Here is a 56,209-nt window from a genome sequence, read left to right as displayed (position 1 = left end):
GGATTCCAAGGTGCATTTACACTAGGGTTAATCTTTATCGTTATTGCTTTTATCGTATCGTTGTTCTTAAAAGAAGAGAAAAAGGAAGTAAAGGCAGCGAGGGTTTTACAGAACGAAAATTAAGGTTCATATTAAAAAGACATCTTTACAAGATAAAGATGTCTTTTTACATTTCTTTCGTAATATCATACTGCAACAACTGCCGTTGATCATAAAACCTCTCAAAAATAAGCCCCATTACATAAAAGAATACTAGCCCGAAACCAATATGAATGAGCGTAAAGGTAGCTCCAAATGAAGAAAATTCATACACGATAATTGGTAATTTCGCAGTTGTCCAAACGCCTAAGAAAAATACGATGTACCTAATGCTGGCGCCTTTTTTTAATAGTAGTGCTGCAATCGGAAAGGCAACATAGAGGGGACCAGCTGCAATTCCGCCTAATAATAGAGAGAATAATATTCCATATATGCCGGACTTTTCTCCCATATATTTCATTAGCGTTTCTTTCTTCACCCACTGATCGAGTAACCCTACAAATATTAGGACAGGGGGGAGTAGAAACAGCATATCTAAAATGCTATTCCCCGTTAATTGTAATGCGCTCCATCCTAAAGATTGGTTTATAAAGGTTAGAATGATAAGTCCAATCAGCAAAATGAAAAAGAAGCGATATCTTTTTAGTTCATTCATACCACCACCACCCAAATGATATAGGAGAATAGGAGTGACATGAGTAATGCAGATGCATTACGAGCGTAAGCAAAGCTTCGTCCGAATATCTTTTGTTCCATAGGCAAGGTTGTAATTCCTACTGACATTAGTGTAGACATGAGTGCCGCAACTTGAGGAAGACCTGCGCCGTGCTGTACTAACGTATTACCAAGTGGGAACACGACAAAGCTTGGGATAAGTGCCACAGATCCGAGTAGTGCTGAATAAATAATACCTAAAAATCCAGACTGTTCTCCAATGATGGAAGAGATGAAGGACGGCGTTAAGATAGAAAGTGATAGTCCAACGAAAAGCATAATGGAGAGCATGGCAGGGAGGAGGTTTCGAAATATTTTCCATGATTTTAATAGGGCAGCTTTCGTTTTATTCCGATCCTTCATAAAAGAAATCCCTGTAAGAATAATGGCCAAAGTGTAAAGGATAGCGCCATTAATCATGATTAGATTCTTTTAAGTCTTTATATTTGTCTAAGAAAAATGATAAGTTTTTCATTTTTTCCTCAATATCCATTTGAAAATCCGCTAATTGTTCTTTTCCGGCTATAGTAATTTTGTACATCTTTCTCGGCTTATCTGGAACGGATGTACTTACATAAGATTCAATAGCGCCTTCGTTTTCTAATTTCTTCAGCGTGCGGTAAAGGATGGCACTATCGATTGGATTGACCGGAAGTTCTTCCACGCATTTCTGAAGTAGCTGTCCGCCATAGTTATCACCTTCTGCTAAAAATAACAAAAGAAATGCACCTGTATGTCTTCCTGTATGTTTCATGAATATACCTCCTAAAATATATACTGTTAATGACAGTATACTGTTGTTAACAGTATATGGTGCATGAAGTGCTATGTCAATTTTAAAATGGTACTGAGGGGAAATGGCAATTCCTGTTTTAATCTTGTTAAATAACAAAATAAAAGCCTACTGTTTTCTTGTGACAGTGGCTTTCATAGTTGGTAAACTACTATATTACGCTTAGGGAATCTCGCACTTTGATAGTAACACATATATGTTAGCCCTATATTGAGAAATAAAAAAAAGACACTCTCAAGAGTGCCTCTTATTAGCAGCCGAATCCGCCGCCCCAACAGCTAGCTCCAACGATGATTAATAAGATAAAGAGCACAACAAGTAAGGCGAATCCACCGCCAAAACCACAGCCTCCACCACAACTACCACCATAGCCTCCACAACTACCACCATAGCCCATATTAACTCCTCCTTCCATAAAGTCCATATATTAATGGATTTATATCACTTTATGTTTTTACGGATAAACTTGAGCAGGTCCCTTTGAAAAATAAAAGTACTCGGTATTTTAAAAGAGTTGACGAGCGTATTTTTGTCACGAGTATTCCGCTTATTACATATGGTATTTTATTCTGTGCATTGGGGGAAAGGAGATCGTTATGGCTAATTCTGAGATGATATTACGTTTACTTACGGATTTAAAGATTGAGCAGCAAGCTTTAAAAGAACAGCTGGAGAAAATGCAAACAGCTTTGAGTATTCTTGAAGAAAAACCAACTATTCTTGAAGAGAAATCAACTACTCTTCAAGAGAAACCAGTTGTTACAAAGCAACGTGGACATTCTGGGTTTCCAACATCTTTTCGTGATTGGAGAGCATCTTCTCAAAAGAAATAAGGAAGCCTGTTATAGTGAGTTATACAAAATCACAAATGAAAAAGTACAGTCTACTGTAGTTAATACAGAGGCTGTACTTTTTGTTATGTTAGTATAAGTTGTGATAGGTGGTTTGTATTTTCTTTGACTATTCCGCCTTTAACTCGATCCCTTTATCCAGCATATCTCCATTAATTTTCAAAGTTAATCCCTGCGTATTTTTCGGTACATCGAATACAATGTTCCCTTCCGAATTTTCATTAGGATTAAGAACACCAAATTTAAATGTAGCAGTATTTGCAGCTTTAAGTACTAATTGAGATTCATTAGAAATGTGATATTCTCTTCCGGTTCCGTCAATTAATTTAAAGTTATTGCTATTTAGTGTAATGGGTTCCTCTTGACGATTATAAACTGCGACGTCTAATACTTTAAATACACCTTGTGCTTTAACTTCTCCATTACCTATAACATCTAATGAATCGGCAGAGTGTATTGATATGTATACATCAGAAGAATCTCCCTGGGTGGGAAGTTCTTTTTGAGGATCCTTGTTGCTAAGTTCATCATTTTTTGTTTCTTTAGAAGTCTCCTGTTCGTTTTTCGTGTTACTGCTAGATGTATCATGTGAACTGCAAGCTGATAATCCAAATAAGAATGTGCTACATAATAATGATGTTACTAACTTTTTGTTCATAGTTTCTTCCTCCAAAATAAAAGTACTTTCATGGGTGCCATAATGATTTAATAAATCTATATTTTTCTTTATATGTATTAAATGTTACATTTTATTATATTGGTTTTGGGATGAAGGGGAAACTTGATGCAAATAAACAAGACACTTTGCAGTGTCTTGTTTATTTAAGTTATGCGCATTACTTAATAAGACGCTAGTTTCTCATCCTGAACATGAGTAACTATGTAGGGTGTTTTAATTATAACATTTTAACCAGTAATGGGTCTATATGGAATTTGTATAATGGGTACGTTTTATTATTTGGAATGACAGATGTAGTATATTATGTTGGGATTTGATCTATTAAAAGCAGTAGACAAGGTAAAGGATCATACCATATTTCATAATTTACACAAATTGTGTAGAAAAGTATGGAGCTATATTTCCCTTTACACGAACATAAAGGTATAATATAGTTTAGTTAAGTTAACTAAACTATATAACGAAACGAAATAAAATAACAGCATGACTGGAGGAAGAATGCTATGACTAGATCGTATAAAGAAGTAATTAATGAAATGAATCGAGCCTACAATGACTTCTACATTTTACTATTTCAGGAGTTAAAGGATGAGTTCGGTCTTACAGGGCAGCAAGAGAGCATGCTATTTTATATCAATTTAAATGAAAACACGACAGCAAATAATATTGCGAGTACTTTTAATATATCGAAAAGTGCTGTGAGCCAAGTTTTATCGAAATTGGAAAAACAGAAGATGATTTCGAAACAAGTAAACCCTAATAATAAACGGGAGTACTTCCTTACACTTGGTCCAAACGGTAGTAAGTATATAGAGCGGTTGTCTGAGTTAGATGACGTATTAATTGAGAAATACTTTTCTAAAATCGATATAAATGCTTTAGAGCAAATGACTGATACGTTAACGAAAATAAATAAAGTTATATTGGAAGAAAAACAGAAGGCTATTGATTCTAATGAGTAAGAAAGTCTACATGAAGGGATTATTAGAAAGGAGGAAAATCCTGTTATGAGTTACATACCAAATATGATCACGATAGCAAATTTTGTATGTGGGCTTTTGGCTATTTATGCTGTTTTCGTTCACGATATGTATTTGGGAGCAGTTTTTATTATTACAGGAATGTTATTTGATTTTTTTGATGGCATGGTCGCTCGGAAACTTGATGCTGTTTCGGAAATAGGTGGAGAGTTAGACTCATTTGCGGATTTAGTTACTTTTGGTGTAGCACCGTCTATTCTTGCATATAGTGTCGCTTTAAAAGATTTGCAGTCCATCGGGATGTTATGTGCGCTTGCTTACAGTGTTTGTGGCATGCTTCGACTTGCGAGATTTAACACGCAACAAAGCAAACTTCCGACATTTATCGGAATGCCCATTCCATTTGCGGCAATGTGTCTTCTCATTTTATGCTTTTTGAATAATCCAGTTTCCGTGGCGTTTGGCACATGCATACTCGCTTATTTAATGGTGAGTAAAATAAAATTCCCTCATTTTAAAAAAGATATATCGGAAAGCTTGAAGTCCGAAAGATGGGATTAATGAGAAAGATAAGGAGCATAACATGATTCGTATGGCACTAAGATCATTTAACATACAAATATATTGTTTGCTAGGCGTGATGTTACTGGGATGGTTGATGACACCTTTTCGAGCCCAGTTTGTAGGGATAAGCATCGGCCTTTTAGTTAGTATGTACTGCGTATGGATTTTAGGGAGGCGTTTTGAAAAGTTCGGAGATAGCATTGTAAAAAAAGAAAAAGCACCGATGCTTGGAATGATGAATCGGTTTGCAGCCGCGATACTCGGTGCGATTATTATGTATGAAATTGAACACCATGATTTCATGTGGACATTTGCTGCTGGAATTATGGATGGGTATTTCTTAATTATTATTAATTTAGGGTATTACAGTATGAGAGATGTGGAGGAATAAAGAGCTGTGTAAATAACTAATTTGAATGATTTGAATGTAAAAACCTAAAAGCCTAAAAACCTAAAAACCTAAAAACCTAAAAACCTAAAAACCTAAAAACCTTCCTTTATAGAGAGCTTTTTCTTACAAAGAAAAGACACCCATATAAGAGTGTCTTTTCCGATAGTTTTTTAGCAGAAGCAAGAAGCTCCAACAATGATTAATAAAATAAACAATACAACTAATAAAGCAAAGCCGCCGCCACAACTACTACAACTGCCACCAAATCCCATAATAGTTCCTCCTTTAATAAGAGGGGAAACAAGGGGTCACTCATGTATTTTAACGGATTCAATTTACTTTATGTTTTTTACGCAATAATTGAGCAGGTCCTTTTGAAAATAAAGAAAAGACACCCTAAGGTGCCTTTCTCCGACTTGAACCATCTTAATTTTAATAATATTGGACTCCCGTCCAAATATTATTTTACCATGTTAATTTGTTTTTGGAAATATTCCATATCGATAATTACAATACACGTTTTAGTTTTCGAATTATTTATTTGTTTAAAAGTTGAAATTAATAAGAACCCCATAAATGATAAACCATTCCACTAACGAAAAACACTAATCCTAAAAACAAAACAATTAAAGCAAGTACTCCATTTTGATTATGTTCCATAAAACTAGCTCCTTTTAGATTTATAGTTGTTTATTCTTTCATACAAAAAAGCCTTTAGTCGTAATTATGGCTAAAGGCTTTGATCATTATACTTTTCACATTATAAAATCTTATGAGAAGAATTTATAATGTTTTTTTATCAAATTTGAAACTGAAAATGTACTAGCTTGATAATGAAGCTTGGCTATTAGAATTGAAAAATTTTAGTTTTATTATAATTAATAGAAATGAGAGTAGTGTGAATATAAATCCGCTCCAAATAAGCTGGTGAATACCTAAGTTTGAAATGAACCAGCCTCCAATAGTTGTTCCTAAAGTAATTCCGAGATTTGAGAATGAAACGAATAGGCTATTACCGAATTCAGGTGCTTCTTTTGCTTCGCTTATTAACCATGTTTGACCAACAATTAATCCACCAGCATGTACGATTCCCCAAATGAATACGATAAAAATCATTGGAACAAGGTAGGAACCTAAATAATAAACCAATATGTAAACAATAGAGTATAGGATAGGGAATAATATTACTGTATTTACTATACTTTTTTGCAGGAGACTACCAAATAAATGATTACCTAAAATCATAACTATACCAAATATGAATAGCATGATACTGATGAGAGATCCATTCATGGAAGTTACTTTTGCAAGGTACTCAGCGAAGTAGCTGTATACGGAAAACATCGCTGCAAAAAGGAATGTGACGGTTAAAATATTTAACCATAATCCTGGTTTGCCGAGTATACGAATTTGTTTACCGAAAGACATTTTTTCTTTAACAGGCATAGAAGGAAGTAGGATTAGTATTCCAATGAATGCAAGAGTGTTAACAAGCGCTCCGAATAAGAAAGCAATTTCGAGTGAAAATTGGTCTGCAAGGTAAGAGGTTAGTGGTACACCTAAAGCAAAGCCAACAGTAATTCCCATGAAAACTTTTGTAACCGCTTGACCGCTCTTTTCTGGAGGGACAAGTTTAGCAGCTGTTACAAGAGCGATTGAAAAGAAGAGTGGATGAAGCGCTGCCGGTAAAATACGAAAAATAAGCATGATTTCAAATTGTGTTGTATAAGCGTAGATTATATTTGAAACAACAAATGCAAAAATTGCTGTTAATAAAATTATTTTGCGATTAATACTAGAGACGAGCAGAATTAAAAACGGACCAGAAATAGCAACAACTAGTGCAAATATACTTACTAAAAATCCAGCTTGTGTAGTCGAAATTCCGAATTTTTGAGTGATTTGTGGTAATACGCCGACAATCCCCATCTCGGTAGTAATAATTCCGAACACACCTATTGCGAGTGTCAGAATAAGTAAAGGATTTACTTTTTTCATTTATAAAACTCTCCATTCGTATCAGTATTTTGAAAGTAAATTCATTAACAAAGAAGCATTATTACAAGTATGATTGGATGCCAATTTTATCAGGACTATGTAATTTAAAATACAATAACAGATATCTAAATAACTAGATATGATATATTAAAAAATTTTCTCCTTTCTATGTTTCTTGCTTTTATAGGTAGTGGAATCTTATAAAAAGTAATTGGATACCCGTAAAAAGCAGAATGTGTGAAAGCTAATAATCAATTGATATGTAGATTGATTAGTAGCTTTCATTTTATAATTCGTTTTGAACGTATTCAGAAAACTCTCGTATTGTTTTTTCATTTCGGCGATAGTATGTCCATTTTCTAATTCGGTCAGATTCTAGTAAGCCTGCTTTTTTCATAGTTAATAAATAACTAGAAATAACCGATTGGGCTAAGCCAGTTTTAAGCTGGATATCTCCTACGCACACTCCAACTTGAAAGCTAAGGCCTTGCTCTAGATAAGGTTTTTCATCGAAATGGTTTTCTGGATTTTTCAACCATGATAAAATTTGACATCTTGTTTCATTTGACAATGCTTTATAAATTAATAAAGGTTCCATAAGGATATTATATCTACTTTTATAGATTTGTAAATGGGTTTTGGTGATTTTAAGGGGAGAAGGTATATGTGATCCCCTTAAATAGGAATGAGGTGCTCTTAATCTGTACCCTTTGTAAAGGACATTCTAAAAAAAGTTAGGCAACCTCAAGAAGATGATTTCTGTATGCCAACAGGAGTCATCTTCTTTAAATTCTATTGATAGCAAGAGTGATTATAGTACGTCATATATTTCTTAATTTCATGTTTTAACTGAACAAACGATTCACATGATTTTATATATGCTTCATCGGTTAAAGTACTACGAGGATTACGTGCAAAAATGATAATATTGTTAGGTTTAAGCATGTTGTTGCCTAGCTATCAATGGCGGATTCCTAAGAAGATTAATAATAAAACCTAACTGAAGATTTAAGAAAAATTTTATGTTTACCCCACTTTTTATTTTAAAAGTTTTTCCTATCCTATAAATGAGTTACATCAAGAAGGATACTAAAAACGACAAAGTCATAGATGAAAATGTAAAGTTAGGGGATTCTACATGCATACAGGAGTTTTGATGAGTTATTTGTATACTTATTTTTTTACTATTATTTTTTGTGTAGTGTTTCAAATTGGATTGTATTCTAAAGCGAAAGGAAATGTATCTATTCGGCATTTTCTATGGGTATATATTTTTCTGTTCTATCTTTCGCTAGTGTATAAGGTGACTCAGATCGCGACTGTATGGGATATAAGTCGATATGAAACGTGGATTCGTGTAAATCAAATTAATTTGACTCTATTTGATACGGCAGGTAGTACGACGTATCTTTTGAATATTGTACTGTTTATGCCGTTCGGTTTTTTATTACCTACTATTTGGCCGCAGTTTAGAAAAATGAAAAACACCGTATGTGCGGGATTCTTTTTTTCATTGGCAATTGAGTTAAATCAATTACTAAATAATAGAATTACAGATATTGATGATTTATTTACGAATACCCTCGGGGCGATTGTTGGGTATGTATTATATAAAGTATTATATACAGCATTATTTAAAATGATATTGAAAAGAGAGGGGAAAAAGCTTGATACGAACTCTTCTTTCGTCATAAAATACGAAGCTGTTTTTTGTTTAGTGTGTTCATTTGTAGGTGCGATGTTCATTTATTATCCTGGAGATCTGTAAGCTACGATCTCGATTATAAAAACAATGTGCTGAATAGATCATTAAAGAAGGCTTTTCAAATTTTCCCTAGAATGAACAGTAATGAATAATCTAATTCCTTAATGTAATAAGGAGGCAGTAAAATTTGAACAGGAAAATTTGGGTTGTAGTTACTTGTTTTGCTTTTTTAGTAGCTAGTTATATTTTTGTCCAATATTTTATTATGGATGGTTTTCAAACAGGGCTTGTAAAAGTGAAGCTTATGTTTGGATCTAAATTAAGTGCGTTCTGGTATATGATGCTATTTATACATATTACAACTAGTATAGTAGCATTAGTAATTGGCCCGTTTACATTATCCACTAAATTTAGAGAAAGGAATATCAACCGTCATCGAATAGTTGGGAGAATCTATCTGGTTGGTATATTATTAGGAGGCATTTCTGGATTATATCTATCCTTTTATGCTACGGGAGGATTGGTAGCGAAGCTAGGTTTCGGTTTGTTATCTGTATTTTGGCTAACATCAGCATATCAAGCGTTACATAGAGTTAAGAATAAAAAAATTAAAGAGCATCGGAATTGGATGATTAGAAATTATTCTTTAACCTTTGGAGCAGTTACATTAAGAATTTGGCTACCGCTGTTTATAGTTCTATTTGGAATAGAGCGGTTTGAACTTAGTTACGCTATTATTGCTTGGTTAGCGTGGGTACCTAATTTAATTGTTGCAGAATTATTCATAAGAAAAAGACTTAATAAAGGAAAATACCAGGGAAATGAGGATTTACATTTTTAATGTAAATTTGCTGTAATATTGAGGGCAGAATTCTTCAGTAATTGAATTTTTTAATAGCTGGATTTCGTTTGTAGATTCAAAAATCCACTAATTTTATTGAATAAATAGAAAATACTTTCTTTTTTCGTCTGTTTAATTTAATATCAATAAGGGCACCAAAAAAATAGATAGAGGTGCTAAAATGTACGGTATTATTAATTATGAAGTGTTTTTACTAACAGGAATTTTATTGAATTTAATTCCTGGTGCAGACACCATGTACATTGTGGGGAGAAGTATTTCACAAGGTAGAAAAGCAGGTGTGTATTCTGTTTTTGGTATTATTACTGGTTCTTTAGTTCATACGTTGTTGGTTGCTTTTGGTTTATCTATTATACTTACAAAATCCATTGTGCTATTTAACACTATTAAGGTTATAGGTGTTATCTATCTTGTATATTTAGGGATTAAAATGATACTTGATAAGACAAATGTAGCTTTCCAGGCCACATCCAATAAATTGAACATTAGAAAGATATATGTACAAGGACTTTTAACAAGTCTGACGAATCCAAAAGTCTCTTTATTCTTTATTGCGTTTCTTCCGCAATTTATAGATACAAAGGCTTCAGGTCCTATGCCTTTTATCATTTTAGGACTTACTTTTACAGTAACTGGACTATTATGGTGTTTATTTGTTGCTTATTTCTCTTCATATGTTACAAAAAAATTAAGAGGAAACCAAAAGGTAGGAATGATTCTAAATAAGATAACAGGACTGATTTTTATTGGTATGGGGTTAAAGTTGCTTCAAACAAAAGCTCCTCAATAAACCTGAATAACATAAAAATGCCCCCTTTCAAGAGATGTAATCTTAGGTTTAGGCTAATTTCTACATACTAAAAAGTCCCTTTAACTTTGAAGGGACTTTTTGCTTGTTATTTTGAGTTATCTAAAAATTTATTTCAAGAAACAACCTATACTTTAATAGACGTTGTACGAGTTTAGCTTAATAGTAATGGGGTAAGCACAGCGGATATTTCAAGGTGAGGAATGTTAAAGAGTTTTTAATGTTTAAACGTGATGGCATATGGAAAGTAAGAGAAGTTGCCTTTCAATAAATATACGTACAAAATAGGATGGCCAATTGAAGCCATCCTATTTGTATTACCAACTAGCAGTTTCCGTACTTTCTTTCAACCACTTCACCCAATCAGAATCCTCCACCTTAAGCAAACTAAGCGAAACACCTTTCATATCTAAAGAAGTGAGAAGGGTACCAACTTTTACGAATGTAATCTGTAATCCTTCCAGCTCACATAAACGGCGAATGTCATTTGCGAAAATGTATTGTTCCATTAGTGGAGTAGCGCCTAGTCCGTTAATGAGGATGGCGAAGTTGTCTCCTTTTCTCCAGCGATAAATGCTTTTTAGTTTGTTTATTAGTTCGATTGCTAATATTTCAGAAGAGGATAGTGCTTCTTTACGGTAGCCTTTTTCGCCGTGAATGCCGACGCCATAAAAGACTTCATCGTCGTTTAATGTGAAGGAAGCTTTTCCTTGTACTGGGTCATTCGCAGGTGAAAGGGCGACTCCTAATGTGTGTAAGTTTTGGATGACAGCCTGCCCAAGCGTTGTTAGTTCTTCTAAAGGATGACCTTCAAAAGCGGCCGCACCAAGTATTTTTTGAACGAAAACAGTACCAGCGACGCCGCGTCTTCTTTTATTAAACGAAGCATCATCTTCAATTGAAACGTCGTCATTTACGATGATGTGGTCAATTTGTCTTCCTTCTTCTTTTGCGGTTTGTTCTGCCGCTAAAAAGTTTTCTACGTCATCTTTAAAGTTTTTTATGATGAATAAAATACTTTTATCTTTTGGCATTAAGCGAGTTGCAGTCACAATTTGTTCGACTGTAGGCGGAGTGAAGATACTGCCGTTTACGGCCGCCGTAAGCATGCCTTTTCCTACATAACCAATATCAGCTGGTTCATGTCCGCTACCACCGCCGCTTATAATGACAACGTTTTGCTTCAGTTTTTCGATATCTTTTACATAAATGATGTTATTTGTTTCATCGTAATTCACTTTGTCGTTATGTTCAAAATAAAAGCCATGCAGCATATCTTGAACGATATTTTCTACATCATTCATAATCTTTTTCATTGCTTTTGCCACCCTTTAATTACTTTGCTGATTGCTCGAGTAAAAGTAGTAATTGATTGTTTATCATATTTTTCATGAGAGAAGACATAATGGACGGATCTACTTCACATTTACTTTCAATCCAATCTTTTATCGTTCCAACGAAGCCGTGACTATAAAAGGAGGCAATCGTATTTTTTGTCTCATCAGAAAGGCTGAATCCATAGCTCACAGATAGTTCATCAATAATCTTCATATATAAGTTTTTCGTATGCTCAAATAAATAGTGATTAAACGAGTTTTGCTCAATGACTTTAAATGCATTTCGGTAAAATTTTTGATTTTCATAAAAGTAATCAAATAATAAATCGAAAATGTTTTCCCACGTTTCATAGTCGAGAAAGTCGATAATGTTTTCCTTCGTTTCTTCTCTATAAATCCAGCTTAATAGTTCGAATTTATCTTTAAAATGATAATAAAAAGTTTGCCTACGCATTTGACAGTGTAACATAATATCGCTCACTGATATTTTATGAAACGATTCTGTTTCCATTAAATACTTCAATGAATTCGCGATTATCTTTTTAGAAATTATAGAAGAGGTCATCTTAATCATCCCTAGAATGTTAGTAATATGAAAATCCTACCCATAATTGAGAGCGGTGTCTTTAGACAGATTGTCCATTTTGTCCGTTTACTATAAAACGCTTTCATTTTAACATGAGTAGTAAGAAGAAGATTTCAAATATATCACAATATATTAAAGGAATTGAGGGAGAAGCACAATGAAAAAGATTATAAACAAACCAGAAACATTAGTAATGGAAATGTGTAACGGAATGGTGATGGCTCATCCAGAGCTTGAGCTTTTGAAAAAATATAAAGTGATTAAGAAGAAAGAAATGAACGAAAATAAAGTAACGTTAATTAGTGGCGGCGGTAGTGGTCATGAGCCAGCGCATGCAGGTCTAGTCGGAAAAGGAATGTTAGATGCGGCAGTGTGCGGAGATGTGTTTGCTTCTCCTTCGCAAATTCAGGTCTATCAAGCAATTAAAGAAACAGCTAGTAAAAAAGGTACGTTATTAATTATTAAAAATTACAGCGGCGATATTATGAATTTCAAAAACGGTGCGCATTTAGCGACTGAAGATGGAATTGAAGTCGACTACGTAAAAGTGGACGATGATATTGCGGTAGAAGATAGCCTGTATACAGTAGGACGCCGCGGCGTTGCGGGCGTTATTCTCGTTCATAAAATTGCCGGCGCAGCAGCGGAAGAAGGAATGGATTTAGGAGCGGTGAAAGCTATCGCAGAAAAAGCAGCGGCTAACGTGCGTACAATCGGTTTAGCGTTAACTTCTTGTACAGTTCCAGCGAGCGGATCACCTACTTTTACACTTGCGGAAGATGAAATGGAATACGGCGTAGGTATTCACGGTGAACCAGGTATTAAACGTGAAAAAACGATGTCAGCAGATGAATTAGCTAACCGTATGACAAATGATTTAATAAAAGATTTAGGAGTAAAAGATGGCGAGGAAATTGCGCTTCTTGTAAATGGTTTTGGCGGCACACCACTGCAAGAACTTTACCTATTTAACAATGCAGTTACGAGAGAATTAGCTGCTAGAAACATTAAAATTAATAGAGTATTCGTCGGTAATTATATGACGAGTATTGATATGGCTGGTATGTCTTTAACAGTGATGAAGTTAGATGACGAGCTAAAAACATTGTTATCGAAAGAGTGTAATACACCTGCATTTAAAGTAGATGGACCAGTTGAGAGTGTAGAGTACGTGAATGTGCTTGAAGATGTAGAAGAGACGGAAGTTTCATTTGAACTAGAAACAGCGGAAGAACACGCTGTTATGAAAGATAATGTCATTACATTAAATAACATGATCTATCTAGTTGATAAAATGAGCGACATTATTATTAAAAATGAAGTACCGTTCTGCGAGTTGGATACACATGCAGGTGACGGCGACTTCGGAATGAGTGTGGCAAAAGGATTTAAGCAATTAAAACGTGAGTGGCATTCTATTGTAGATCAAGAGAACGTAACGATCGGATCATTCCTTGACGGTTGTTCAATGATTATTATGGAACATTGCGGCGGTGCTTCTGGTCCAATTTGGGGCGGAGCATTCCGTGCAGCTAGTAAAGAAGCAGGCGAAAAACGTGAGCTAACAGTAAAAGAGTTTGCTGAAATGCTGCAAGCGGCACTTCACGGCATACAATCTATCGGTGAAAGATCGTTCGGAAGAGGAGCGGTAGTTGGTGATAAAACACTTGTTGATGCACTTGCTCCATGTGTAGACTCTTGGTTAGCTAGCGCTTCAAACGAAGAAGATATGAAAATTGCCTTTGAAAAAGGAGCAGAAGCAGCGGTTAAAGGCGCAGAGTATACGAAAGAAATCGTAGCTCGCATGGGCCGCGCTGGTACAGTTGGTGAAAGAAGCTTAGGCTATCCAGATGCAGGTGCACATGCACTTGGAGTTATCTTTACGGAGATTGCGGGTAGTTTGAAATAGGAATTAGAAAGTCCCTCTGCCTTAAGGCGGAGGGACTTTTATATAGTTAGTTGATTATATGTAGAAGACTTCTTTCGGTGCTCTCTCTGTAAAATATGAGTTTGTTAATATTTTTGATAAAACCTTATTTCAAAGCTACACCTAATATTTCTCAACATGAATATATTGAAAATAGTTAGAGTATTTAAGATAATCGTTTGTGAAGAAATAGATTATAAAAAAAGGGGGAATTTATTTTGTTACGTCGCTTATCTATTTGTACTTTATTAACAGCTTTTATGTTTACTTTGTTTACATTTAACGGCTCTGCTTTCGCGGCTACGAATACCACTGAAAATGAAACTGTAGTAGCAGCTTGCGCAAAGGGAGGTACGGTAGGTGTATATGGTGCAAAGATGCGCAGTGGTTACACTGTTGGATCACCTGTCTTACATACATTTAATAATGGTGAGAAAATTACTGGAACATGGGTAACAGGTGAGTATGTTCAAGGTCATTACAGTAATTCTAAACAGTGGTTAAAAGTTACCTATAAAGGGATGACAGGTTATGTATCCCATACAACATTATATAACGTTTGCTCATAAAACTATGTATAATAGCTTTTGATGTATTGAGCTAATCTCTTCTAGGGATTAGTTCTTTTTTATCTCCTAGTTTTTAATGGAGCATTTTTTTTGAAAAAAACCAACGATTCATTAAATCGATGGTTTTATATTTATATATTATTCATTTGTATCTATATCAAATTTTTCAGTGCTTTTTGCTTATTTGAGAGATTTCTTCAATCAAATTGTACTTGAGACTTAGTTTTTTTGTGATTGCAGCTTATCAATTTTCCAGTTTGTTTCTAGAGGGTCTAAAGAGCTTTCAATATAAAACATATATTCATCTGTGGTACCTGGTACTTCAAAAGCAATTTTCAATTCTACTGTTTCATTTGGTTTAACTTGTATATCAGAAGGGTTTTGGTCAATCACCTTGCCTTCATAGGCCTTTCCGTCTTTTTCATCTTTTAAGTTATATTTTAATTCTGATAGTCCAATCATTTGACCTCGTACATTTTTTACAGAGACATTAACAACGACGGAATCGTTGTTAGCATTTAAATATGCACTTTGAACGGTGGCCAAGTAATAGCCTCCTTTAGCACTCTCACCAACTAATAAAATACCTTGTTCCAAGCGACTAATATCTTCTTTCTCTTCTTCTTCAAAATTTATTAATTCTTCATTTACATTTTTTGCGGCTGGTTCTTCTATTGGACCATTTTCAACGGCACTCTCTTGTTTATCTTGTGTGCAAGCAGCCGTAACACTGACTAATACTAGAATTAAAGTAAGTAATATGGATGGTTTTCTCATAAAATTGATCTGTCTCCTTAAGTTTCTCAATTCTGTGCAACTATACATATTATAAAGCGATTCTATTAAGATTAAGATTAACATAATGTCCCATTATTGGCTCAAAATAGGGGGTCTTTTAGACACCTTATTCTTGTTTTTTATTAATATGATTGGTGTATTTACTCTAGTTGTAGCGAAATCGTCCGTTGTTATCATTCCTACTGTAAATATGTAATTAGTATTATTTTATTCTTTAAATATCTCCGGCTTCTCCACTCTAAATGATTGCACCTCACCGCACTCTAAACAAAATGTGGTTAATAGTTTGGAACGTTTCCCTCCTGAAAAGAATCTACTAGATTCATCCTCACAAACATATGCATGATAAGCAGATCCAACTCTTCCTTCTTTAAATGTAGTAGAACCACAATTCTCGCATCGTTTATTTTTCATGTTACTAACACCTCATTTGATTGATATTTATTTTTCTGTTTTTTTAAGATAGAAGTAAAGCAACTTGGTTATAAATGATGTTTTCGACATGATACAACATACCCCTTTATATATCCGCAAGTAAAACAACACCCTATAAATCTCTATAACAATATGATGTTTCATATATCATTTAATGTTTATCGGAAAAATAAGTATTAAAGTATTGAGTTTTATTATTCTGATGATTATAATAAATGAAAAACAAACAATTCTTATGTTGAGAAGTGGAGGGACGGGCCCTATGAAACTTCGGCAACCTCGTTTTAGACGAAAGGTGCCAAATCCTGCAGGTGAAAAAACACCTGAAAGATAAGAGCGGTTCACTTAGTCAAGAAGGCTACTCTTATTTCGATAAGAGTAGCTTTTTTTATCCCGCATTAACGGGTAGTAAGACCCCCACGTCAAAATTCAGCGGAAGCAAAGAAGTTAGGTGGGGGATCAACTGCCCGTAAAAGCCCGATTGGTTCAACTAATAATCAGTGGGGGATGAACAAAACCCCCACTGATTAAAGTTTCACTTTATGGCTAAGAGATGAAGGGGGAGTATGTAGTGGAGTATGGTTTTTGATTGCCGATTTTTGGGGGATGGCTTCGAAATGTAGATGATGAATCTATGCCGCCTACGTTTGAGTATGCAAAACAAACAGCGCAAGTAGCAGAACAATTAGGCTGTTCAACAACACTTATTGCGGAATTAAATTTAAATGATATAAAAGGTGTTTCAGCACCAAGTTTAGAAGCATGGACAACTGCGGCAGCACTTGCAGCAGTAACTGATCGATTAGAGATTATGACAGCTGTAAGACCTGGCTTCCATAATCCAGCAGTTACAGCGAAAATGGCAGCAGATATTGATCAATTAAGTAATGGTCGTTTTACATTGAATGTAGTTTCACCATGGTGGGAAGAAGAAGCGAGACAGTACGGCGGAGTATTTACTGCACATGATGAAAGATATGATCGCACAGAGGAATTTGTAATAGTTTTGAAGGAGCTTTGGAAAGAAGAAGAGTTTTCTTATAAAGGGAACTTTTATGAGCTTCATCATACACATTTAAGTCCAAAACCTGTGCAGAAACAAGGCATTAAGATTTATGTAGGTGGTGAGAGTGAGCGAGGAAAAGAGGTAATCATAAACCACACGGGTGCATATGTAATGAACGGGGAACAGTGGAAGAAGTATTTGTGAAAATAGAAGATATGAAGAATCGTAGAAAGAAAGTCACCGAGGAGCCATTGCAGTCATTCGGGCTCGCGGCTTACGTCATTTGTCGTGATACAGAAGAAGAGGCATTAGAAGAATGGAGACGCATAACGGATGTGAAAGACGATGCTTTAGGTTATGCGGGTAACATATAAAACTATTATATTTTATTATAACAAAATACAGCAAAGACATTTGGAATGAAAAAAATAAAGTAATTGCACTCCTACTTGCTACAGGCTTTACAATTAGTGCAGGTGGGTTTAGGAGTGGTTACTAGCCACAAATAGCGATTTTGATAAAAAAGCATTTTGATATATTTATCAAAATGCCTTTTTGTTGCTATGCTAGCATTGCTCTTACATATGTTACGACTTTTTTATAGAAATCAGAGTTTGGGTCAATATGACCAACAACAGTTGCGTTTCTTGCAGCTAAATCTAATGACTTCACATGATCTGTTAATGCTACACCTGAGAGATTCGTATATGGCGTTCCTACTAAAGCGCCGTTCATTGGTATACCTGAAGGAACGGGAACTTCGAAAGCGTAGCCTTTTACTTTTGAAGTTGTGGGAACGATAATACCTAAACTAGAGATTGTATCATCGATAAGCCCGTCTGATATAACGATTGCAGGGCGATATCCCGCTTGTTCATTTCCGGCTTTCGGATACAGATTAAGCCAAACGATACTCCCGCGAATTACATTTCCTGAAATAGCCATTAAATTTCTTCATCTCCTATTGGCTCATAAAGTTCTTCTTCATGACTACGTACACCTGGCTTAGAAGATCCACGCAAGGATAGGAACAATTTTCTTAGACCTTCTTGATCATCGGCTTCAGGATATGATGCAGGGCGTAAAACGATTTCTCCGTTATCTGAAACGTGGAAATCAATTTTAACTCCATCCTTAAACTTAGCCATTTTAACGACTTCCGATGGGATTCGAACAGCGAGGCTATTCCCCCAAGTTCGGATAGTTCCTTTTGCAATAGCTTCAGCAACTACTGTCACATGAATCATCCCTTTGCTATTATTTGTATTACTATGGTTCAATTGTATCACCTCCTGCTAAAAAATGTATATACTTATGTATATACAAAAAACGAAAGAATGATACATGATTTTTGAAAATCATGAAGAGAAAATCAATGTGGTCTTATAATTGTGTGATAAATGTTGAGAAAGTTTTAATAACGGATTATGAGGAAAAACAAATTAGAATTTTCTGTTATTATTAAGGTAGTGAGTATTTTGATTGTGAATAAGAGGGGGCATATGGTTGTCGCTAATACGAAAGAGAAAGTATTAGAATTGCTAAATGAATGGTACATAGAAATCAGATCAAGACGTATTCCAGAAGCGGAACGCTTGAAAAAGGAAATTGACTTTAAAATATCTCAACTAAAGAAGGAGGCAGAAGTAGAGGCGCAGGATTAAAGTCTATTTCTATATCATTCCTTACTAGAGTTTAGATACAATTATTTAATTAATAATTTAGGGGTTTCTGAAGATAGTTTTAATGAAATAGATGCATTTGGGAAGCCTACGGATAATCCTTTAACGTATTATTATTACTTCTTTAAGGGGATTCACGCAAATGAACTTGGTAATTTGCATTTAGCAAAAGAGTATTATGATCAAGCTGAAGAGTATTTGAGATATATTTCCGATCCGTTAGAACAGGCTGAATTTTATTTTAAAATGGCTACATTCCACTATGATATACAGCAAGGATTAAAGGCTTTTGAATATGGGAAAAAAGCGAAAGAAATGTATTCTGAAGAAAGTGGCTACGAAATTAACGTGGCGTTCTGTGAGAATATTTTGGGATTAGCTTGTATTCATTTGAGGGAATGGGGATTAGCTGAAGAATATTTCACAGCAGCATTGGACCAATTCAAAAGGGTTGGAGAAGAAAAGTTTATATTGATGGTGCGCCATAACTTAGGTTGGATGTATTCAAATCAAAACCTATCGCCTTTAGCGATTCGCTATCTTTCTGAAGTAGTAGAAAAGAATCCAAATCATTATAAGGCAATTTTTGCAAAAGCATTAGAACATTATAAATTAGAAGAGGTAGAACTAGCGAATGAACTTATTGAAAATGGTTTAAAAGTTGTAGAGGAAATCAAGCAAGAGGAATTTTATCACCGCTTTATAATTCTAAAAGGATTAAATAATAATTACCCCGCAACGGAATTTGAAAAAATAGTGTTAGAAGGAATTCGCTATTTTGAGAGGGAAGAATTATATGAAAATGTCCAAGAATACTATGAGGCACTTGGGGTGAGATTTTTAGAGGAAGAAAAGCACATGGAATCTAGTAAGTATTTTTACTTGGGTACAAAATTTAGAAAGAAAGCACAAGACAAGGGGGCATTAAAATGAAAAAAGTATTGATCAGTGTGATGGGGATCGTTACAATCTTTTCGTTTTCATTAGGATTAGTAGGACAGAAAGATGTGAAACAGCATAAAAATGTGATTCAAAGTATGTCAGTAGGAGATTATGGTGGTTGATGCCAAATATAAAGAGCGCTATCCGAATTAGGGTGGCGCTCTTTTAATATAAAGGAATTAGGAAAGGAACTCTGTAAATTGGCTTGAAATGTAATCGTTCATTATGGAAAGTATTCATTCAAATAACAAACAGCCCGAGTTCCAATGAGGAACTTGGGCTGTTTGTTATTTCTTTGCCTTTCCTAGCACTATTCTATCGCCATCAAAACAAAAGAACGAGTGACCCCACTTTATGGTTATGTGCAAAACATAAACTAGTAGAAGTTTTGTATTTTCTTATCCTACGCATTCCACCCTGCACAAAAAATATTTCTCAATATTTAATTGTTGAAAAACATTGAATATTCTCTATAAAGAGAATATTATGTTGCTATCGGCAAAAAAAACGATAATTCGCAGACACTGGGGAGGAAATGCATTGAAAAAGAATAAGAAGTTAAAACCATTATCAGTTTTAGCAACAGCGGCAGTACTAAGTAGTAGTTTTGCTTTTGGAAGTCATGCGGCGTATGCTGATTCGCCATCATCTCTACCAATAGATGAGCATTTAATACCGGAGGAGCGTTTGGCAGAAGCGCTAAAACAACGGGGTGTAATTGATCAATCTGCATCACAAGCTGAGACGTCAAAGGCTGTCGAAAAATATGTTGAGAAAAAGAAAGGGGAAAACCCTGGTAAAGAAATCTTGACAGGAGATAGTCTTACGCAAGAAGCTTCTGATTTTATGAAAAAAGTAAAAGATGCAAAAATGAAGGAAAATGAACAGGCGCAGCAGCCAACAGTAGGGCCAGTAGCTGGACCAGGTGCGGGATTGAATTCTAGTAAATTAAATGGAAAAGTCCCTACTGCACCAGCGAAGCAAGAAGAGTACAACGGTGCTGTTCGAAAAGATAAAGTGCTTGTTTTACTTGTAGAATTTAGCGATTTTAAGCATAACAATATTGATCAAGAGCCAGGATACATGTATTCTAAGGACTTTAATCGTGAACATTATCAAAAAATGTTATTTGGTGATGAACCATTTACGTTATTTGATGGATCGAAGATTAATACATTTAAACAATATTATGAAGAACAATCTGGCGGCAGCTACACAGTTGATGGAACTGTAACGGAATGGCTTACTGTTCCAGGGAAAGCTTCAGATTATGGTGCGGATGCGGGCACTGGTCATGATAACAAAGGTCCTTTAGGGCCGCGCGATCTTGTGAAAGAAGCATTAAAAGCAGCGGTAGCAAAAGGAATTAACTTAGCTGATTATGACCAATATGATCAATACGATCAAAATGGTGATGGAAATAAAAACGAGCCAGATGGCATTATTGATCATTTAATGGTTGTACATGCTGGCGTGGGTCAAGAAGCTGGCGGCGGTAAATTGAAAGATGATGCAATTTGGTCTCATCGTTCAAAACTTGGATCAAAACCATATGCGATTGATGGCACAAAATCTTCTGTTTCGAATTGGGGCGGAAAGATGGCTGCATACGATTATACAATCGAGCCTGAAGATGGAGCGGTTGGTGTGTTTGCGCATGAGTATGGTCATGATTTAGGCTTACCAGATGAGTACGATACGAAGTACTCAGGACAAGGTGAACCTATTGAGTCATGGTCTATTATGAGTGGTGGTAGCTGGGCTGGAAAAATTGCAGGAACAGAGCCAACAAGTTTCTCACCACAAAATAAAGAGTTTTTCCAAAAGAATATGAATGGCAACTGGGCGAATATCGTTGAGGTAGATTATGATAAACTTCGCACGGGAGTCGGTGTTGCAACATATTTAGATCAAAGTGTTACAAAATCAAAACGACCAGGAATCGTTCGTGTTAACTTGCCAGACAAAGATATTAAAAATATCGAAGCGGCATTTGGTAAGAAGTTTTATTACAGCACAAAAGGAAATGACATTCATACAACACTTGAGACACCAGTATTTGACTTAACAAATGCAAAGGATGCTAAGTTCGATTATAAGGCATTCTACGAACTTGAAGCGAAGTATGATTTCCTTGACGTATATGCGATTGCAGAAGATGGAACGAAGGTACGTATTGATAGAATGGGCGAAAAAGATGTAAAAGACGGCGTGGATACAACTAATGGTAAGTGGGTTGATAAATCATACGATTTAAGCCAATTTAAAGGGAAAAAAGTAAAACTGCAATTTGAGTATTTAACAGATATTGCAGTAGCTTATAAAGGATTTGCGTTAGATAATGCTGCATTAACTGTAGATGGAAAAGTTGTTTTCTCAGATGATGCAGAAGGTCAACCAGCAATGACATTAAAAGGATTTACTGTATCTAACGGATTGGAACAGAAAAAAAATAACTACTATGTAGAGTGGAGAAATTACGCTGGTTCTGACACGGCGTTACAACATGCGCGTGGTCCAGTCTTTAATACAGGAATGGTTGTATGGTATGCGGATCAAAGCTTTACAGATAACTGGGTAGGTGTTCATCCAGGTGAAGGATTCTTAGGAGTAGTAGATTCTCATCCAGAGGCAATCGTAGGTACATTAAACGGACAACCGACTGTGAAGAGCAGTACGCGTTATCAAATTGCCGATGCGGCATTCTCATTTGATCAAACGCCAGCATGGAGAGTAGATTCGCCAACTCGCGGTATCTTTGACTATAAAGGATTACCAGGCGTTGCAAAATTTGATGACTCTAAGCAGTACATCAACAGTGCAATTCCAGATGCAGGACGTAAGTTGCCGAAACTAGGATTGAAGTTTGAAGTAGTAGGTCAAGCTGAAGACAAATCTGCAGGTGCAGTTTGGATTCATCGATAGAATAAGGTGAAACTAAGAGGAGCTGTCCATAAGTTGGTGAAACTGACTTATGGACAGCTCTTTTCTTATTCTAGAAACGTGGCAGTTTAGTTTAGGAACCAGTTTATTGGAAAGGAAGATATAAAATTCATTTTCAATAAAAACGAGAAATGATATCGTCAGATAATTTCCTTTTCCTTCCACATGAGAGATGTAAAACAAAGGGAGAAAGTCAGTAGTGGTCCTGTTATATTCTGCATAGCAGCGATTTATATGTCGAGAAATCAAAATAGATTTATGTAGCATGATTCAAATTAATTGAAATGCATGAGCAAAAATACATTCTCATACGAGATTTTTATTAAATTACAAAATACTTATCAGACTTGATTGTAAGAAATGATAAGTATAATTGTATTGTTATTATCCTTAAGACCATTTAAAGAAGAATTTGATAATTGATTTTTTATGATGTACAGAAAAAATTAATTATCACATCCTTTTATTTTCACACTAGAACCTAAAAAGAGGTTCTGTTACAAAGTTTTTTAACAAGAAAAAGTTATGTTGCAAAAAGGGTTGTGACTATTAATTATATGAAGAGAGGCATGTAGTGTGTTACTAGACAAAAATACTTGATACACCAAGGTTACCTTCACTTACCCTCCTCATTATTATAAGCTAATAATGGTTCGTACATCATTATAGCGTGATTCTCCGTTACATATTGGTCTTCTATAAACTGTTTCTGTTGATTATATACTTTACGTTGAATAACATTATGTCGTATATAACCACCCCAGTATGCAGATTGGATTGAGTGTTCTTTTTCATATACTTCATATTGATAAAGCTGCGGATGGGCAATTCTCCACTCACCGACTAAATGCTTATCTGTAATATAAAGGTGAAGTTGATACGATTGGTCCGTTTCATTTTTGATTTGTAAATCCAAATAATTATAAGAACAAGTCGCTCCACTTCCAAATGGTTGGGTCCGCTTGGAATCAGGAAAGACATCAAAACTATGACGATATCGCTCTGTTACTGTCAATGGTGTATGTAAGGTCATCCAATATATTAAATTTGAAAGCTGACAAAGCCCTCCTCCAATGCCTGCTTGAAAAGATCCATAGTGTAGTATCATGCCCTCTACATACCCTTTTCTCCTCGTAGGCTTACCTATTAAACGCCAGTAAGAGAATGTTTCTCCCGGTCTAATGACGATACCATTTAGTTGTTTAATAGCAATCTTCAAATTAACAACTTTATTCTGTTGATACCACATATCTACATCTTTGAGCTTACGAAGTAGTATCGTTCGGTGCTGAATCGCTGTATAGGGTAACTTTTCTTGTTGAAATGTTTTTGCATATGTTTTTCCATCTGCTAACCACTGAATGTACCTCTTTGTAGAGTAATACCATGTCCCTAGTAGAATGCGATACTTAGACCGCTGTTTAGGACGTAAGTTCACTAAATTCATTTTATTTCCTCTCTCCATCGTTTTCATATGTTACCATTTCCGTAATTACGATCCCAATCAATTGCCGTATTAATGCCTTTGAATTTACCCAAGTTTTCCCGCACGGAACTGTAATATTAATTGTCGCATTCTCTCGTTTTTTAACTACATTCTTATATGTATATCCATCAATGAATTGTACTTTTCTTAGCTGCATAGTAATTAATATAAATAGATAAAAGACGCAAAAAAACAGTATAATTAATCTAATGGGGACCTTGTTTTTTCCATTTTTCGAATTGCTTATAGTCATGTGAAACTCTGCCTCAATATGATAAATTCAAATAAACACATTATAAATATAAAGGATAACCTTAAATAAATAATAATGAAAATTAAATAAATTCTAAAGAATTAATATATTTTTACTAAATATTGATTGATAATAAGTTGTTTTTTGAGACTTTACTAGGTTCTGTTGCAAAGTTTCTTAGCAAATAAAAAGTTAAGTTAATTACAATGAATCATGTTAAAAGGTATGTTCTCAGGATTATATTGTGATTTTAATGGAGATAGCATTGTTTTTTAGGCTACATTTTAGCGAAGTAAAAGCTCAAAAAAAGATATGTATATTAACAATGTTACATTAGTGTTTTTCTTTTTATTTATCCCGCTATTTGTGGGCAGTAAAACTCACACCTCAAAATTCAGGTGGAGCAAAGAAGTTAGGTGGGAGTCGGGCTGCCCGTAAACCCCTACTGATTAAAGTTTCACTTTATATATTTGCAACATAATATTAGTACGAATTACTATAGTAATATGAGTTTTTGCATATTTTTAAATTTAATATATCCTCCGAAAAGTTTTAATTGTATAATGTGTTTTGTCATATTCTTTTAGATTTTTCGACAAAAAATAACACAAATAGAGAAAGTATTGGGAGAATGCATTATGTACACAAAACTATTAAAATCAATTACGTCATTAACGCTTATTGGCAGCGCTTTATTATATACAAATATTGGTGAGATGAAAGCTGCTGAAGCGGGTGCTTTTTCCGATGTACCTACATCGCACTGGTCCTATCCTGCGATTAAAGACTTAGCGAGCAAAAATATTATTTCAGGTTATGGAAATGGGATGTTTGGTTTTGGTGATGTTGCGACGAGGGAGCAAGTTGCAGCTTTAATTTATCGTGTGTTAGTACCAAATAAGCAAGGTGGTACGTTTAGTAATGATGGTGCTCGTTATGTATTACAAGATGGGTCTACTTTAAATAATCCGTATGGAGATATTCGCTCAGGTTCTACAATGTTTCCGGAAGAGGTTTTAACGTTAACGAAATTGGGGATTTTTAAAGGTGATGGAAATGGCGGTTTTAGACCGAAAGATTCTGTTAGCCGCGCAGAAATGGCGCAAATTATTAAAAATGCGTTCCAAGTTTCAGCTAAACAAAAACATACATTTAATGATGTTCCAAATGGATTTTGGGCAGAAAATGCGATTAGTGCCGTGCAGTCAAACGGGATTGCATCTGGTACAGGAGACGGGAAATTTGAACCAGCTAAAACGGTAACGCGTGAACAGTATGCACAGTTTTTATATAATGCATTGAAATATAAAAAGCCTGAGGTTGCGGTGCAAGATACAGGAGATGCGGCATTATTAGCAGCATTCAAAAATGAAGTGCAAACACGTATTAATACGTATGAAACGAATATTACACTTCCATATAAAACGAAAAATAGTAATACAGAAGAAGTGATGAATACACTTTTTAACGCGTATAAAGAAGTCGCAAGTAAAAATGAGTATACAAATTATAATAGGTCGAATGTTTCATATGGACTTTCTGGATCCCCTGGAAATTATACATTTACGTTAAAGATTACATATCGTGAAACGAAAGAACAAACGGAATATGTGATGAAACAAGCGAAAGCGATCGTTTCTTCTATTATTCAAACGGGAATGGATGATCATGAAAAAGTGAAGGCAATTCATGATTATGTTGTAAAACATGTTTCTTACGATACGTCTTATAAAGCGTATACAGCATATGAGGCACTCGCGAATCGTTCTGCCGTTTGCCAAGGTTACACACTATTAACCTATCAATTATTAAAAGAAGCTGGAATTGAGAATCATTTTGTAGTAGGAACTGGAGACGGTCAGCCTCATGCTTGGAATTTAGTTAAAATCGAAAACAAATGGTATCACCTTGATACAACATTCGATGATCCGGTGCCAGATGAACAAGGCCGCGTAACGTATTCATATTTCAATTTATCTGACGAGCAAATTGCAAGAAATCATGAGTGGAACCGCGTGGACTATCCGCAAGCTACAACAAACTATTATAGTACATTAACAAATAAAATTGCGACAGGTGGTACGAAAACACCTGCATATCAGCAAATATTAAAAGATACAAAGTTAAATTATTTAGGAAATGAATATATCGCAAATAACTATAATGAATTCAAAAATAAAATGCAGCAACGTTATAGCACAAAGTCAGCAAAGATTGAAATTCTTTATAAACAATCAATGGATGGCGCATTGCAAGATGTGAAAAAAGTAATTGGAGAAATCGGTTATCCGCAAGGAGCGAACCGTGTTTCTTATAAAGCTGAGCCGTATAATGCAAAAGAAGGATATTCTTTGGTGACGATTACGTTTACTTATTAAAAACAACCTAGATCCATGAAGGATCTAGGTTGTTTTTTTATACCTTAATTTGACATATACAGTCTGACTGTATAAAATGAAACTATACAGTCGAACTATATAGTTTGGCTATATATCTATCGTTACACTGGAGGTCTTTATGAATAGAGATAAAAATTTACCATTAACGGAAACAACGTATTACGTTCTTTTAGCTTTATTAGAGCCAGCACACGGGTATTTAATTATGCAAAAGGTGGAGGAACTTAGTAATCATCAAGTGAAAATCGCGGCGGGTACATTATATGGTGCGGTTGAAAATTTATTAAAGCAACAATTAATAGAATCGGTAAAAAGTGAAGATAAACGAAGAAAAGTGTATGTCATTACTGAGCGGGGGAAAGAAGTATTACATTTAGACTTTATGAGGATGCAGCACATTGTTGGAGTTACAAAAAGCTTATTAAATGTATAGTTAGGGGGAAGCGAAGATGTGGAGATTGAAATTCTTTTTAGACTTTGAGAAAGAGGAAAAATGGTTAGAAGAGATGGCTTGGAAAGGCTATCAACTAAAAAGTAATGCATTCGGTTATAGATTTAAAATCGCAGAACCGGAAGATAAGAAAATTAAAATAGATCATAGAGTATTTAATAGACGAAGTGATTTTATTAATTATTGTACGTTATTTGAAGATAGTGGCTGGAAGCATATAGCCGGTAAATGGTGGTCTGGTACGCAATATTTTAAAAAGGTAGATGAAGAAAGTGAAGATGACATTTTTTCAGATCAAATGTCACGAGCAGGGAAGTACAAGCGTCTATCTAAGACATTTTTAGAATTGGCGATATGTTATTTGCCGCTGTTAATCCTATTTATGTTTAATAATACGGTTAATATAGGAGCAGTTATAAATCCAAGAGAACTGTACTTTACACCGGGGTTATGGGATAAGCAAGGCGCAGCATTTTTAGGGTCATTCTTATTTGAAACACCATTTGCATTAATGAGAGGAATTGCAGGGCTATTTATCCCAGTTACGATTGGTATGTTTTTCGTTTGCTCGTATAAAGCAAATAGGTTGTATGAAGAGAAAAAAATGATATGAGAGGTCCCCTTAAAGCTTATGCTTTGAGGCGGATTCTTTTGAATTTGTAAATGGTGTACTTGGTTAGCTTGATGGCGGATATGGTACTACCCCAAATAACAATAAAATCCTACGAAAATTAATATAGTTTTTTAAAAATAGAGATGATATGATGGATAATCATACCATTTTTTCGCTTTATGTATGATTTTACAGTAGGATAACTCTATATTAAGATTAATTAAACAAGGGGATGTATTAGTAACAGGGGGAGAATAATGAAAAAGTTATTACAAGAAATTATAAATTGGATTAGTATGACCGATGGACAGATTGTTATTGGCATTTCAGGACACGGTGCTGCCGGAAAAACAACGTTCGCCAATAAGCTCATAAACCAATTAAATCAAAATAAAGTGAGTTATATTAATACAGATCCATACATTGTTAGTTCAAATGTACGAAAGTATACAAATATCCATTATACATATCAGAATGAAAATCATTATGATAAAATGACAGCTTGTCATCCATCAGCCCATCATTTGTCTGCGTTAGAAAGAGATGTTCAAATGGTAAGAGCTGGTTTAGATTTTTATACAATGGATACACATTATATAAAAAGTGAGTTAGTTTCTTCGAAAAATAAGGTGACGATTGTAGAAGGAATGAGTGTCGCATTTATTAATCCAAATTTATTTGATTTGAAAATTTACTTCTATACAGATGGAGAAACAGAATTAATGAGAAGGTCTAGCCGTGATATTATTGAAAGAGGAGCCGATATTAATTACTTAAGGAAGTCTCATGAAGAACGTCGGATTCAGTATGAAGTGTTTATGCATCAGTATAGTCAACGTTTTGATATTATTATCAAAAATTCCAATGAAACAATATGTTTAGAAAAAAATACATTTGAGTTTTATAAAGTTTAAATACAAATAATTTATTTACTAAAATAGCAAGTTAGTGAATAAATTGTTCATATTTTTTCGGAAGGAGGTTAAGCAATGAGAGCACCGTATCAAGTATTGATATTTCCTTATATAAAAACTGACGATTCCATTCAATATGCCATTTTTAATCGAAGTGATTATGGTTATTGGCAAGGAATAGCTGGTGGTGGAGAAGAAGGTGAGACTCCTATTGAATCAGCAAAACGAGAAGCGTTTGAAGAGGCTGGTATTACAAGAGAAAGTCCATATATAAAACTAGATTCTGTGTCTTCAATACCAGTAGAGGATGTAGTTGGTGAATTTCTTTGGGGCGAAGATGTTTATGTAATAAAAGAATTTTCTTTTGGAGTTAAAGTTCCTACAAAAAATATTAAATTATCTAAAGAACACTTCAATTATAAATGGCTGTGCTTTGAGGAAGCCGTAACGCTTTTAAAATGGGATAGTAACAAAACGGCTTTGTGGGAATTAAACAAAAGGCTGTTAAAATAATTAAAGTGTTAGTTAACAAAGCCGATAGTTGAGCGAGAATTAAACAACTTAAAAAAGCTTTGCTACATTACCTATGTAGCAAGGCTTTTTTCTTAGCGTACGAAATCGCGTTTTGTTGGCGGTACCCCGCTAAGAGCATGCAAGATTTTATACAGTTTTTCTGCTAATCCAATAACAAACGAGAACCCTAAAACCGCGCTAGGATAGGAATGTATAAAAAAATGCATAGATCCATAGAACAAAAAAGGGATTTACTTGTGAAATTAGGGTTCCTCCTTATTCTTGCTACCGATAATGAGACGTTATGTTAACCTTATATGAATTGCGTATACATCGTTGTTTCTTCGTTTCTAGCTTTATCCTATATATTTGCATGCCAAGTGTGTTTATATCATATATTGATACAAGTAACCATATATACCCTATCTGTATGATATATAAATCAATACTTCAAGTAGTACAGCACTCTATTATAGTAAGAAAGGAACATCAGATTTATGAACAACCTTAATGTTCTTTGTGAACAATTTGCTAAAATTTTTAATGGGAAAAGCAACATAAATCAGGGTGTTTGTTCTGTATCTTTGCGTCGTAATATCAAAGTGTTTGTTCAAGGACGACCAAGCATCTCTGTGGTACCGGTCGGGATATCTTTTGAATCGTTAGATCAAAATGGTAATGCGTTAAACTTTGGAGAAATTGCTATTTTACAAGAAGAAATTCCTTTATTTATGCACTCAATTGTTCAACAGGGGATTATTGTTAGTGCCTTACATAATCATTGGTTATATATGAAACCATTGATTATGTATATTCATATCCAATCTGTTGAACCACCATTAAATTTTGCAAAAAAATTGGCAAATTCTTTTTCAGTTTTAAGTAGTTATCCAATTGCTGATAATGAGAGTTAATATTAAATAAATCATATTTATTCATTTCCTATATCGATAATTATGTAAATAAGCTGTCCATATGGGCAGCTTATTTTATTTTTTGTTTAGCACGGGGATTTTTTCATGAAGAAAAGACACTCACATGAGTGTCTTTTCCGATAGTTTTTTAGCAGAAGCAGCTAGCTCCAACTATGATTAATAAAATAAATAATACAACTAATAAAGCAAATCCTCCAGCGAAGCCGCCGCCGCCGCAACTACCACAACTACCACCAAAGCCCATAATAGTTCCTCCTTTAGATAAGAGGATAAAACAAGGGGTCACTCATGTATTTTAACGGGTTCACTTTACTTTATGTTTTTAAGCATGAATTGAGCAGGTCCTTTTGAAAATAAAGAAAAGACACCTTATAAGGTGTCTTCCTTCGATTTGAAACATTTTAAGTTTAATAATATACGGTCTCGCCACAGACCTATTAGGCTGGAATTTTATAGTGTTTCTGAACAAAATTTTGTGCTGATTTTGAATCCTTAAGTTGATGGGGATCCTTTTACGTTTTATCATTTTTAAAAAAATCCTTCATTATCTTAGCGTCTTTAATATTCACCGTCACACCTTCAACTTTATCTTTCTTCTCATCTTTAGCAATCGTAATTTGTTCCTTATTATCAACCCACACAAGAAACTCTTCTTTTGAGTCATCTTTATATGTAACGGTTATAGTAGAATGCGCAGATGCCCTCTTTTTTTGATCTAGTGTGATTGTTTTCGGTGTTCCTTTTTGGACTGCTGAAGCGATTGATTGTATCATTTCCTCGTTATCTGTTTGAGATTTGGAAATAGTATTACTTGTTGTTCTAAACATCTCAATGTTGGTAATGTCTGCAGAGTTTAATTGAATGGCATTTTTCGTATTTTCTTGCTTAGTTGCTGGAGTATTATTTGTAGTAGAAGTGCTTGTACAACCTATTAAAGTGAAAGATAGAACACTTAGAGCACATATGTAAGTGATTTTTTTCATTTTATCTCCTCCTCTAATTTAATTATAACAATATTCTGTTAATTTAGGTAGTTATTGTAAGGAGATAATTTTGTAAATCATAGGGAGACATGTTTACTAGTTTTAATGATGTTCGTATGAATAATATGAAGCGTATATATGAAAAATATGCGGTTCATTCTCTATCAAAATCAAAATTCACATAATTTTTTTCATATTTTATGTTTAACATTTCGAAAATGGGTGTATTACATATAATATAACAAATAATTCATTTTAGAGGAGGAAGTTAAAGATGGAAACGAAGTATAGTAAACCTTTTGTATATGAATTTATTACGGAGAAAGAGGTCATGAATGCAGCGAATGATCTAGTGAAGAAAGGAATAGACCAAAAAGATATTTACGTATTAACACATGAGAAAGAAAGGACAGATAGAATCGCAGACAATGTAGACGTGAATACAATTGGAATAAAAGAAGAGGGACTTGGGACAAGTATTATTAATGTTTTTCAAAAAACAGGAGATCAGTTAAGAAATAAGATGCAAGAATTAGGACTTAATGAGGAAGAAGCTAACTTTTATGAAGAAAAACTGGATGAAGGGAAAATCTTGTTATTCGTTAAGGATTTAGAAAGAGTCGGTGAATGGTTACAAGAAAGAAGATGCACGTATTCTATTTAAATTCATACTCTTTAAATCTACAAATCTATTACGAAAAGGAGATTGGAAATATGAGTGAGAGCGGGCTAAAAGAACAAATTACTGGTAAAGTTGAAAAGAAAAAGGGACAAGTAAAAGAAGGAATTGGTGAAGTTACAGAAGATAGAGGGTTGAAAAATGAAGGGAAGTGGGAGAAGACGAAGGGAACTGTAAAAGAAAAAGTCGGAAAAGTGAAACAAAAGATAAGTGATGGATTGGATAACAAAGAATAATACATGTTTATCAAGCTTTGGTTAAACGCCAAAGCTTGATAAATCCATTATAAAAATATATAGGAGGTCTAATTGTGGGACTTATTATTACGTGTATTGTAGGTGGACTTATTGGTGCGTTAGCTGGAATGATTACGGGAAAAGACTTTCCTTTAGGTATAGTTGGTAATGTTATTGCCGGATTAATCGGATCTTGGGTAGGTAGTGCGTTATTTGGTCACTGGGGCCCTGAATGGGGAGGCATCTTTATTCTTCCAGCTTTATTAGGTGCAATCGTCTTTATTTTAATCGTTACATTCTTTTCTAGAATGCTACGGAAAGCGTAAGTATGATAATGAATAGTAATCTTAAGTTTATTATATGTAGCTATAAAGTTAATAAACTGATAAAAATACATAAAAAAGCATCCAATTAAAATAATTTGGATGCTTTTTTAATGTAATCTGCATAGGAATGAGTGGAGGATGAAGAACCCCCACTCATTAAAATTATACTTTCTATTATGTATTAAACCATCGTTACTTTTTCACAATTATTTATTCTTACGACTTGCCTTGGTTCTATATGAGATAAGTCCTCATCATTACCTATATCAACTACAATTGTATTCGTTAGTATGTTAATAATGGAACCAATTAATTTTGTAGCATGATCGTGTCGATAAGAAAATTGAACGAAATCTCCCTTTTTAAAGTTGTGCTCTTCCATAGATAGATCCCCCTAAAAATAATGTTTATACATTATACATACACAAATTTACAAGGTTTAAACATTTGGTAGTATTTTTTTAGCATTAAGCTGGGAAAGGTGTAGAAAATTTATTTATCCCGCTTTAATGGGCAGTAAGCCCCCCACCTCAAAATTCAGCGAAAGCAAAGAATTTAGGTGGGGAATCAACTGCCCATAAAAGTCCGATTGGTGAGGGCTAATAATCAGTGGGGGATGAAGAAAACCCCCACTGATTAAAGTTTCACTTTATAATTAAAATTAAAAAATATGTTTAAAACTAATTTTTATGGGTAATTACATAGTAGAAGTTTTAGATAAGGGGGCGGAAATGATGAATTTGGCAGTAAATATTTTGCAAAATGATTTAGGTTATACGGTACAACTTAATGGTGAGATTGATGCATATACGGCATCAGATTTAAAAAATAAGATTATGCCTATTGCAAGCGAAAAAGAGGTTCATATTGTAGTAGATTTTACTGAGGTAGAGTATATGGATAGTACAGGCTTAGGCGTATTTATAGCTCTTTTAAAAGCAATTAAAAAAAATGATGGCAAGCTAGAATTTATTGGTGTCTCTAAAAGACTAAAAAGATTATTTGATATTACAGGACTAACAGAAATATTAAATTTGAATTCCGATTTTGAAAAAGTAGAAAGAAGGTGACTAGGGATGATGGAGAAATTTGAAAAGATAGAAATGAAAATTCCTGCAAAAGCAGAATATGTGGCGATTATTCGTTTAACAATGGCTGGTGTTGCGAATCGAATGGGCTTTGCTTATGACGATATAGAAGATATGAAAATTGCTATTAGTGAAGCATGTACAAACATTGTACAGCATGCATATAAAGAAGACGTTGGAGAAATTACAATTGTCTTTGGTTTATATGAAGATCGATTAGAAATTATGGTTGCGGATAATGGAGTTAGCTTTGATTTTAGCACTTTAAAAAGGAAAGTTGGTCCGTATGATATTAATAAACCAGTAGAACATTTGCCGGAAAATGGTTTAGGTTTATATTTAATAAATACGTTAATGGATGATATACAAATTATGCATGATGAGGGCATGACAGTTTTAATGACAAAATATATACAAAGAGAGCAGGTGGAGAATGATGGAAATCCAATCTCAACCTACAAATCTTGCTAAAGAAGATGTTATTAAACTAATTGCAGACTTCCAACAAAACCAATGTGATGAAGCACAGGAAAGATTAGTTAATCACTATAAAAACCTCGTACATTCCATTGCATATCGTTATTCAAAAGGTGGGCCGATGCATGAGGATATTATACAAGTAGGGATGTTAGGGCTCTTAGGCGCAATAAGAAGGTATGATTATTCGATAGGGAATGCTTTTGAGCCGTTTGCAATACCTACGATAGTAGGAGAAATAAAGAAGTATTTACGTGATAAAACTTGGGGTATTCATGTTCCAAGGCGAATTAAAGATTTAGGTGGGAAGATTAAACTTGCGATAGAGGAGTTAACAGATCGTTTGCAACGTTCACCGAAGATTATAGAGATTGCAGATCATTTAGGATTATCCGAAGAGGAAGTGCTAGAAATTATGGATGCAAAAAATAATTATCGAGTATCGTCCTTAGATGATGTAGTTGAAAATTCATCTGATGGAAGTTCCGTAGCGAGAATTGAATCTGTAGGTGAAGTAGAGCAAGGATATGAAGAGACAGAAAGACGTCTCGTTTTAAAGGATATTTTTAACGTATTAAATGATACGGAAAAGAGTGTCATTCATTATATATTTGGAGAAAATTTAAATCAAAAGGATACAGGGGAACGGTTAGGTATTTCACAAATGCACGTTTCTCGTATTAAAAGACAAGCGATAAGTAAATTGAAGCAAGCGGCGTTTTTAGATACATAAAAATTTTAAAAAATTATGTTTAAAACATGAGAAAAGGGGTAGTTATTAAGTATAGGAGGAGATATTAAAATGTCACACGATGTGAAAGAACTAATCGAAGGATTGAATGAAGATTTAGCAGGAGAATACTCGGCAATTATTATGTATAACCATAATGCAGCTACGGTTTCTGGTATATATAGACAAGTGTTAAAACCTTTCTTTGAATCTGAAATTAGTGATGAACAAGGACATGCCCTATATTTAGCGGAGAAAATTAAGACGCTAGGTGGTACACCTACTACAATCCCTTTACCAGTGAAACAAGTAGAAGATGTTAGAGAAATGTTAGAAGCAGCTAGACAATCAGAATATGAAACAATTAAGCGCTATGAAACGAGAAAAGAACAGGCAGCGAAATTAAATATGACAGAGTTAGTTGTAAAGTTAGAAGATATGATTGCAGATGAAACAAATCATATGGAAGAATTAGATCGCCTTTTAAATGACAAAGCAATGGTGTTAAATTAAAAGTGGAAATTTAACCCACTTTAATGGGCAGTAAGACCCCCACCTCAAAATGCAGCGAAAGCAAAGAAGTTAGGTGGGGGGCGGGCTGCCCATTAAAGTCCGATTGGTTCAACTAATAATCAGTGGGGGATGAAGAAAACCCCCACTGATTAAAGTTTCACTTTATAGAGTGAAAGAACAAACTCTCATTTCTAGGGGGTTTGTTCTTTTGCTGTATAAATATGTTTGAGTAGGAAATTTTCATTTTGTAATTGAGTATGCAATACTAGAAAAATAGAAAATGATAATAGATTTACATTTTAAATAAGAAAAGGGGAAATAACTTGTGTCCATTTTAATTGTCGATGATAATCCGGTTAACATCTTTGTAATTGAAAAAATTTTAAAACAAGCCGGATATCAGGATCTTGTATCGCTTAATTCTGCACAAGAGCTTTTCGAATACATCCATTTTGGAAAAGATTCTTCCAGGCATAATGAAATTGATTTAATACTATTAGATATCATGATGCCTGAAATTGATGGACTTGAAGTTTGTAGGCGATTACAAAACGAGGAGAAGTTTAAAGATATTCCTATTATTTTTGTAACAGCTTTAGAAGATGCGAATAAATTAGCTGAAGCGCTTGATATAGGCGCAATGGATTATATTACGAAACCTATAAATAAAGTTGAATTGTTAGCTCGTATGCGTGTGGCATTACGCTTGAAATCGGAATTAAATTGGCATAAAGAACAAGAGGAAAATCTTCGTAATGAATTGGATTTAGCTACACAAGTACAAAGAAACTTATTAAGTAGCCCATTAAGAGAAGATCATATAAAGATTGAAGCAAGTTACTTACCTTCATTCAAACTAGCTGGAGATATGTATTATTGGTATAAAATCGATGAAAACCGCTACGGTATTATATTATTAGATGTGATGGGACATGGTGTATCTGCTTCATTAGTTTGTATGTTTATTTCGTCTGCATTACGTGAATCGATTAAATGTTTAATCGATCCAGAACTTGTCATTAAAGACTTAAATAAATATATGACTCTTTTACATAATGAGAATGACAATATTCCATATTATTTTACAGCGATATACTTAGTAGTTGATACAGAAAAGAGAACAATTGAATATGTAAATGCAGGACATCCTTCTGGATACGTTTTAGTTGATGAAGAGAATGTAGTGGAACTAAATCGCGGGAGTTGTGCGGTAGGATTTTTTGATGAAATAAAAGTTGAAAAGACAGTTATACCTTTTGAGAAGAACGCTCAAATCGTATTGTTTACAGATGGTGTTCTTGAAGCAATTGCAAATGATGAATTTGAGTCTGAAGAGAAGTTGCGTACTTTTACAGAAAGAAAATGGGGAGATTTAGAAGGAGAGATAGAAGGATTTTATAAGGAAGAACAGAAGAAAACACAATCAGATGATATGTGTCTAATTATGATACAAACGAATGCGAAATAAAAAGCGTATGAAATCCAAACAGAGGATTTCATACGCTTTTTCCCCCGCATTAACGGGCAGTAAGACTCCCACCAAAAAAATTAGTCTGAAGCAAAGAAGATAGGTGGGAGATCAACTGCCCGTAAACGCCCGATTGGTTCAACTAATAATCAGAGGGGAATCCCCCCTCTGATTAAAGTTTCACTTTATTGTATTTTTTGATAGATTTGTTCGTTAGGATTAAATTGGATATAATGCGGCATTATATCTGAAAAACGAAGAGTTTCTTTATTTCCTAAACATAGGAATCCATTGTGGCCTAAACTTTCATAAAATAGTTGCTGTACTTGGTTTTGAAGTTTACTTGTAAAGTAAATTAAAACGTTACGGCAAAGTATAATATGAAATTCGTTAAAAGATTGATCGGTTACTAAATTATGCTGTGCAAAAATAATGTTTTGTAAAAGGGATGGATTAAAATAAGCAAAACGATTATCTGTTGAATAATAGTTAGAAAATGCTTGTGTACCGCCAGCTTGTAAATAGTTTTTCGTATAAGTTTGCATTTTATTTAACGGAAGGATGCCTTGTTTTGCTTTTTCTAACACATTCGTATTCATATCTGTTGCGTAAATAACAGCTTTTTCACTTAATCCTTCTTCGTGAAGTAAGATGGACATTGATAACACTTCTTCACCAGTTGCGCATCCAGCATGCCAAATTCTAATTTCAGGATACTTTTTTAATTCAGGAATAACATGCTCTCTTAACGCTTTAAAAAAAGTAGGGTTACGGAACATTTCAGTTACATTAATGGAGAAATCATTTAATAATTGTTCTAAAAACCCTTCCTCATGAATTACTTTTTCAATTAATTTTGAAATGGTAGGGATATTAGAGAGCTGCATTCTATTACAAATTCTTCTATAAATAGATGTGCGAGCATATTGGCGAAAATCAAATCCTGACAGTTTAAATACCGCTTCCAATAGTAATTCAATTTCTAAGTTCGTACGCTTATCCATATCTACGGATGGATCAAAATTATAATACTTATTTTCCACTTAAACTAAACCTCACTTATTTTATTAACCATACACTCATTACCGAATAGAGTTGATGTAAATTTAATGGTTTACTTATATAATCTGAAGCGCCAGCAGATAAACATTTTTCTTTATCATTTGGCATTGCTTTAGCAGTTAATGCGATAATAGGTATTTCATGTAACCCTAAATTCATTCGGATATGTTCCATCGTTTCATAACCGTCCATATTCGGCATCATAATATCCATTAAGATAAGGTCAATATTTGTATTGCTTTTTAGTATTTCTAAACACTCTATGCCGTTTTGTGCAGTAATAATGTTGGCATGTTGTTTTTCTAATGCATTTTGTAATGCAAATATATTTCGATGATCATCATCGACAATTAAAATAGTTTTCTCTTGGAAGACGTTATTTGTTTCTGGAGTAACTATAGTTTCCTCAATAACTTCAGCAGGAATAACATCTTCTATCGTTGCTGCGACTTCTAAATTGGATACTTGTATATCAGTTAACCCATTTGGAAGGTTAGGAATATATACTGTGAAAGTACTGCCTTCTCCTACGTTACTTTCTAACGTAATCCAACCGCCTAATAATCTAGCAAACTCTTTACAGATAGATAATCCTAAGCCTGTACCACCATATTTCCGAATCGTTGCGCCATCTGCCTGTTGAAAAGCTTCGAAAATAAGTTGATGCTGTTCTGTAGCGATACCAATACCAGTATCTTTTACTGAAATTGTAATCCAATCATTACTTATAGACTGCATTTCATTACTCAAATTGGTTGTTTCTATCGGATCGAAATGTAAAGAGACGGATCCTTTTTCCGTGAATTTAAATGCATTGGATAATAAGTTTTTAATAATTTGCTCAATCCGCTTTGCATCTGTATAAAATAAATTAGGAATAATATCACTGTCTTCAATAGTAAATTCGACATTTTTTTGTGCAGCTATATGTAAAAAGTTTTGATGCATATTTGCTGCCATGTCACTTATGTTCGTTGCTTCAAAAATGACGTCTAGTTTTCCGGCTTCTACTTTAGATAAATCTAGTATGTCATTAATTAGAGTAAGTAAATCTTTTCCTGATGAATGAATGACGGTTGCTAATTCAATTTCATCATCGGATAAATGGTTATCATGATTTTCTCTTAGCATTTCAGATAATAGTAAAATACTATTTAACGGTGTTCGTAATTCATGGGACATATTTGCTAGGAATTCTGATTTGTATTTTGAACTACGTAATATTTCGCTTGCTTTTTCTTCTAATTCTGATTTAGTAATTTGTAAGTCAGCTGTCTTTTGCTCGGCCTCTTCAGTTCTAGACTCTAGTTGTTCATTCGTTGTTCTTAATTCTTCGGCTTGCATTTGCAGTTCTTCAGCTTGCGTTTGCAATTCTTCTGATTGAACTTGCAACTCTTCTGTCATTGCTTGTGATTCATGTAAAAGAGTTTGAATTCGCATACGTCCCATAATACTATGGATGGTTAGACCTAGGTTATCAACGGTTTGTTGAATTAAATCTTGATGTAAGTCTGAAATCTCAGTTACACTTACTAACTCCATTACTGCGATCACTTCATCTTCAAATAAGATAGGGACGACTAGTAGGTTTTGAGGGCGTATTTCTAATAAGCCGCTAGTGACATAACGAAATTCTTCGGGTATTTCTCGAAGAATAAAGCTTTGTTTTTCTAAAGCACATTGCCCAATTAAACCTTCACCCATTTTAATGGATTGTTTTCCAATATCAGCACCTTGATCAGCGAAAGAAGCTTTCTTCACATAGTAGACAGTTTCTTCAATTTCTTCACGTACATAGAATGCACCGCAAGAGGTTTGCGTTTTTTGTATAACTCCACTAAGAATTTTTTTACCTAACATCTCAATAGAAGGTATACCTTGATACATTAAAATTAATTCTGCAAGCTCGGTTTGTAACCACTCTCTTTTAGATATTTCGTCTAGTAGGTGGTTCGTTGTATGAGCAAGCTCTTTTATTTCATCCCGCGTGTTTACATGAATTCTTTCAGTAATTTTTTCTTTAGAAGAAATGGATTTAATAGCTTGAATTACGTTTTTAATCGTTTTTGTAATGGAATTCGAAATATAGAGTGAAATGATAATAGAAATACAAGAAAGTAAGAACAATAAACTGTATAACCAAATCTCTAATTTATTATTTTCAGTATCTAATTGTGCAGCTCTTTTTTTCGTTAGTTGCTCCTCTACACCACGGAAGTTAGTTAGCTGCGATTGTAATGACTGAATTTGAGTCGTGTCGATTGCTTGTATGTTATTACTATTATGATTTGTAATTAATGGATGAATCTCTTTATTAATCCAACTATTAATATTTTCGTTAATCTGTTTTAATTTTTCTTGCTGAGAGGGGTTATCCTCTAATAGAGCCAAAAGATCTTGATAATGTTTTTCGTAATCCTTTTCCGCAGTGTTCAGGGATTGCACGTAATTTGCGTTATTAGAAGTAATAAATCCTTTCGCTTTATTTTCAATTGTTAGCAATTCTTTCTCCACTTGATTCGTTAAATTAAGAACTTTAAAATCGTGATCAATAATAAAATTACGAGATTTTTGTAAATTGGAAATCTCATTGTTTAACATAATGAAAGAAATAAGTAAGAACAAAATCATAACTAAATAACCAGCCATAATTTTGTAGCGGATACTAAATTTTGCTTTCGATTTCATTAAAAATTCCTACCTTCAAGATTATTAAAAGTTTTCTATTGTAAAGAATGAAAAACGTAATATATATTATATCAGTTTTCATAAGGCCAAACTAGAAATCCCCCTATTGTATTAGGGGGTCTCGTTTTGAATAGAGGAAATCATTTTGAAATATAAAAACATATATGAAAAGTAACGATCGAGGGAATAGGGGGATAATAAAACTTTTAAGAAGGAAAGAGTGTACTTAAAGCTTTTTTTGCATCTATTCCTTCAAAGATAAATAATACAAGCTCTCTCTTTTTTACAGTAAGGAAAAAGGATATTAATGTGCTTAAGCTTTTAATAGAAGTAAGTGTTCCATGTTTACTTATAAATAAATTAGTTTGAAATGTTGTCATTAAAGCATAAAAATGATGAATCTGCGTTATTGTAGGTGTTTCATTATAAAAAATAGTAGTAGATTGGATTGCATTCATCGAAATATTCCTTTCCATATAGTAAGCATAACAATATAAACATACCCGTTTTAAAAAATGTTAAACATATAAATAAGAAAAAATATAATTATAGTATTTTTACGTTTAGAAAGGGTTACGAAGGGTATACATATACTACAAAGAGATTGACTGAAGATGAATTATAAGATTTCTAGCCTATAAAAATATACTTTTACTTTAAATAAAAAGGAGTCTGGTATACATGAATGAAATGATGATTGATATTACATTTGATTTAATTTACTTGTTAAGTAGTTCGCTTGTAATGCTTTTACTATTCGCTTTTTTCGTAAATGGTTATGTTAATAAGAAGGTTAGTGTATACAGAAATGAAGAAAGATAAAGATACATTATATAAAACTTTAGGAGGTTAATAGTTATGAATACAGATAGAAAAATAGTAGGTATTTTTAGAACAATTGATGATGCGGCATTCGTTATTAATGAATTAAAAGATAAAGGATACTCGGCGGGTAACATTTCAGCTATTGCGAAGGATCAAAAGGAAATTGAACATCTGGAAGAAAAATCGGGTGAAAAAGTGAATAGTGAAACGGCACATAAAGCGGATATCTTTTCAGCGACAGGGCTTGTGGCAGGAGGAGTAGCAGGCGGACTCGGTGGTTTATTAACAGGTCTTGGTGTACTTGCCGTTTCTGGAATGGGTCCAATCGTAGCAGCAGGACCTATCGCAGCAGCTATTGGAGGAGCCGGTATTGGCGGAGGAGCTGGAAGTTTAATAGGAGCATTTATCGGATTAGGAATTCCCGAAGAACATGCTAAAAAATATGAAGAATACATTTACGATGGAAATATATTAATTTTAGTAGATGCAAAATTAGATGATAAGTTAGAAATCTATAAAATATTTGATAAGTATAACGCCTATAACTCTGATTTCTTTAAATAATATTTACTTCACATATCAATTATGCAAAATGTAAACATAGTGAATATCGTTTTTGATCTTACAACTTTGGCGCGGCCGAGGAGTCGTATGACTATAAGAGAGGAAGGGCTTATAGTAAAAGATCAAGTTCTATTATGATATTAAAAAGGGAAGAGGTGTCTTTTCGTGATTGTAAAAATATTAAAGGATAGTAGTAATAGTTTCCTTTGTACAGTTCAAAATAAAAATGGAGATCAGTATGTGAAGAAATGGTTTCGTAAACAGAAAAACAAGGAAGAAGTAGGGCGACCAACTTTTAAAGAAGTAGAAAAGGATTGGAAAGAAAATAGAGAATCGTTTATGTATCCGAATGTTAAAGCACTTTATTAAGCATAATAGGCGCTTTATTCTTACAAAATTGTCACACTCCTGTAAGGTAATTCAATAGATTAGATACTTTTTCCATGTCATAATAAAGACATAAGAAAGCACATTAAAAACTACAACTTATTAGGAGAGTGTCAGTCATGATTGTAACAACAACGTCTGGAATCCAAGGTAAAGAAATTATTGAGTATATTGATATTGTAAATGGTGAAGCTATTATGGGTGCAAATATTGTTCGCGACTTATTCGCTTCCGTTCGTGATGTTGTCGGTGGCCGCGCTGGTTCTTATGAAAGCAAGCTAAAAGAAGCTCGTGATATCGCGATGGATGAAATGAAAGAACTTGCAAAACAAAAAGGTGCGAACGCTATTGTTGGTATTGACGTAGATTATGAAGTTGTTCGTGATGGAATGTTAATGGTTGCTGTAAGTGGTACAGCTGTACGTATATAATTAAATAAAAAACAGGCTCACCCCTTGAAGCGTATGCTTTGAGGGGCTTTTTTTGTTTTCAAGTAGTAGAAGTAAAAAGAATGAGCTTGATCCTTTAGGAAAAAGCTCATTCTTTTTATTTAAGCTATAAGATCTTTTGCTTCTACTTTCTTTTTGTTCATGACTAAAGTTAATAGGAACAAAATTAAGCTTAAAAGTGCCATTATAATAAAAACTTGCGTATAACCATCAAAATAGTCACGAGCGATTCCTGCTAGGACAGGAATGAATCCGCCCATAATGTATCCTCCGGACTGCATCATAGCAGTCCATGCACTCGCATCTTCTGAAGTTTTTGTTTCATATAGCGGTAGCATGAGAGCGAGTGGGAATACGCCGCCGAGCCCGATGCCTAGTAAAATAGAAGGGATCCATGGTGTAGTTAGTGGGTAAATCATAAGCGATAAACCTACGAGTACGAAGCATATACTCCCTAATAACCAAAGTGCTCGGTTTTTATAAATATCGGCTAATGTTGGAATTAAAAAGCTACATATCATTTGAATAACTGTAAATACAGTTATGAGAGTACCAGCTTGTTCGCTACTGACACCCATACTTTGATTTGCGGGCGCAAGCCAAGTCGTAATGGAGTAAAAGATTCCTGATTGTAGTCCGAAAAAGATTGTGAACAACCATGCTTTTTTATTTCTTAAAGGTAAACTATTATTCTTTTTATCTTGTGTACTCGTATTCTTTTTTCGTTTCATAACCGGATACCAAAATATAATAGCGATAATAGTAAGTACACCCCAAAAAGCGAGTGCCATATTCCAATCTTCTTTTAATACATGTTGTAAAGGGATCGTTAACCCTGCACTTAAAGAAGCACCAGTTCCCATACCTACTGAATATATGCCAATCATTAAGCCGATTTTCGTAGGGAATTTTTCTTTAATAAAACCTGATAGTAACGGACCTGCAAGTGCAATTCCGATGCCGATAAATAAAGAGCTCGCGAATAATGTGGAAATGGAAGAGGTAAAAGCCCTCATACATGTAGCAAAGCCAATTAAAATAAGACAAGCCATAATTGCCTTTTCTGCTTCGAATTTTTTAATTACCTTCCCAGTCAGTAAGGCGAATGTCCCCATACAAAAAACAGGAATAGCTGTTAAAAAACTAACGGAAAAATTGCTTATATTTAAGTCTTGTCGGATTGTTTCTAATAAAGGTGAAATAGATGTAATTCCGATACGTAAATTAATGGAAACAAAAAATAGTGCTAGTATATACAAATAAGTTCGTTCTTGATGTTTCAATTTCATTTTCTCCTCTCATAAACATCAGATGTTATTGAGTATATCATCTGATGTTTTAGTGTAATATATAAGGAGCTTATTTCAGCTCCAAATTTTGAACAGCGTATGTTCGAGCCTCTTCGGCATTTTGTTTTAAAATAGCTTGGAATAATTTTTCATGAATGTCAGAGTTATCTTCATAGTTCGCTGTATTTAATATTAATTGGCTTAAAATGTGGCGAAGGGCAGGTACGAAAGATTGATACAAATCAAGTAGAACTTCGTTTTTGCTCGCCTTTGCAACTGCTAGATGAAACTGAATGTCTGCATCTATGTATGCTACATAATTTCCTTCTTGAAGGGCATTTTTTCTTTTATTCAAATGTCCTTTTAAATATAAAAGATCCTCTTCGCTTCGGCGCTGTGCCGCTAACATCGCTACTTCTTTATCTAACATATTTCTTGCTTCATACACATGATTAATATTAGCTGCTTGCAATCGTTTTTCAAATGAATCTTGTGTTGTATTTAGTGAGACAATACGAGTACCTTGTCCTTGTCGAACTTCTAAGATGCCGGCATGTACTAATATCTTTATGCTTTCTCGCAGCGTCGAACGCCCTACACCTAACTCTTCCATTAATTGCGGCTCTGTAGGGAGGCGATCACCAACTTCATACTCGCCAGAAAAGATTTTTTCTTGTAGACGTTCCAACACTTCATCGACTAATTTCCGTCGAGAAACTTTTGAAAAAGATTTCTTTTCGTTTATATTCATCTGCTCATCTCCTGTTATATTAGTTTTTATGATAACCAATTTAAGTTCTGTTGACAATGTTATTTTTTAGGTAGTTGAAATGGGATACTAAAATAGGATTTATAAGACATAAAAAAATTTTTTTTGAAAAAATCAATCAAAATAGATCCTTCAATTGTATTTAATAACTCGTCAAAAACACTTTCCCTTTCGTTTTCTCAGCAGACTGCACGACATCAACCGCCGTTTTCACATCCGCTAAGTCATACGTAGAATGTACTTTCATAAAACGTAATTGCTTATTTTCCACTAAGCGAATTAAGTGACGAAACGTTTCTTGCCATTTATATGGTGACACTTCTGTATTCCAATGTCGTAAATGAAATATGTTCGCGTGCACTTTTGCTTTCGTGACAATCTCTGACCAGTTTACTTGTATACCTGATAGAAGGCCGATAGTTAAAAAGCGTCCATTTGGACGTAAGGAGAAAGCTAATTCATTTCCATCCGGTCCCCCGATAGAATCAATCGCTGCATCTGCACCAAGCCCATTTGTTAACTCCATAACTGTTTCATAAAGCGGGGCAGTGGAAGTATCTATTACATATTCGGCACCGAGGCGCAGTAATTCTTCTGTATGCTTATTATTTCTCGTAACTGCAATTAATCGGAAGTTTAAAATTTGTGATAACTGAGCAAAAAGATGACCAATAGCGGATCCACAAGCATTTACTAATAAAATATCATTCTGTTTTAAGTTTAGTGTTTCTGTGCATGTGACCCACGCCGTAAGGGGATTAATATACATTTGTGCCGCTGTAAAATCATCGATTGAATCAGGAATAGGGACTACAAAATCAGCTGATGTTGTAACGAACTCTTGCCAAGTACCATCTCCGCGTAAAGGTAAAACACGTTTACCGATAAGATCTCTAGTAACGCCCGCGCCTACATCTTCTACAATACCAACACCTTCATAACCAGGTATGTTAGGTAAAGGGATTCTATGTGCATACGCTCCGGTTATGGGAATTAAGTCAGATGGATTAATCGGTCTAACTAACATACGAACTAAAACTTCATTATCTTTTAATGGTTTTATATTTTTATATTCAACTTGTAATACATCTTTTGGGTTACCAAACTTGTGAAATTGAATGTGTTTTCCGTGCAAGATAAATGTTCCCCCTTAGTTTGATTGGGTTTATTATAGCATTTTTGGTTTGAGGGGTTATTTCATTAGTACTAAATAAAAGGGAACAGAAAGTCGTCGTTTATACTTTGAGGAGATTTTGATTGTGCAAACTTTTAAAATATACATTAATTATGTAGCATTGTATGGATTGCTGAATAATAATCTTACATAAACATCAATGCATTTCGATATACAATATTTCGTATTTGTATTTGGTAATGAGGATGAAGAGGAATCAGTGACTTATCCCGCTATTTGTGGGAGTGGGGCTGTATGTAAAAGCCTTCACTTTATCAAAATGTAAGTTGCATCTTGTATAATGTAATGGTGGAGGTCAGATATGAAAAAAATAAGTTTAAATATAGATTTGGATACAAATGTATTGGAAGTGGTATTTATTCCAAGAAGGTTTATTATTTTATGGATTACACTCGTATATATAGCTTCAATGCTTTTAGAATTTCGTAATAATATTTTCTCTATGGATAGTTTTTTCTTTACAATAGTCATTGTTATTCATACTATTTTTCATTGGTATGCGAGTTCATTAAAAAATAGGCAATTGTTGTACTTCTTTTTTGTACAACTTTTCATTGTGTTTTTGGCTGCATTTATTGCAACAAATGCTTCGATAGCGATTTTTGTTGGATTAACTCCTATTTTAATCGCCCAAAGTTTATATGTTTATAACAATATATTTAAAGTAATGGCAGTTTTTACTTTTATGTATGCAATATTTTGTGCTGCAATTAGTATTAATTATGGTGTGAATAAATTAGCTATTCTTATCTCTATGTTTCTTTTAGTATTAGCAATTATTATTCCTTTTTCTTACATTAATAAGCAGCAATTTGATGCACGTAATCGTATACAGAGCTATATTCAAGAGTTAGAGTCTGCATATATGAGAGTGGAAGAATTGACATTAGCTAATGAAAGGCAGCGTATGGCAAGAGATTTACATGATACGTTAGCGCAAGGTTTAGCAAGCTTAATTATGCAATTGGAAGCAATAGATGCCCATATGCAAAAGGGGAATACAGGACGCTCTCAAGAGATTATGAAACAAACTATGATAAGAGCGAGACAAACTTTACATGATGCAAGGTTGGTTATTGATGATTTGCGTCATACTACTAATTCATTTAATGGAGCAGTAAAAGAAGAGGTTCAACGTTTTTCTGAAGCTACGTCTATACATGTGAGATTTACTATCCAAAGTCCGCCGTATATTTCAAGCGTAGTAAAAGAGCACTGCTTATATGTAATTAGTGAATGTTTAACGAATATCGCAAAACATTCACAGGCAACAGATGTAAATTTAAAAGTTGAATATATCGATGACCTTGAAAAGCTTACTATTGAAGTTGAAGATAATGGAATTGGTTTTGACACTGGATATATCGGTAAGAATCCTGGACATTATGGTTTAATTGGCTTAAATGAGCGTGTTCGATTGATTAAGGGAGAAATACATATATTGAGTGAAAAGATGAAAGGTACGAAAGTGTATATTCAAGTGCCTATAAATAAAGAAGGAGATAGCCATGAAGCATAACGTATTAATTGTAGACGATCATTTCGTTGTGAGAGAGGGTCTGAAATTAATAATAGAAACGAGTGATTCATTTCAAATTATAGGTGAGGCTGCAAACGGAGAAGAAGCTCTTTCTTTCATAGAAAAAAAGAAACCTGATGTCATTTTAATGGATTTAAATATGCCTAAAATGAGTGGCTTAGAAACAATTGAGGCTTTAAATAAAAAACAAAATCATACGCCGATTATTATATTAACTACTTATAACGAAGATGAATTAATGTTAAAGGGAATTGAGTTAGGGGCAAAAGGATATTTGCTAAAAGATACGGATCGTGAGAATTTGTTTCGAACATTGGAAGCGGCTATTCGAGGTGAGATTTTACTACAACCAAATATTATGGAAAAGATAGTGAAGTATAAAAGGAAAGAAGTACATGCTGATAAGGTTGCAAAAAATAACTTAACGGTTAAAGAATTGTTTGTGCTGAAAGCTATTGCGCGCGGATATAAGAATAAAGAAATTGCATTTGATATGGGAATAGCTGAGCGAACGGTAAAAGCATATTTAACAAATATATACAATAAATTAGGTGTTAATTCACGGTCAGAAGCAGTAGCTGTATCTATTGAAAGGAAGTTAATTCATTTTTAAAACATTATATATGCCCAATCGTACATTATAGGCTTGCCCTTTTGTACGATTTTTTTATTTCTTTCTCATGTTATGCTTCAGAAAGTATGAGAGATTTAAGAACAATCTAATTGCATTACAATTATAGACGTTTCTAATGTAGGAAAGGAAGAAGAATAATTAAATGGAAACTTTGCTTTTAATTCCTGTATTAATTTTCTTTATTTGGCTGCAAAGCAAACAAAGAAAATTAAACTGGATAGATATTATAACTTTTCTCATGATGATAGGGATTATTACTTATATGGCGCCGCAACCAATGACTAGGGATTTACAAGCAGAGTTACTGGCAGTTACGCTTATTTCTTTCGCTATTGGTGTTTGGCAAGGTGGGGGAATTACAGTCTGTTATGAGGATGAAATTTTATATATTACAAATGGAAAACAGTATTTCATTTCATGGATTCTCTTAATAATTGGTAACATAATTATTATTAATATATTTGAAGGTGGATTTACATTTAATGGACCGTGGTTTCTTTTGTGTAGTGTTGTCATTACATCTGGGGTGAAAACCAGTATTCTATGTGTTCTGTACAAATTAACAGTGCGAAATTGAATGGAAAATCAAAGCTGTTTTCTTTTATCCCAACATAAAACGTATTGCTGTAAATTCATTCAAAGATTGCAGTTGATAAGAAATGGGGGAGTTAACACAGATGTTTCTACCTATTACTACATTTTATAGGTTTAGTTGGCTGGGGAGTTTTGCTTTCTCTTCAGAAAAGGTTAGCAGGAATAGAGCGTTTTCGAGGACCGAAGAACTAAATGCTAATTTGTATGAAAAGAAATGTATAGATTCAGTTAGTAATATTTATGAGAAAATAACGATAGATTTTGTGAAATATGGTGATAATTATGTATCGGGCCATGCGGAACCTTATGCAACAATTGTCATAACGAGCGGCGATATGCTTGTTGGAAGTGGACGGGTTAATGAGTATGGAGAATTTAAAATATATACGAATAATCATCTGGAAGAGTATTTGATAATAAAGGTTCAGTTGATATTAGGTGGTTTTTATCAAGATAGTATAATAGTAAAGGTAGATTGTTAATTTATAATGATTCCAGTTTTTATTTACTAAATAAAAGTAAAAGGAAGCAACAATTTGTTGCTTCCTACATCTATTAAGCCGAAGCTTTCTTCATTCTCTCAAGTAAACTAGATAAAATATGCGTACGATAAGATTCTAGTTTTTTACCTTCGTAAGTACGAATCCCTAATTTTTTAAGTTCTTTTACATACCAACCTTTGCTTCCGAAATACATGAAATCGCTCCCCTTCAACTTTGTTTTTAGTAGTTCTGATTGTACTTGGAGGTACAGGTAATATAATGAAGGAAATGAATTTCGCGCGAAAATGGTTAACTTTGTTGCAAAAGACATATATACTAAGGATAGTATATAACGAGGTGGGCAAGACGTGATTATAGAGAAGCACGAAATTCAAATTGACCAAATTACGAGCGGTAAAGTGAATATCTTTACTTTCTATAGAAATAGAAAGCAAGTTGATGATCATTTTTTACGATTGCAAGAACCATCGCTTACAGCAAACTACTTCTTCCATTTTCATTTTGATGCAGAGAGCTTGCATCTTCTGCAGGAAGAGTTTCCAGGCGTATATCCGTACGACCGTAGTGACACGATTCACGACTGGACGGAAAAGATGAAAGCGGAATTGCAACATCAGATCCAAACAGGAAAATGGAATAAGCGCGTACGTATCGGTAATCGTATTCTAGATGTGGCGTTTACGTGGTGTGACGAAGATATAGTAGAGTGAAAAAGAAGCGGATGACGCTTCTTTTTTTTAGCGCTGGAATAAAACGAGCTTACCTGCAGAAGATGTGCAGCGATGTGTTTTTTCATACAATCCTTTCTCTTGTAAAATAGATTCACCTTTTGCTTTCGCTTCTTTTTCAGTTGCCGCCTCGAATGATTCATCTAATGCTTTTGAACCATCTTTTTCAAAGACTGTTAGAACGTATACTCCCATGAAAATTCCCTCCAATAATAAAAATCAGAATCTTATAACTATTTTGGCATAAATCACTAGAATATGCAAAGAAATATATGACATTGCGTGTTACAATAAAGTGAAACTTTAACTAATGGGGAGTCTTTTCATCCCCATTAGTTATTAGTTGAACCAATCGGGTATTTATGGGCAGTTTACTTTCAGATTGGCTTCTTTGCCTACTGCCCGTTAATACGGGGTAAAGTGAAACTTTAATCAGTGGGGAGTTTTTTATTTCCTGCTTATTACTAGTTTTGACCAATTGAGCATTTATTGTTTGTGTTCATGCGGATAAAATGAAACTTTTGAAATATAGAAAGGATCGTTATTTGTGAAACAAGTGAAGTTTATACATGCGGCTGATTTGCATTTGGATAGTCCGTTTAAAGGGATGGAAATGAATGTAGCACAGTCTGTTTGGGAGAGAATGAAGCAGAGTACGTTTGAATCGTTCGAGCGTATTGTTGATAAAGCGATTCAAGAGCGCGTTGATTTCGTATTGCTAGCCGGGGATTTGTATGATGCGGAGACGAGAAGTTTGAGAGCGCAAGTGTTTGTACGCGAGCAAATGAAGCGACTGTCGCAGTACGATATCCCTGTTTTTATTATTCACGGTAACCACGATCATTTAGGGGGAAGCTGGGCAGCAATTGAGTTTCCGGAAAATGTTCATGTGTTTACGGAGCCTTATGTAGAAGAGAAATCATTTTATAAAAATGGTGAGTTGTTAGCTTCTATTTACGGGTTTAGTTATTTGCAGCAAGTGGTAACGGATAATATGACAGCGCAGTATACGAAAATGAGTGATGCGCCTTTTCATATTGGCATGCTTCACGGAAGTGTGGAAGGGGATGCAGAGCATAATCGCTATGCACCGTTTCAAATTCGTGAGCTAAAAGAAAAGCAGTTTGATTATTGGGCTCTTGGCCATATACATAAACGTGAAATTCTATCAGAAGAGCCATGCATTATTTATCCAGGTAATATACAAGGACGTCATCGTAAGGAAACAGGAGAAAAGGGTGCGTACCTGATTGAACTCACGAAACAAGGAACGCAATGTTCATTTTTCCATACGGCGGATGTTGTATGGGATGAGATAGAAGTGAATATTGATGGACTGGAAACTGTTGATGACCTTATGACGAGCGCGTCAAGTGCGATGAATGAATGCAGAAGAGAAGAGGAAGGTATGCTTTTAACTGTCGTATTTACAGGGCAGGGTCCACTTTCTCCTTATTTGCGTGAAGACAAGCGCGTGGAAGAGATTTTTCATATTTTAGCAGCGGGAGAAGAGCGAAAAGACTTTGTATATGCGATGAAGTGGAAAAACGAGACGGTTTCTTTTGCAGAAATTGAACGTTTGAAAGAGGAAAATCATTTCGTCGGTAGCGTGCTAAAAGAGTTAGAAGCTTTCACAAATATGGACGGAGTGTTGCGCACCATTTGGACATCTCCTGTAGCGCGTAATAGCATTGAATCTTTTACGGAAGAAGAGAAGAAAGAGATTCAAAAGGAAGCGGAAAATATTATTTTAGAGCAATTATTCCAGCAAGAGAGGGATAAAAAATGAGAATTGAAAAACTCCATATTTATGGCTATGGAAAACTAGAAAATGTGGAAATGGATCTTTCAATGCTGACGGTGTTGTACGGTGAAAATGAAGCGGGGAAATCGACAATTCGCTCGTTTATGAAAAGTATTTTATTCGGTTTTCCAACGAGAGGACAGCGCCGCTATGAGCCGAAAGAAGGCGGGAAGTATGGCGGAGCAGTTACTGCTCAAACAGAAAAGTACGGCCGTTTGAAAATTGAACGATTGCCAAAGACGGCAGTTGGTGAGGTGACCGTTTATTTTGAAGATGGGAAAACTGGCGGCGAAGATATTTTAAACGATATATTAAGCGGTGTGAATGAAAGCTTATTTGATTCTGTTTTTTCATTTGATATGCATGGTTTGCAAAATATTCATCAGCTCGGCGAAGCGGATATCGGTAATTATTTATTTTCGGCAAGTGCAGTCGGAAGCGATGCGTTATTGCAGTTAGATAAAAAATTAGAAAAAGAAATGAGTCAGCGCTTTAAGCCGAGTGGTCGTAATCCTGAAATTAATGTGTCACTGCAAGAGATGAAGAAACTTGAAGAGAAGATGAAAGAGTGGCAAGTGAAAATTGGCACGTATGAAAAACAGGTCGAGCAGTTAAAAGAAAGTGAAGAGAAGCTTGCTTCTGTTCGTGCGGAAAAAGAGAGTGCCGAAAAACGAAAGCAAGATTATGAAATATTAGCGGCGCTTGAGCCTCTCGTTATTGAAAAGAGTGCGCACGAGAAAGTGTTGAAAAGCGAGAACGGGCAGTTTCCTGTAAACGGAATTGCGCGCTATGAGGCGGTAAAGGCAAAGATAGAACCGCTGCAAGTACAAGTAGATTCACTTCAAAAAAAGATAGAAACAGTGCAATCAGAAATTGATTCCACAGAAATAGATGAAGCATTTTTACAAAAGGAAAGTTATGTAGAAGAACTTCGTATGCAGCATATGTCTTATGAAAATGCACGCCAAGAAATGCGTGATATGGCGGGAAGTATTGCGAATATAAAAGAAGAAATCGCAGAACTACAGCAACAAATTGGCGCTACTTTTGAACAAGAGACTGTTCTTTCATTTGATATAAGTTTAGCGACGAAAGAGTTAATTACACAAACGGTGCAAAAGGCGCGCGAATTAGAAACGCAAAAAGTACAGCTTGATGATCGTTTTAAAACGGCTCAAGAGCAATTAGAAGAGCAAGAAGAAAATATAAGACAAATCAGCCAGCAAATGTTGGCGGATGAAGAACGAAATACGTTAGTTGAGAAAGAAAAATCATTTCAAGATGCGGCATTTTTAGGAATGGGCGCAGAGAGAATGAAGCGTAAGTATGAGGAAAAAGCAGGGGCGGCTATGCAAAAGAAAAAACAGTGGCAAAGAGTTTGTCTTCTGTTACTTCTTATTAACACGCTTGTTTTATTCACGAGTCTATTTATAGATAACCGCGTGCTGTTATTTATTAGTGTTATTGTTTTTGTAGGGATTGTTTTAGCACTCGTTTTATATAAAGATCCTTCGGGTGGATTACAAGAAGAGCTTCTTACTCTTCAGCAAAGTGCTGGCGGGCGTCAAAGTGAAGAGGCGATGTCCGTTCGTTATCAGTTAGAAAAGGATGAAGAGATTCGGAAATTATTTGAGCGAGAGTCTTATAAATTACAACAAATGGAACGTGCTTATGATAAAGTCGTTTCATCTTATGAAGAATGGGAGAGAGAAACTTTCCAAATAGGAGAACAAGTAGATGCGTATAAAACGCGCTATATGTTCCCTCAATTTTTTACATATGCGCACATGTTGCCAGCGTTTGAGCGTATTGAAAAAATGCAGCAATTATATCGTGAGCTAGAGAAACAAGGCGCTCGGAAATCTTCATTATATGAAATGATTTCGCACTTTGAGCATAAACTAGAAACTGTTATCGGTAGTAAAGAGTATAGTAATTTGCATGAGGCGCAAAGTCGTATGCAAAATGAAAAAGAGAAGCGCCAAACTTGTAAGCAGCTGAAAGAGAAGCTGGCGGAATGGCAAGAAGAATATGAGTTCATGCAAGAGCAATTAAAACAACTACTAGTAGAACGAGATAACTTATGGCATATTGCAGATTCTACTGATGAAGAGATGTTTTTAGAAGCAGGTAAGCGGGCAGAAAAACGTGAAGATGCGGATAAGCAAATGGGGCGTTTATTACCTCAAATTGATTTGTTAGAACAGCGCTTAACGAGTTTGTCATTAGTTGAGCATTATGAGGCTGACGGTTATGATGAAAAATTAAAGCAAGAAATTACAGTCGCGCAAAGCTGTCTGGTGCAAGAGAAAGAACTGACAGAGCGTATTGCGAAGCATCGAATAGAAATTGCGAATTTAGAAGAAGGCAGTACGTATGGTGATTTACTACATGAGTGGGAAATGAAAAAATCACAAGTGCGTGAACAAGTGAAGAAGTGGGCTGCTTATGCGGCCGCAAAGACAGTATTAACGAAAACGAAGCAGTATTATCATGAAGTGCATCTTCCGCGCATTTTACAAAAATCTGAAGAGTATTTCGTATATTTAACAGGCGGAAGATATAGTAAAATATTCTCACCGTCAGAAGCGGAACCTTTCATTGTCGAACGTAACGATGGTATGCGTTTTTACAGTCATGAACTAAGCCAAGCGACAGCGGAGCAGTTATATTTATCATTGCGATTCGCGCTAGCGAAAACGTTTGAGCATGACTATCCATTTATTATTGATGATAGCTTCGTACATTTTGACGCGGTAAGGACGAATCGAACGATTGAACTTATAAAGGAAATTGCGAAAGATAGACAAGTTATCTTCTTTACATGCCATGCGCATTTATTAACGTATTTTACAGAAAAACAGATTATAAAATTAGTGCGTAAGCGTAAAGAAAATGAGTTGTAGTATGCTATACTAAAAGTAACTGATTTGGTGGAGGAATTCGAATGAAAAAGAAAATTGTAGAATATGAAGTTGGTGAACAAGTCGATGTTTTCTTGTTAATTAAAACAGCGACAAAAGGTCTCGCAAGCAATGGTAAGCCGTTTTTAACAGTAATCTTACAAGATCCAAGTGGAGATATTGAAGCGAAGCTATGGGATGTATCACCAGAAGTTGAGAAACAATATGTAGCGGAAACAATCGTTAAAGTAGCTGGAGATATTTTAAACTACAAAGGACGTATTCAATTACGTGTGAAACAAATCCGTGTTGCGAATGAAAATGAAGTAACAGATATCTCGGATTTCGTAGAAAAAGCTCCAATAAAAAAAGAAGATATGGTTGAGAAAATTACGCAATACATATTTGAAATGAGAAACCCGAACATACAGCGTCTAACAAGACATTTATTAAATAAGCACCAAAACGAATTTTTAGAATATCCAGCAGCGACAAAGAACCATCACGAGTTCGTATCTGGACTAGCTTACCATGTTGTATCAATGTTAGATTTAGCGAAAGCTATATCAGCTCTATACCCATCGTTAGATAAAGACTTACTATATGCGGGCGTTATTTTACACGACCTTGGTAAAGTATTCGAACTATCTGGCCCAATCTCTACAACGTATACGTTAGAAGGAAATTTACTAGGCCACATTTCTATCATGGTGAACGAAATTGGTAAAGCAGCAGACGAACTACAAATCGATGCAGAGGAAGTATTAATCCTTCAGCACATCGTCCTTTCCCATCACGGAAAAGCAGAATGGGGTAGTCCAAAACCACCATTAGTAAAAGAAGCAGAAATTCTGCACTACATCGATAACTTAGATGCAAAAATGAACATGATGGACCGCGCATTAGGACGTACAAAACCAGGCGAATACACAGAACGTGTCTTTGCACTTGATAATCGTTCGTTCTATAAACCGACGTTCCATAATTAATAATGTGAATAAAGTGGCCTCATTAAGTGTTAATACGCTTAGTGGGGCTGTTGTATAATGATAATAAAGTTATTGAATTTTGATTATTAAAAGCTAAGAGCCTTACTACATTCTACGTAGTAAGGCTCTTTAAAGTTGTTTCAAATTACATCCATCTGTTCGTTCAAATGTAACTATTCGCAATTATTTGATATTATATAGGTGAATAGAAAGATAAATTAAAATTTAGTTTCGTAGTTGTAAAAGGAGGTTATTTATCCAACATTAACGGGCAGTAAAACTCCCACCTCAAAATTTGGCTGGAGTAAAGAAGTTAGGTGGGGGTCGGGCTGCCCGTAAACGTCCGATTGGTGAGGGCTGATTATAGGTTCACTTTATATTATTCTCTTATAATTTTCCAAAAAGGAGAGTTTATGAAAAAGATTATTGTTTTTGTATTAACGATATTTATATTATTCTCAGGATTTGCAACACAAAGTTATGCGTTGTCAGATTCGCAATCTGCGGCAATACAAGCGTTGCTAGATGATGCCTGTCGTATATCAGGTGTGCCGGGAATGTCAATCTCAATACTTGCTGATGATGAAGTGTTCTACTTTTCTTCAGGGTATGC

The 56,209-nt window shown here is 34.6% G+C and carries 64 protein-coding genes, 5 pseudogenes and 1 riboswitch (1 of these 70 cut by a window edge); of the genes and pseudogenes, 41 read left to right on the top strand and 28 right to left on the bottom strand.

What is annotated here, in order from left to right:
• Nucleotides 1–123, top strand: partial view of an MDR family MFS transporter gene (locus MR155_RS23680; RefSeq protein WP_242311218.1) — the end only. Its footprint begins 1,353 nt before the window's first position; only the last 123 of its 1,476 coding nucleotides appear in the window; its start codon lies off the left edge, out of view; its stop codon occupies nt 121–123.
• Nucleotides 124–166: 43 nt separating this feature from the next.
• Here the strand turns inward: MR155_RS23680 and MR155_RS23675 are convergent, their stop codons facing one another.
• From MR155_RS23675 to MR155_RS23660, 4 genes are all read right to left on the bottom strand, one after another.
• Nucleotides 167–694, bottom strand: coding sequence for a permease (locus MR155_RS23675; RefSeq protein WP_242311217.1), 528 nt, complete (start codon nt 692–694; stop codon nt 167–169).
• A complete protein-coding gene (locus tag MR155_RS23670; protein WP_242311216.1) occupies nt 691–1,173 on the bottom strand; it encodes a hypothetical protein in 483 nt (160 codons plus the stop codon). Before MR155_RS23670 ends, MR155_RS23675 begins: the two co-directional genes overlap by 4 nt.
• Nucleotides 1,166–1,507 carry a PadR family transcriptional regulator gene (locus MR155_RS23665; protein WP_113936656.1) on the bottom strand — a complete coding sequence of 114 codons (342 nt, stop codon included), beginning with the start codon at nt 1,505–1,507 and terminating at the stop codon, nt 1,166–1,168. Before MR155_RS23665 ends, MR155_RS23670 begins: the two co-directional genes overlap by 8 nt.
• Before the next feature lie 289 nt (nt 1,508–1,796).
• Entirely contained in the window at nt 1,797–1,943 is a 147-nt protein-coding gene (locus MR155_RS23660) for a YjcZ family sporulation protein (RefSeq protein ID WP_000540380.1), read from the bottom strand.
• 199 nt (nt 1,944–2,142) lie between these two features.
• Here MR155_RS23660 and MR155_RS23655 point away from each other — a divergent pair, with 199 nt between their 5' ends.
• On the top strand, nt 2,143–2,379 hold the full coding sequence (locus MR155_RS23655; RefSeq protein WP_242311215.1) for a preprotein translocase: 237 nt from the start codon (nt 2,143–2,145) through the stop codon (nt 2,377–2,379).
• Between the two features lie 127 nt (nt 2,380–2,506).
• Here MR155_RS23655 and MR155_RS23650 read toward each other — a convergent pair whose 3' ends face one another.
• Nucleotides 2,507–3,055, bottom strand: a complete 549-nt coding sequence (locus MR155_RS23650) for a DUF4352 domain-containing protein (protein WP_219301434.1) — start codon at nt 3,053–3,055, stop codon at nt 2,507–2,509.
• Nucleotides 3,056–3,579: 524 nt separating this feature from the next.
• On the opposite strand from MR155_RS23650, the gene MR155_RS23645 reads away from it, so the two are divergent.
• The 3 genes from MR155_RS23645 to MR155_RS23635 are packed head-to-tail and all read left to right on the top strand — an operon-like array spanning nt 3,580 to nt 5,011.
• Entirely contained in the window at nt 3,580–4,038 is a 459-nt protein-coding gene (locus MR155_RS23645) for a MarR family winged helix-turn-helix transcriptional regulator (RefSeq protein WP_113936648.1), read from the top strand.
• 45 nt (nt 4,039–4,083) lie between these two features.
• Entirely contained in the window at nt 4,084–4,617 is a 534-nt protein-coding gene (pssA, locus tag MR155_RS23640; protein ID WP_002125668.1) for a CDP-diacylglycerol--serine O-phosphatidyltransferase, read from the top strand.
• Nucleotides 4,618–4,639: 22 nt separating this feature from the next.
• Nucleotides 4,640–5,011, top strand: coding sequence for an ATP synthase subunit I (locus tag MR155_RS23635; protein WP_242311214.1), 372 nt, complete (start codon nt 4,640–4,642; stop codon nt 5,009–5,011).
• A gap of 170 nt (nt 5,012–5,181) precedes the next feature.
• On the opposite strand, the gene MR155_RS23630 is transcribed toward MR155_RS23635, so the two are convergent.
• The 4 genes and pseudogenes from MR155_RS23630 to MR155_RS23615 all read right to left on the bottom strand — a co-directional run.
• Nucleotides 5,182–5,283: a YjcZ family sporulation protein gene (locus MR155_RS23630; RefSeq protein ID WP_000505688.1), complete on the bottom strand. Its 102-nt coding sequence runs from the start codon at nt 5,281–5,283 to the stop codon at nt 5,182–5,184.
• A 550-nt stretch (nt 5,284–5,833) separates the two neighbouring features.
• Nucleotides 5,834–7,009 (bottom strand): MFS transporter, encoded by a 1,176-nt coding sequence (locus MR155_RS23625; RefSeq protein ID WP_242311213.1) that lies wholly within the window; start codon nt 7,007–7,009, stop codon nt 5,834–5,836.
• Nucleotides 7,010–7,295: 286 nt separating this feature from the next.
• The gene (locus tag MR155_RS23620) at nt 7,296–7,607 is read right to left on the bottom strand and encodes an ArsR/SmtB family transcription factor (protein ID WP_242311212.1); all 312 of its coding nucleotides are present in this window, start codon (nt 7,605–7,607) and stop codon (nt 7,296–7,298) included.
• Between the two features lie 194 nt (nt 7,608–7,801).
• Nucleotides 7,802–7,903, bottom strand: a pseudogene (locus MR155_RS23615) (TetR family transcriptional regulator); the annotation flags it as partial.
• A gap of 244 nt (nt 7,904–8,147) precedes the next feature.
• Here MR155_RS23615 and MR155_RS23610 point away from each other — a divergent pair.
• From MR155_RS23610 to MR155_RS23600, 3 genes are all read left to right on the top strand, one after another.
• The gene (locus MR155_RS23610) at nt 8,148–8,777 is read left to right on the top strand and encodes a VanZ family protein (RefSeq protein ID WP_242311211.1); all 630 of its coding nucleotides are present in this window, start codon (nt 8,148–8,150) and stop codon (nt 8,775–8,777) included.
• 124 nt (nt 8,778–8,901) lie between these two features.
• Nucleotides 8,902–9,555 (top strand): DUF2306 domain-containing protein, encoded by a 654-nt coding sequence (locus tag MR155_RS23605; protein WP_219301446.1) that lies wholly within the window; start codon nt 8,902–8,904, stop codon nt 9,553–9,555.
• A 181-nt stretch (nt 9,556–9,736) separates the two neighbouring features.
• Nucleotides 9,737–10,366, top strand: coding sequence for a LysE family translocator (locus tag MR155_RS23600; protein ID WP_242311210.1), 630 nt, complete (start codon nt 9,737–9,739; stop codon nt 10,364–10,366).
• Nucleotides 10,367–10,701: 335 nt separating this feature from the next.
• On the opposite strand, the gene dhaQ is transcribed toward MR155_RS23600, so the two are convergent.
• Nucleotides 10,702–11,700: a DhaKLM operon coactivator DhaQ gene (gene dhaQ / locus MR155_RS23595; RefSeq protein WP_242311209.1), complete on the bottom strand. Its 999-nt coding sequence runs from the start codon at nt 11,698–11,700 to the stop codon at nt 10,702–10,704.
• Between the two features lie 19 nt (nt 11,701–11,719).
• Nucleotides 11,720–12,286 (bottom strand): dihydroxyacetone kinase transcriptional activator DhaS, encoded by a 567-nt coding sequence (gene dhaS / locus MR155_RS23590; RefSeq protein ID WP_242311208.1) that lies wholly within the window; start codon nt 12,284–12,286, stop codon nt 11,720–11,722.
• 178 nt (nt 12,287–12,464) lie between these two features.
• On the opposite strand from dhaS, the gene dhaK reads away from it, so the two are divergent.
• On the top strand, nt 12,465–14,216 hold the full coding sequence (dhaK, locus tag MR155_RS23585; RefSeq protein WP_242311207.1) for a dihydroxyacetone kinase subunit DhaK: 1,752 nt from the start codon (nt 12,465–12,467) through the stop codon (nt 14,214–14,216).
• A 236-nt stretch (nt 14,217–14,452) separates the two neighbouring features.
• Entirely contained in the window at nt 14,453–14,803 is a 351-nt protein-coding gene (locus tag MR155_RS23580; RefSeq protein WP_219301453.1) for an SH3 domain-containing protein, read from the top strand.
• Between the two features lie 219 nt (nt 14,804–15,022).
• On the opposite strand, the gene MR155_RS23575 is transcribed toward MR155_RS23580, so the two are convergent.
• Together MR155_RS23575 and MR155_RS23570 are read right to left on the bottom strand one after the other, a co-directional pair.
• Nucleotides 15,023–15,580, bottom strand: coding sequence for a DUF4352 domain-containing protein (locus MR155_RS23575; RefSeq protein ID WP_242311206.1), 558 nt, complete (start codon nt 15,578–15,580; stop codon nt 15,023–15,025).
• Between the two features lie 228 nt (nt 15,581–15,808).
• Nucleotides 15,809–16,015: a hypothetical protein gene (locus MR155_RS23570; RefSeq protein ID WP_002035364.1), complete on the bottom strand. Its 207-nt coding sequence runs from the start codon at nt 16,013–16,015 to the stop codon at nt 15,809–15,811.
• A 251-nt stretch (nt 16,016–16,266) separates the two neighbouring features.
• Nucleotides 16,267–16,373, top strand: a riboswitch (SAM riboswitch).
• A 252-nt stretch (nt 16,374–16,625) separates the two neighbouring features.
• On the opposite strand from MR155_RS23570, the pseudogene MR155_RS23565 reads away from it, so the two are divergent.
• A pseudogene (locus MR155_RS23565) lies at nt 16,626–17,407 on the top strand (LLM class flavin-dependent oxidoreductase); the annotation flags it as partial.
• Nucleotides 17,408–17,603: 196 nt separating this feature from the next.
• Here MR155_RS23565 and MR155_RS23560 read toward each other — a convergent pair.
• Both MR155_RS23560 and MR155_RS23555 read right to left on the bottom strand, forming a co-directional pair.
• Nucleotides 17,604–17,987, bottom strand: a complete 384-nt coding sequence (locus tag MR155_RS23560; RefSeq protein WP_242311205.1) for a type II toxin-antitoxin system PemK/MazF family toxin — start codon at nt 17,985–17,987, stop codon at nt 17,604–17,606.
• A complete protein-coding gene (locus MR155_RS23555; RefSeq protein ID WP_061674074.1) occupies nt 17,987–18,322 on the bottom strand; it encodes an AbrB/MazE/SpoVT family DNA-binding domain-containing protein in 336 nt (111 codons plus the stop codon). Before MR155_RS23555 ends, MR155_RS23560 begins: the two co-directional genes overlap by 1 nt.
• Before the next feature lie 222 nt (nt 18,323–18,544).
• Between MR155_RS23555 and MR155_RS23550 the strand changes: the two are divergent.
• The 3 genes and pseudogenes from MR155_RS23550 to MR155_RS23545 all read left to right on the top strand — a co-directional run bounded on the left by MR155_RS23550 (nt 18,545) and on the right by MR155_RS23545 (nt 22,591).
• Nucleotides 18,545–19,657 (top strand): annotated as a pseudogene (locus MR155_RS23550) (response regulator aspartate phosphatase).
• Entirely contained in the window at nt 19,654–19,788 is a 135-nt protein-coding gene (locus MR155_RS31850; protein WP_257475379.1) for a hypothetical protein, read from the top strand. The pseudogene MR155_RS23550 and the gene MR155_RS31850 overlap by 4 nt, the downstream one beginning before the upstream one ends.
• 418 nt (nt 19,789–20,206) lie before the next feature.
• Nucleotides 20,207–22,591, top strand: coding sequence for an immune inhibitor A domain-containing protein (locus tag MR155_RS23545; RefSeq protein WP_242311204.1), 2,385 nt, complete (start codon nt 20,207–20,209; stop codon nt 22,589–22,591).
• A gap of 634 nt (nt 22,592–23,225) precedes the next feature.
• On the opposite strand, the gene MR155_RS23540 is transcribed toward MR155_RS23545, so the two are convergent.
• Together MR155_RS23540 and MR155_RS23535 are read right to left on the bottom strand one after the other, a co-directional pair.
• Nucleotides 23,226–24,056: a VanW family protein gene (locus MR155_RS23540; protein WP_044741177.1), complete on the bottom strand. Its 831-nt coding sequence runs from the start codon at nt 24,054–24,056 to the stop codon at nt 23,226–23,228.
• 88 nt (nt 24,057–24,144) lie between these two features.
• A pseudogene (locus MR155_RS23535) lies at nt 24,145–24,348 on the bottom strand (hypothetical protein); the annotation flags it as partial.
• A 638-nt stretch (nt 24,349–24,986) separates the two neighbouring features.
• Between MR155_RS23535 and MR155_RS23530 the strand changes: the two are divergent.
• The 6 genes from MR155_RS23530 (at nt 24,987) to MR155_RS23505 (ending at nt 30,152) form a co-directional block, all read left to right on the top strand.
• A complete protein-coding gene (locus MR155_RS23530) occupies nt 24,987–26,726 on the top strand; it encodes an S-layer homology domain-containing protein (protein WP_242311203.1) in 1,740 nt (579 codons plus the stop codon).
• 139 nt (nt 26,727–26,865) lie between these two features.
• Nucleotides 26,866–27,180 (top strand): PadR family transcriptional regulator, encoded by a 315-nt coding sequence (locus MR155_RS23525; protein ID WP_002134744.1) that lies wholly within the window; start codon nt 26,866–26,868, stop codon nt 27,178–27,180.
• A gap of 16 nt (nt 27,181–27,196) precedes the next feature.
• Complete coding sequence (locus tag MR155_RS23520) at nt 27,197–27,811, top strand: DUF2812 domain-containing protein (RefSeq protein WP_242311202.1); 615 nt, start codon at nt 27,197–27,199, stop codon at nt 27,809–27,811.
• Nucleotides 27,812–28,068: 257 nt separating this feature from the next.
• Entirely contained in the window at nt 28,069–28,725 is a 657-nt protein-coding gene (locus MR155_RS23515; RefSeq protein WP_215600930.1) for a uridine kinase family protein, read from the top strand.
• A gap of 75 nt (nt 28,726–28,800) precedes the next feature.
• Nucleotides 28,801–29,238 carry an NUDIX hydrolase gene (locus MR155_RS23510; protein WP_242311201.1) on the top strand — a complete coding sequence of 146 codons (438 nt, stop codon included), beginning with the start codon at nt 28,801–28,803 and terminating at the stop codon, nt 29,236–29,238.
• Nucleotides 29,239–29,735: 497 nt separating this feature from the next.
• Nucleotides 29,736–30,152 (top strand): DUF1259 domain-containing protein, encoded by a 417-nt coding sequence (locus MR155_RS23505; protein WP_242311200.1) that lies wholly within the window; start codon nt 29,736–29,738, stop codon nt 30,150–30,152.
• 148 nt (nt 30,153–30,300) lie between these two features.
• On the opposite strand, the gene MR155_RS23500 is transcribed toward MR155_RS23505, so the two are convergent.
• Nucleotides 30,301–30,417, bottom strand: coding sequence for a YjcZ family sporulation protein (locus tag MR155_RS23500; RefSeq protein ID WP_002069235.1), 117 nt, complete (start codon nt 30,415–30,417; stop codon nt 30,301–30,303).
• 268 nt (nt 30,418–30,685) lie between these two features.
• On the bottom strand, nt 30,686–31,156 hold the full coding sequence (locus MR155_RS23495) for a hypothetical protein (RefSeq protein WP_242311199.1): 471 nt from the start codon (nt 31,154–31,156) through the stop codon (nt 30,686–30,688).
• A gap of 274 nt (nt 31,157–31,430) precedes the next feature.
• Between MR155_RS23495 and MR155_RS23490 the strand changes: the two genes are divergently transcribed.
• The 3 genes from MR155_RS23490 to MR155_RS23480 all read left to right on the top strand — a co-directional run bounded on the left by MR155_RS23490 (nt 31,431) and on the right by MR155_RS23480 (nt 32,397).
• Nucleotides 31,431–31,820 (top strand): YflT domain-containing protein, encoded by a 390-nt coding sequence (locus MR155_RS23490; RefSeq protein WP_242311198.1) that lies wholly within the window; start codon nt 31,431–31,433, stop codon nt 31,818–31,820.
• A gap of 50 nt (nt 31,821–31,870) precedes the next feature.
• Nucleotides 31,871–32,071 (top strand): CsbD family protein, encoded by a 201-nt coding sequence (locus tag MR155_RS23485; protein ID WP_242311197.1) that lies wholly within the window; start codon nt 31,871–31,873, stop codon nt 32,069–32,071.
• A 74-nt stretch (nt 32,072–32,145) separates the two neighbouring features.
• Nucleotides 32,146–32,397 (top strand): GlsB/YeaQ/YmgE family stress response membrane protein, encoded by a 252-nt coding sequence (locus tag MR155_RS23480; RefSeq protein ID WP_000522902.1) that lies wholly within the window; start codon nt 32,146–32,148, stop codon nt 32,395–32,397.
• 181 nt (nt 32,398–32,578) lie between these two features.
• Here MR155_RS23480 and MR155_RS23475 read toward each other — a convergent pair whose 3' ends face one another.
• Complete coding sequence (locus MR155_RS23475; RefSeq protein WP_000390987.1) at nt 32,579–32,779, bottom strand: methyltransferase; 201 nt, start codon at nt 32,777–32,779, stop codon at nt 32,579–32,581.
• Between the two features lie 349 nt (nt 32,780–33,128).
• On the opposite strand from MR155_RS23475, the gene MR155_RS23470 reads away from it, so the two are divergent.
• The 5 genes from MR155_RS23470 to MR155_RS23450 all read left to right on the top strand — a co-directional run bounded on the left by MR155_RS23470 (nt 33,129) and on the right by MR155_RS23450 (nt 36,673).
• Nucleotides 33,129–33,467: an STAS domain-containing protein gene (locus MR155_RS23470; RefSeq protein WP_166703679.1), complete on the top strand. Its 339-nt coding sequence runs from the start codon at nt 33,129–33,131 to the stop codon at nt 33,465–33,467.
• 6 nt (nt 33,468–33,473) lie between these two features.
• Nucleotides 33,474–33,956, top strand: coding sequence for an anti-sigma B factor RsbW (rsbW, locus tag MR155_RS23465; protein ID WP_061678677.1), 483 nt, complete (start codon nt 33,474–33,476; stop codon nt 33,954–33,956).
• On the top strand, nt 33,919–34,695 hold the full coding sequence (gene sigB, locus MR155_RS23460) for an RNA polymerase sigma factor SigB (RefSeq protein ID WP_061678678.1): 777 nt from the start codon (nt 33,919–33,921) through the stop codon (nt 34,693–34,695). The genes rsbW and sigB overlap by 38 nt, the downstream gene beginning before the upstream one ends.
• Before the next feature lie 69 nt (nt 34,696–34,764).
• On the top strand, nt 34,765–35,205 hold the full coding sequence (locus MR155_RS23455) for a ferritin-like domain-containing protein (protein WP_002011070.1): 441 nt from the start codon (nt 34,765–34,767) through the stop codon (nt 35,203–35,205).
• 325 nt (nt 35,206–35,530) lie between these two features.
• Nucleotides 35,531–36,673 (top strand): fused response regulator/phosphatase, encoded by a 1,143-nt coding sequence (locus MR155_RS23450; RefSeq protein WP_242311196.1) that lies wholly within the window; start codon nt 35,531–35,533, stop codon nt 36,671–36,673.
• A gap of 185 nt (nt 36,674–36,858) precedes the next feature.
• Here the strand turns inward: MR155_RS23450 and MR155_RS23445 are convergent, their stop codons facing one another.
• From MR155_RS23445 to MR155_RS23435, 3 genes are all read right to left on the bottom strand, one after another.
• Complete coding sequence (locus tag MR155_RS23445) at nt 36,859–37,716, bottom strand: CheR family methyltransferase (RefSeq protein WP_002168988.1); 858 nt, start codon at nt 37,714–37,716, stop codon at nt 36,859–36,861.
• A 16-nt stretch (nt 37,717–37,732) separates the two neighbouring features.
• Nucleotides 37,733–40,423 carry an ATP-binding protein gene (locus MR155_RS23440; protein WP_242311195.1) on the bottom strand — a complete coding sequence of 897 codons (2,691 nt, stop codon included), beginning with the start codon at nt 40,421–40,423 and terminating at the stop codon, nt 37,733–37,735.
• Nucleotides 40,424–40,629: 206 nt separating this feature from the next.
• Nucleotides 40,630–40,881, bottom strand: coding sequence for a hypothetical protein (locus tag MR155_RS23435; RefSeq protein WP_242311194.1), 252 nt, complete (start codon nt 40,879–40,881; stop codon nt 40,630–40,632).
• A gap of 223 nt (nt 40,882–41,104) precedes the next feature.
• Between MR155_RS23435 and MR155_RS23430 the strand changes: the two genes are divergently transcribed.
• The 4 genes from MR155_RS23430 (at nt 41,105) to MR155_RS23415 (ending at nt 42,630) form a co-directional block, all read left to right on the top strand.
• The gene (locus MR155_RS23430) at nt 41,105–41,245 is read left to right on the top strand and encodes a hypothetical protein (protein WP_002011076.1); all 141 of its coding nucleotides are present in this window, start codon (nt 41,105–41,107) and stop codon (nt 41,243–41,245) included.
• Between the two features lie 36 nt (nt 41,246–41,281).
• Nucleotides 41,282–41,812, top strand: a complete 531-nt coding sequence (locus MR155_RS23425) for a general stress protein (RefSeq protein WP_242311193.1) — start codon at nt 41,282–41,284, stop codon at nt 41,810–41,812.
• 165 nt (nt 41,813–41,977) lie between these two features.
• Entirely contained in the window at nt 41,978–42,181 is a 204-nt protein-coding gene (locus MR155_RS23420; RefSeq protein WP_242311192.1) for a DUF4028 family protein, read from the top strand.
• A 137-nt stretch (nt 42,182–42,318) separates the two neighbouring features.
• Nucleotides 42,319–42,630 carry a YbjQ family protein gene (locus MR155_RS23415; protein WP_000637510.1) on the top strand — a complete coding sequence of 104 codons (312 nt, stop codon included), beginning with the start codon at nt 42,319–42,321 and terminating at the stop codon, nt 42,628–42,630.
• A 119-nt stretch (nt 42,631–42,749) separates the two neighbouring features.
• On the opposite strand, the gene MR155_RS23410 is transcribed toward MR155_RS23415, so the two are convergent.
• The 3 genes from MR155_RS23410 to MR155_RS23400 all read right to left on the bottom strand — a co-directional run bounded on the left by MR155_RS23410 (nt 42,750) and on the right by MR155_RS23400 (nt 45,841).
• The gene (locus MR155_RS23410; RefSeq protein ID WP_242311191.1) at nt 42,750–43,937 is read right to left on the bottom strand and encodes an MFS transporter; all 1,188 of its coding nucleotides are present in this window, start codon (nt 43,935–43,937) and stop codon (nt 42,750–42,752) included.
• A 70-nt stretch (nt 43,938–44,007) separates the two neighbouring features.
• Complete coding sequence (locus MR155_RS23405) at nt 44,008–44,688, bottom strand: FadR/GntR family transcriptional regulator (protein ID WP_242311190.1); 681 nt, start codon at nt 44,686–44,688, stop codon at nt 44,008–44,010.
• A 160-nt stretch (nt 44,689–44,848) separates the two neighbouring features.
• A complete protein-coding gene (locus MR155_RS23400; protein ID WP_242311189.1) occupies nt 44,849–45,841 on the bottom strand; it encodes a zinc-dependent alcohol dehydrogenase family protein in 993 nt (330 codons plus the stop codon).
• Nucleotides 45,842–46,202: 361 nt separating this feature from the next.
• Here MR155_RS23400 and MR155_RS23395 point away from each other — a divergent pair, with 361 nt between their 5' ends.
• The 4 genes from MR155_RS23395 to MR155_RS23380 all read left to right on the top strand — a co-directional run bounded on the left by MR155_RS23395 (nt 46,203) and on the right by MR155_RS23380 (nt 49,151).
• Nucleotides 46,203–47,420 (top strand): sensor histidine kinase, encoded by a 1,218-nt coding sequence (locus MR155_RS23395; RefSeq protein ID WP_242311188.1) that lies wholly within the window; start codon nt 46,203–46,205, stop codon nt 47,418–47,420.
• Nucleotides 47,410–48,054, top strand: coding sequence for a response regulator (locus tag MR155_RS23390; RefSeq protein ID WP_113936625.1), 645 nt, complete (start codon nt 47,410–47,412; stop codon nt 48,052–48,054). The genes MR155_RS23395 and MR155_RS23390 overlap by 11 nt, the downstream gene beginning before the upstream one ends.
• A gap of 163 nt (nt 48,055–48,217) precedes the next feature.
• Complete coding sequence (locus tag MR155_RS23385; RefSeq protein ID WP_113936624.1) at nt 48,218–48,652, top strand: hypothetical protein; 435 nt, start codon at nt 48,218–48,220, stop codon at nt 48,650–48,652.
• Between the two features lie 100 nt (nt 48,653–48,752).
• The gene (locus tag MR155_RS23380) at nt 48,753–49,151 is read left to right on the top strand and encodes an Ig-like domain-containing protein (protein WP_113936623.1); all 399 of its coding nucleotides are present in this window, start codon (nt 48,753–48,755) and stop codon (nt 49,149–49,151) included.
• A 73-nt stretch (nt 49,152–49,224) separates the two neighbouring features.
• Here the strand turns inward: MR155_RS23380 and MR155_RS23375 are convergent, their stop codons facing one another.
• Nucleotides 49,225–49,365: a YflJ family protein gene (locus MR155_RS23375; protein ID WP_000273535.1), complete on the bottom strand. Its 141-nt coding sequence runs from the start codon at nt 49,363–49,365 to the stop codon at nt 49,225–49,227.
• Between the two features lie 154 nt (nt 49,366–49,519).
• On the opposite strand from MR155_RS23375, the gene MR155_RS23370 reads away from it, so the two are divergent.
• Complete coding sequence (locus tag MR155_RS23370) at nt 49,520–49,882, top strand: hypothetical protein (RefSeq protein ID WP_002011092.1); 363 nt, start codon at nt 49,520–49,522, stop codon at nt 49,880–49,882.
• 27 nt (nt 49,883–49,909) lie between these two features.
• On the opposite strand, the gene MR155_RS23365 is transcribed toward MR155_RS23370, so the two are convergent.
• A complete protein-coding gene (locus MR155_RS23365; protein ID WP_000539551.1) occupies nt 49,910–50,095 on the bottom strand; it encodes a YhzD family protein in 186 nt (61 codons plus the stop codon).
• A gap of 352 nt (nt 50,096–50,447) precedes the next feature.
• Between MR155_RS23365 and MR155_RS23360 the strand changes: the two genes are divergently transcribed.
• The 4 genes and pseudogenes from MR155_RS23360 to MR155_RS23345 form a co-directional block, all read left to right on the top strand.
• Nucleotides 50,448–51,689, top strand: a complete 1,242-nt coding sequence (locus MR155_RS23360) for a metallophosphoesterase family protein (RefSeq protein ID WP_242311187.1) — start codon at nt 50,448–50,450, stop codon at nt 51,687–51,689.
• Nucleotides 51,686–54,610 (top strand): ATP-binding protein, encoded by a 2,925-nt coding sequence (locus tag MR155_RS23355; RefSeq protein ID WP_242311186.1) that lies wholly within the window; start codon nt 51,686–51,688, stop codon nt 54,608–54,610. Before MR155_RS23360 ends, MR155_RS23355 begins: the two co-directional genes overlap by 4 nt.
• Before the next feature lie 41 nt (nt 54,611–54,651).
• Nucleotides 54,652–55,596, top strand: coding sequence for a 3'-5' exoribonuclease YhaM (yhaM, locus tag MR155_RS23350; protein ID WP_002011096.1), 945 nt, complete (start codon nt 54,652–54,654; stop codon nt 55,594–55,596).
• Between the two features lie 413 nt (nt 55,597–56,009).
• Nucleotides 56,010–56,209 (top strand): annotated as a pseudogene (locus MR155_RS23345) (serine hydrolase domain-containing protein); the annotation flags it as partial.

This window comes from Bacillus cereus group sp. BfR-BA-01331 (genome assembly GCF_022663915.1).
Taxonomy (GTDB): Bacteria; Bacillota; Bacilli; order Bacillales; family Bacillaceae_G; genus Bacillus_A; species Bacillus_A mycoides.
Note: the sequence above shows the minus strand (reverse complement) of the source record. Positions and strands in the feature narration are given on the sequence as shown.

What these genes read in the sequence shown, in the direction of transcription:
- MR155_RS23675 (WP_242311217.1), bottom strand. Translation starts at nt 694, where the DNA reads ATGAATGAACTAAAAAGATATCGCTTCTTTTTCATTTTGCTGATTGGA.
- MR155_RS23670 (WP_242311216.1), bottom strand. Translation starts at nt 1,173, where the DNA reads ATGATTAATGGCGCTATCCTTTACACTTTGGCCATTATTCTTACAGGG.
- MR155_RS23665 (WP_113936656.1), bottom strand. Translation starts at nt 1,507, where the DNA reads ATGAAACATACAGGAAGACATACAGGTGCATTTCTTTTGTTATTTTTA.
- MR155_RS23660 (WP_000540380.1), bottom strand. Translation starts at nt 1,943, where the DNA reads ATGGGCTATGGTGGTAGTTGTGGAGGCTATGGTGGTAGTTGTGGTGGA.
- MR155_RS23655 (WP_242311215.1), top strand. Translation starts at nt 2,143, where the DNA reads ATGGCTAATTCTGAGATGATATTACGTTTACTTACGGATTTAAAGATT.
- MR155_RS23650 (WP_219301434.1), bottom strand. Translation starts at nt 3,055, where the DNA reads ATGAACAAAAAGTTAGTAACATCATTATTATGTAGCACATTCTTATTT.
- MR155_RS23645 (WP_113936648.1), top strand. Translation starts at nt 3,580, where the DNA reads ATGACTAGATCGTATAAAGAAGTAATTAATGAAATGAATCGAGCCTAC.
- pssA (WP_002125668.1), top strand. Translation starts at nt 4,084, where the DNA reads ATGAGTTACATACCAAATATGATCACGATAGCAAATTTTGTATGTGGG.
- MR155_RS23635 (WP_242311214.1), top strand. Translation starts at nt 4,640, where the DNA reads ATGATTCGTATGGCACTAAGATCATTTAACATACAAATATATTGTTTG.
- MR155_RS23630 (WP_000505688.1), bottom strand. Translation starts at nt 5,283, where the DNA reads ATGGGATTTGGTGGCAGTTGTAGTAGTTGTGGCGGCGGCTTTGCTTTA.
- MR155_RS23625 (WP_242311213.1), bottom strand. Translation starts at nt 7,009, where the DNA reads ATGAAAAAAGTAAATCCTTTACTTATTCTGACACTCGCAATAGGTGTG.
- MR155_RS23620 (WP_242311212.1), bottom strand. Translation starts at nt 7,607, where the DNA reads ATGGAACCTTTATTAATTTATAAAGCATTGTCAAATGAAACAAGATGT.
- MR155_RS23610 (WP_242311211.1), top strand. Translation starts at nt 8,148, where the DNA reads ATGCATACAGGAGTTTTGATGAGTTATTTGTATACTTATTTTTTTACT.
- MR155_RS23600 (WP_242311210.1), top strand. Translation starts at nt 9,737, where the DNA reads ATGTACGGTATTATTAATTATGAAGTGTTTTTACTAACAGGAATTTTA.
- dhaQ (WP_242311209.1), bottom strand. Translation starts at nt 11,700, where the DNA reads ATGAAAAAGATTATGAATGATGTAGAAAATATCGTTCAAGATATGCTG.
- dhaS (WP_242311208.1), bottom strand. Translation starts at nt 12,286, where the DNA reads ATGACCTCTTCTATAATTTCTAAAAAGATAATCGCGAATTCATTGAAG.
- dhaK (WP_242311207.1), top strand. Translation starts at nt 12,465, where the DNA reads ATGAAAAAGATTATAAACAAACCAGAAACATTAGTAATGGAAATGTGT.
- MR155_RS23575 (WP_242311206.1), bottom strand. Translation starts at nt 15,580, where the DNA reads ATGAGAAAACCATCCATATTACTTACTTTAATTCTAGTATTAGTCAGT.
- MR155_RS23570 (WP_002035364.1), bottom strand. Translation starts at nt 16,015, where the DNA reads ATGAAAAATAAACGATGCGAGAATTGTGGTTCTACTACATTTAAAGAA.
- MR155_RS23560 (WP_242311205.1), bottom strand. Translation starts at nt 17,987, where the DNA reads ATGGCTATTTCAGGAAATGTAATTCGCGGGAGTATCGTTTGGCTTAAT.
- MR155_RS31850 (WP_257475379.1), top strand. Translation starts at nt 19,654, where the DNA reads ATGAAAAAAGTATTGATCAGTGTGATGGGGATCGTTACAATCTTTTCG.
- MR155_RS23540 (WP_044741177.1), bottom strand. Translation starts at nt 24,056, where the DNA reads ATGAATTTAGTGAACTTACGTCCTAAACAGCGGTCTAAGTATCGCATT.
- MR155_RS23530 (WP_242311203.1), top strand. Translation starts at nt 24,987, where the DNA reads ATGTACACAAAACTATTAAAATCAATTACGTCATTAACGCTTATTGGC.
- MR155_RS23525 (WP_002134744.1), top strand. Translation starts at nt 26,866, where the DNA reads ATGAATAGAGATAAAAATTTACCATTAACGGAAACAACGTATTACGTT.
- MR155_RS23520 (WP_242311202.1), top strand. Translation starts at nt 27,197, where the DNA reads ATGTGGAGATTGAAATTCTTTTTAGACTTTGAGAAAGAGGAAAAATGG.
- MR155_RS23515 (WP_215600930.1), top strand. Translation starts at nt 28,069, where the DNA reads ATGAAAAAGTTATTACAAGAAATTATAAATTGGATTAGTATGACCGAT.
- MR155_RS23510 (WP_242311201.1), top strand. Translation starts at nt 28,801, where the DNA reads ATGAGAGCACCGTATCAAGTATTGATATTTCCTTATATAAAAACTGAC.
- MR155_RS23505 (WP_242311200.1), top strand. Translation starts at nt 29,736, where the DNA reads ATGAACAACCTTAATGTTCTTTGTGAACAATTTGCTAAAATTTTTAAT.
- MR155_RS23500 (WP_002069235.1), bottom strand. Translation starts at nt 30,417, where the DNA reads ATGGGCTTTGGTGGTAGTTGTGGTAGTTGCGGCGGCGGCGGCTTCGCT.
- MR155_RS23495 (WP_242311199.1), bottom strand. Translation starts at nt 31,156, where the DNA reads ATGAAAAAAATCACTTACATATGTGCTCTAAGTGTTCTATCTTTCACT.
- MR155_RS23490 (WP_242311198.1), top strand. Translation starts at nt 31,431, where the DNA reads ATGGAAACGAAGTATAGTAAACCTTTTGTATATGAATTTATTACGGAG.
- MR155_RS23485 (WP_242311197.1), top strand. Translation starts at nt 31,871, where the DNA reads ATGAGTGAGAGCGGGCTAAAAGAACAAATTACTGGTAAAGTTGAAAAG.
- MR155_RS23475 (WP_000390987.1), bottom strand. Translation starts at nt 32,779, where the DNA reads ATGGAAGAGCACAACTTTAAAAAGGGAGATTTCGTTCAATTTTCTTAT.
- MR155_RS23470 (WP_166703679.1), top strand. Translation starts at nt 33,129, where the DNA reads ATGATGAATTTGGCAGTAAATATTTTGCAAAATGATTTAGGTTATACG.
- rsbW (WP_061678677.1), top strand. Translation starts at nt 33,474, where the DNA reads ATGATGGAGAAATTTGAAAAGATAGAAATGAAAATTCCTGCAAAAGCA.
- sigB (WP_061678678.1), top strand. Translation starts at nt 33,919, where the DNA reads ATGATGGAAATCCAATCTCAACCTACAAATCTTGCTAAAGAAGATGTT.
- MR155_RS23455 (WP_002011070.1), top strand. Translation starts at nt 34,765, where the DNA reads ATGTCACACGATGTGAAAGAACTAATCGAAGGATTGAATGAAGATTTA.
- MR155_RS23440 (WP_242311195.1), bottom strand. Translation starts at nt 40,423, where the DNA reads ATGAAATCGAAAGCAAAATTTAGTATCCGCTACAAAATTATGGCTGGT.
- MR155_RS23435 (WP_242311194.1), bottom strand. Translation starts at nt 40,881, where the DNA reads ATGAATGCAATCCAATCTACTACTATTTTTTATAATGAAACACCTACA.
- MR155_RS23430 (WP_002011076.1), top strand. Translation starts at nt 41,105, where the DNA reads ATGAATGAAATGATGATTGATATTACATTTGATTTAATTTACTTGTTA.
- MR155_RS23425 (WP_242311193.1), top strand. Translation starts at nt 41,282, where the DNA reads ATGAATACAGATAGAAAAATAGTAGGTATTTTTAGAACAATTGATGAT.
- MR155_RS23415 (WP_000637510.1), top strand. Translation starts at nt 42,319, where the DNA reads ATGATTGTAACAACAACGTCTGGAATCCAAGGTAAAGAAATTATTGAG.
- MR155_RS23410 (WP_242311191.1), bottom strand. Translation starts at nt 43,937, where the DNA reads ATGAAATTGAAACATCAAGAACGAACTTATTTGTATATACTAGCACTA.
- MR155_RS23405 (WP_242311190.1), bottom strand. Translation starts at nt 44,688, where the DNA reads ATGAATATAAACGAAAAGAAATCTTTTTCAAAAGTTTCTCGACGGAAA.
- MR155_RS23395 (WP_242311188.1), top strand. Translation starts at nt 46,203, where the DNA reads ATGAAAAAAATAAGTTTAAATATAGATTTGGATACAAATGTATTGGAA.
- MR155_RS23390 (WP_113936625.1), top strand. Translation starts at nt 47,410, where the DNA reads ATGAAGCATAACGTATTAATTGTAGACGATCATTTCGTTGTGAGAGAG.
- MR155_RS23385 (WP_113936624.1), top strand. Translation starts at nt 48,218, where the DNA reads ATGGAAACTTTGCTTTTAATTCCTGTATTAATTTTCTTTATTTGGCTG.
- MR155_RS23380 (WP_113936623.1), top strand. Translation starts at nt 48,753, where the DNA reads ATGTTTCTACCTATTACTACATTTTATAGGTTTAGTTGGCTGGGGAGT.
- MR155_RS23375 (WP_000273535.1), bottom strand. Translation starts at nt 49,365, where the DNA reads ATGTATTTCGGAAGCAAAGGTTGGTATGTAAAAGAACTTAAAAAATTA.
- MR155_RS23365 (WP_000539551.1), bottom strand. Translation starts at nt 50,095, where the DNA reads ATGGGAGTATACGTTCTAACAGTCTTTGAAAAAGATGGTTCAAAAGCA.
- MR155_RS23355 (WP_242311186.1), top strand. Translation starts at nt 51,686, where the DNA reads ATGAGAATTGAAAAACTCCATATTTATGGCTATGGAAAACTAGAAAAT.
- yhaM (WP_002011096.1), top strand. Translation starts at nt 54,652, where the DNA reads ATGAAAAAGAAAATTGTAGAATATGAAGTTGGTGAACAAGTCGATGTT.